The 53810-nt window shown below is 69.4% G+C and carries 62 protein-coding genes and 2 tRNA genes (3 of these 64 running past the window's edge); 39 read left to right on the forward strand and 25 right to left on the reverse strand.

The window, feature by feature from the left end; all coding sequences use genetic code 11:
• Positions 1-128, reverse strand: partial view of a cellulose-binding domain-containing protein gene (locus IEZ10_RS10725; protein ID WP_189246338.1) — the 5' end (the start) only. It extends 1129 nt beyond the left edge of the window; 128 of the gene's 1257 nt are visible here — the first part of the coding sequence; it begins with the start codon at positions 126-128; its stop codon lies beyond the left edge, outside the window.
• Between the two features lie 371 nt (positions 129-499).
• Here IEZ10_RS10725 and IEZ10_RS10730 point away from each other — a divergent pair, with 371 nt between their 5' ends.
• A complete protein-coding gene (locus IEZ10_RS10730; protein ID WP_189246339.1) occupies positions 500-1378 on the forward strand; it encodes a glycerophosphodiester phosphodiesterase in 879 nt (292 codons plus the stop codon).
• Between the two features lie 165 nt (positions 1379-1543).
• Here the strand turns inward: IEZ10_RS10730 and IEZ10_RS10735 are convergent, their stop codons facing one another.
• On the reverse strand, positions 1544-2182 hold the full coding sequence (locus IEZ10_RS10735; protein WP_229811135.1) for an AAA family ATPase: 639 nt from the start codon (positions 2180-2182) through the stop codon (positions 1544-1546).
• Between the two features lie 146 nt (positions 2183-2328).
• Here IEZ10_RS10735 and IEZ10_RS10740 point away from each other — a divergent pair, with 146 nt between their 5' ends.
• The 3 genes from IEZ10_RS10740 to IEZ10_RS10750 all read left to right on the forward strand — a co-directional run bounded on the left by IEZ10_RS10740 (position 2329) and on the right by IEZ10_RS10750 (position 4694).
• Positions 2329-2892 (forward strand): hypothetical protein, encoded by a 564-nt coding sequence (locus tag IEZ10_RS10740; protein ID WP_189246341.1) that lies wholly within the window; start codon positions 2329-2331, stop codon positions 2890-2892.
• 136 nt (positions 2893-3028) lie between these two features.
• On the forward strand, positions 3029-3376 hold the full coding sequence (locus IEZ10_RS10745; RefSeq protein WP_189246342.1) for a VOC family protein: 348 nt from the start codon (positions 3029-3031) through the stop codon (positions 3374-3376).
• A 178-nt stretch (positions 3377-3554) separates the two neighbouring features.
• Positions 3555-4694: an FUSC family protein gene (locus tag IEZ10_RS10750; RefSeq protein WP_189246343.1), complete on the forward strand. Its 1140-nt coding sequence runs from the start codon at positions 3555-3557 to the stop codon at positions 4692-4694.
• Between the two features lie 94 nt (positions 4695-4788).
• Here IEZ10_RS10750 and IEZ10_RS10755 read toward each other — a convergent pair whose 3' ends face one another.
• The 4 genes from IEZ10_RS10755 to IEZ10_RS10770 form a co-directional block, all read right to left on the reverse strand.
• Entirely contained in the window at positions 4789-5502 is a 714-nt protein-coding gene (locus tag IEZ10_RS10755) for a GyrI-like domain-containing protein (RefSeq protein WP_229811136.1), read from the reverse strand.
• Complete coding sequence (locus IEZ10_RS39870) at positions 5499-6347, reverse strand: MerR family transcriptional regulator (RefSeq protein WP_189246344.1); 849 nt, start codon at positions 6345-6347, stop codon at positions 5499-5501. Before IEZ10_RS39870 ends, IEZ10_RS10755 begins: the two co-directional genes overlap by 4 nt.
• A 99-nt stretch (positions 6348-6446) precedes the next feature.
• On the reverse strand, positions 6447-6803 hold the full coding sequence (locus tag IEZ10_RS10765) for a VOC family protein (RefSeq protein ID WP_189246345.1): 357 nt from the start codon (positions 6801-6803) through the stop codon (positions 6447-6449).
• Between the two features lie 207 nt (positions 6804-7010).
• The gene (locus tag IEZ10_RS10770; RefSeq protein ID WP_189246346.1) at positions 7011-8006 is read right to left on the reverse strand and encodes a sigma-70 family RNA polymerase sigma factor; all 996 of its coding nucleotides are present in this window, start codon (positions 8004-8006) and stop codon (positions 7011-7013) included.
• Positions 8007-8123: 117 nt separating this feature from the next.
• On the opposite strand from IEZ10_RS10770, the gene IEZ10_RS10775 reads away from it, so the two are divergent.
• From IEZ10_RS10775 to IEZ10_RS10815, 9 genes are all read left to right on the forward strand, one after another.
• Positions 8124-8747 (forward strand): maleylpyruvate isomerase family mycothiol-dependent enzyme, encoded by a 624-nt coding sequence (locus IEZ10_RS10775; protein WP_189246347.1) that lies wholly within the window; start codon positions 8124-8126, stop codon positions 8745-8747.
• Positions 8748-9079: 332 nt separating this feature from the next.
• A complete protein-coding gene (locus tag IEZ10_RS10780; protein WP_229811137.1) occupies positions 9080-9517 on the forward strand; it encodes a DoxX family protein in 438 nt (145 codons plus the stop codon).
• A 312-nt stretch (positions 9518-9829) separates the two neighbouring features.
• Positions 9830-11632 carry a sensor histidine kinase gene (locus IEZ10_RS10785; protein WP_189246348.1) on the forward strand — a complete coding sequence of 601 codons (1803 nt, stop codon included), beginning with the start codon at positions 9830-9832 and terminating at the stop codon, positions 11630-11632.
• Positions 11623-12270 carry a response regulator transcription factor gene (locus IEZ10_RS10790; protein ID WP_189246349.1) on the forward strand — a complete coding sequence of 216 codons (648 nt, stop codon included), beginning with the start codon at positions 11623-11625 and terminating at the stop codon, positions 12268-12270. Before IEZ10_RS10785 ends, IEZ10_RS10790 begins: the two co-directional genes overlap by 10 nt.
• A gap of 392 nt (positions 12271-12662) precedes the next feature.
• On the forward strand, positions 12663-13748 hold the full coding sequence (locus IEZ10_RS10795) for a hypothetical protein (RefSeq protein ID WP_189246350.1): 1086 nt from the start codon (positions 12663-12665) through the stop codon (positions 13746-13748).
• Entirely contained in the window at positions 13745-15046 is a 1302-nt protein-coding gene (locus tag IEZ10_RS10800; protein ID WP_189246351.1) for a DUF8832 domain-containing protein, read from the forward strand. Before IEZ10_RS10795 ends, IEZ10_RS10800 begins: the two co-directional genes overlap by 4 nt.
• Positions 15047-15090: 44 nt before the next feature.
• On the forward strand, positions 15091-15441 hold the full coding sequence (locus IEZ10_RS10805; RefSeq protein ID WP_189246352.1) for a hypothetical protein: 351 nt from the start codon (positions 15091-15093) through the stop codon (positions 15439-15441).
• Between the two features lie 95 nt (positions 15442-15536).
• On the forward strand, positions 15537-16070 hold the full coding sequence (locus IEZ10_RS10810; RefSeq protein WP_189246353.1) for a hypothetical protein: 534 nt from the start codon (positions 15537-15539) through the stop codon (positions 16068-16070).
• 395 nt (positions 16071-16465) lie between these two features.
• Positions 16466-17605 carry a right-handed parallel beta-helix repeat-containing protein gene (locus tag IEZ10_RS10815; RefSeq protein WP_189246354.1) on the forward strand — a complete coding sequence of 380 codons (1140 nt, stop codon included), beginning with the start codon at positions 16466-16468 and terminating at the stop codon, positions 17603-17605.
• A 223-nt stretch (positions 17606-17828) separates the two neighbouring features.
• On the opposite strand, the gene IEZ10_RS10820 is transcribed toward IEZ10_RS10815, so the two are convergent.
• From IEZ10_RS10820 to IEZ10_RS10830, 3 genes are all read right to left on the reverse strand, one after another.
• Positions 17829-19154, reverse strand: a complete 1326-nt coding sequence (locus tag IEZ10_RS10820) for a serine hydrolase (protein WP_229811138.1) — start codon at positions 19152-19154, stop codon at positions 17829-17831.
• Positions 19103-19834, reverse strand: a complete 732-nt coding sequence (locus IEZ10_RS10825) for an alpha/beta hydrolase family protein (protein ID WP_189246355.1) — start codon at positions 19832-19834, stop codon at positions 19103-19105. The genes IEZ10_RS10820 and IEZ10_RS10825 overlap by 52 nt, the downstream gene beginning before the upstream one ends.
• A 331-nt stretch (positions 19835-20165) precedes the next feature.
• Complete coding sequence (locus IEZ10_RS10830; RefSeq protein WP_189246356.1) at positions 20166-20465, reverse strand: nucleoside triphosphate pyrophosphohydrolase; 300 nt, start codon at positions 20463-20465, stop codon at positions 20166-20168.
• A gap of 126 nt (positions 20466-20591) precedes the next feature.
• On the opposite strand from IEZ10_RS10830, the gene IEZ10_RS10835 reads away from it, so the two are divergent.
• The 3 genes from IEZ10_RS10835 to IEZ10_RS10845 all read left to right on the forward strand — a co-directional run bounded on the left by IEZ10_RS10835 (position 20592) and on the right by IEZ10_RS10845 (position 25834).
• Positions 20592-21605, forward strand: a complete 1014-nt coding sequence (locus IEZ10_RS10835; protein WP_189246357.1) for an HNH endonuclease — start codon at positions 20592-20594, stop codon at positions 21603-21605.
• Positions 21606-22460: 855 nt separating this feature from the next.
• On the forward strand, positions 22461-24461 hold the full coding sequence (locus tag IEZ10_RS10840; protein ID WP_229811139.1) for a type I restriction-modification system subunit M: 2001 nt from the start codon (positions 22461-22463) through the stop codon (positions 24459-24461).
• On the forward strand, positions 24458-25834 hold the full coding sequence (locus IEZ10_RS10845; RefSeq protein WP_189246358.1) for a restriction endonuclease subunit S domain-containing protein: 1377 nt from the start codon (positions 24458-24460) through the stop codon (positions 25832-25834). Before IEZ10_RS10840 ends, IEZ10_RS10845 begins: the two co-directional genes overlap by 4 nt.
• Positions 25835-26028: 194 nt before the next feature.
• Here IEZ10_RS10845 and IEZ10_RS10850 read toward each other — a convergent pair whose 3' ends face one another.
• On the reverse strand, positions 26029-26337 hold the full coding sequence (locus IEZ10_RS10850; protein WP_189246359.1) for a GntR family transcriptional regulator: 309 nt from the start codon (positions 26335-26337) through the stop codon (positions 26029-26031).
• Positions 26338-26443: 106 nt separating this feature from the next.
• Here IEZ10_RS10850 and IEZ10_RS10855 point away from each other — a divergent pair, with 106 nt between their 5' ends.
• Together IEZ10_RS10855 and IEZ10_RS10860 are read left to right on the forward strand one after the other, a co-directional pair.
• Positions 26444-26812, forward strand: a complete 369-nt coding sequence (locus tag IEZ10_RS10855) for a hypothetical protein (protein ID WP_189246360.1) — start codon at positions 26444-26446, stop codon at positions 26810-26812.
• Complete coding sequence (locus tag IEZ10_RS10860; RefSeq protein ID WP_189246361.1) at positions 26800-27087, forward strand: hypothetical protein; 288 nt, start codon at positions 26800-26802, stop codon at positions 27085-27087. The genes IEZ10_RS10855 and IEZ10_RS10860 overlap by 13 nt, the downstream gene beginning before the upstream one ends.
• A 442-nt stretch (positions 27088-27529) precedes the next feature.
• Here IEZ10_RS10860 and IEZ10_RS10865 read toward each other — a convergent pair whose 3' ends face one another.
• The 3 genes from IEZ10_RS10865 to IEZ10_RS10875 all read right to left on the reverse strand — a co-directional run bounded on the left by IEZ10_RS10865 (position 27530) and on the right by IEZ10_RS10875 (position 29805).
• Positions 27530-28123, reverse strand: a complete 594-nt coding sequence (locus tag IEZ10_RS10865) for a nucleoside/nucleotide kinase family protein (RefSeq protein ID WP_189246362.1) — start codon at positions 28121-28123, stop codon at positions 27530-27532.
• Positions 28120-28869 carry a P-loop nucleotide/nucleoside kinase family protein gene (locus IEZ10_RS10870; protein WP_229811140.1) on the reverse strand — a complete coding sequence of 250 codons (750 nt, stop codon included), beginning with the start codon at positions 28867-28869 and terminating at the stop codon, positions 28120-28122. Before IEZ10_RS10870 ends, IEZ10_RS10865 begins: the two co-directional genes overlap by 4 nt.
• A 567-nt stretch (positions 28870-29436) precedes the next feature.
• The gene (locus IEZ10_RS10875; RefSeq protein WP_229811141.1) at positions 29437-29805 is read right to left on the reverse strand and encodes a GntR family transcriptional regulator; all 369 of its coding nucleotides are present in this window, start codon (positions 29803-29805) and stop codon (positions 29437-29439) included.
• 148 nt (positions 29806-29953) lie between these two features.
• Between IEZ10_RS10875 and IEZ10_RS10880 the strand changes: the two genes are divergently transcribed.
• The 8 genes from IEZ10_RS10880 to IEZ10_RS10915 all read left to right on the forward strand — a co-directional run bounded on the left by IEZ10_RS10880 (position 29954) and on the right by IEZ10_RS10915 (position 35817).
• On the forward strand, positions 29954-30328 hold the full coding sequence (locus tag IEZ10_RS10880; protein ID WP_189246364.1) for an SCO3933 family regulatory protein: 375 nt from the start codon (positions 29954-29956) through the stop codon (positions 30326-30328).
• Positions 30325-31701, forward strand: coding sequence for an FtsK/SpoIIIE domain-containing protein (locus IEZ10_RS10885; RefSeq protein ID WP_189246365.1), 1377 nt, complete (start codon positions 30325-30327; stop codon positions 31699-31701). The genes IEZ10_RS10880 and IEZ10_RS10885 overlap by 4 nt, the downstream gene beginning before the upstream one ends.
• Positions 31702-31733: 32 nt before the next feature.
• Entirely contained in the window at positions 31734-32447 is a 714-nt protein-coding gene (locus tag IEZ10_RS10890) for a DUF2637 domain-containing protein (RefSeq protein ID WP_189246366.1), read from the forward strand.
• 20 nt (positions 32448-32467) lie between these two features.
• Entirely contained in the window at positions 32468-32644 is a 177-nt protein-coding gene (locus tag IEZ10_RS10895) for a hypothetical protein (RefSeq protein WP_189246367.1), read from the forward strand.
• Positions 32641-32781 (forward strand): hypothetical protein, encoded by a 141-nt coding sequence (locus IEZ10_RS10900; RefSeq protein WP_189246368.1) that lies wholly within the window; start codon positions 32641-32643, stop codon positions 32779-32781. Before IEZ10_RS10895 ends, IEZ10_RS10900 begins: the two co-directional genes overlap by 4 nt.
• Before the next feature lie 102 nt (positions 32782-32883).
• Complete coding sequence (locus IEZ10_RS10905; RefSeq protein ID WP_189246369.1) at positions 32884-34272, forward strand: replication initiator; 1389 nt, start codon at positions 32884-32886, stop codon at positions 34270-34272.
• Positions 34259-34453: a helix-turn-helix transcriptional regulator gene (locus tag IEZ10_RS10910; RefSeq protein ID WP_189246370.1), complete on the forward strand. Its 195-nt coding sequence runs from the start codon at positions 34259-34261 to the stop codon at positions 34451-34453. The genes IEZ10_RS10905 and IEZ10_RS10910 overlap by 14 nt, the downstream gene beginning before the upstream one ends.
• Positions 34450-35817, forward strand: coding sequence for a tyrosine-type recombinase/integrase (locus IEZ10_RS10915; protein WP_189246371.1), 1368 nt, complete (start codon positions 34450-34452; stop codon positions 35815-35817). The genes IEZ10_RS10910 and IEZ10_RS10915 overlap by 4 nt, the downstream gene beginning before the upstream one ends.
• Positions 35818-35861: 44 nt before the next feature.
• Here the strand turns inward: IEZ10_RS10915 and IEZ10_RS10920 are convergent, their stop codons facing one another.
• The 4 genes from IEZ10_RS10920 to IEZ10_RS10935 form a co-directional block, all read right to left on the reverse strand.
• A complete protein-coding gene (locus IEZ10_RS10920) occupies positions 35862-36338 on the reverse strand; it encodes an NUDIX hydrolase (protein ID WP_189246372.1) in 477 nt (158 codons plus the stop codon).
• A 71-nt stretch (positions 36339-36409) separates the two neighbouring features.
• Positions 36410-36952 carry a hypothetical protein gene (locus IEZ10_RS10925; protein ID WP_189246373.1) on the reverse strand — a complete coding sequence of 181 codons (543 nt, stop codon included), beginning with the start codon at positions 36950-36952 and terminating at the stop codon, positions 36410-36412.
• 208 nt (positions 36953-37160) lie between these two features.
• On the reverse strand, positions 37161-37814 hold the full coding sequence (locus tag IEZ10_RS10930; protein WP_189246374.1) for an HAD family hydrolase: 654 nt from the start codon (positions 37812-37814) through the stop codon (positions 37161-37163).
• Between the two features lie 249 nt (positions 37815-38063).
• Positions 38064-38136: transfer RNA gene (locus IEZ10_RS10935), tRNA-Arg, on the reverse strand.
• A gap of 155 nt (positions 38137-38291) precedes the next feature.
• Between IEZ10_RS10935 and IEZ10_RS10940 the strand changes: the two genes are divergently transcribed.
• Positions 38292-38840, forward strand: a complete 549-nt coding sequence (locus tag IEZ10_RS10940; RefSeq protein WP_189246375.1) for a hypothetical protein — start codon at positions 38292-38294, stop codon at positions 38838-38840.
• A 174-nt stretch (positions 38841-39014) separates the two neighbouring features.
• Complete coding sequence (locus IEZ10_RS39875; RefSeq protein WP_189246376.1) at positions 39015-40226, forward strand: D-alanyl-D-alanine carboxypeptidase family protein; 1212 nt, start codon at positions 39015-39017, stop codon at positions 40224-40226.
• A gap of 75 nt (positions 40227-40301) precedes the next feature.
• Here IEZ10_RS39875 and IEZ10_RS10950 read toward each other — a convergent pair whose 3' ends face one another.
• From IEZ10_RS10950 to IEZ10_RS10970, 5 genes are all read right to left on the reverse strand, one after another.
• A complete protein-coding gene (locus tag IEZ10_RS10950; RefSeq protein ID WP_229811142.1) occupies positions 40302-40904 on the reverse strand; it encodes a CpaB family protein in 603 nt (200 codons plus the stop codon).
• An 85-nt stretch (positions 40905-40989) separates the two neighbouring features.
• Positions 40990-41799 (reverse strand): S-methyl-5'-thioadenosine phosphorylase, encoded by an 810-nt coding sequence (locus IEZ10_RS10955; protein WP_189246378.1) that lies wholly within the window; start codon positions 41797-41799, stop codon positions 40990-40992.
• 128 nt (positions 41800-41927) lie between these two features.
• Positions 41928-42269 (reverse strand): FmdB family zinc ribbon protein, encoded by a 342-nt coding sequence (locus tag IEZ10_RS10960; protein WP_189246379.1) that lies wholly within the window; start codon positions 42267-42269, stop codon positions 41928-41930.
• Between the two features lie 227 nt (positions 42270-42496).
• Positions 42497-44002, reverse strand: coding sequence for a potassium/proton antiporter (locus IEZ10_RS10965; protein ID WP_189246380.1), 1506 nt, complete (start codon positions 44000-44002; stop codon positions 42497-42499).
• Positions 44003-44316: 314 nt separating this feature from the next.
• A complete protein-coding gene (locus IEZ10_RS10970; RefSeq protein ID WP_189246381.1) occupies positions 44317-44889 on the reverse strand; it encodes a 5-formyltetrahydrofolate cyclo-ligase in 573 nt (190 codons plus the stop codon).
• A 25-nt stretch (positions 44890-44914) separates the two neighbouring features.
• Here IEZ10_RS10970 and galU point away from each other — a divergent pair, with 25 nt between their 5' ends.
• The 6 genes from galU (at position 44915) to sepX (ending at position 49744) form a co-directional block, all read left to right on the forward strand.
• On the forward strand, positions 44915-45814 hold the full coding sequence (gene galU, locus IEZ10_RS10975) for a UTP--glucose-1-phosphate uridylyltransferase GalU (RefSeq protein ID WP_189246382.1): 900 nt from the start codon (positions 44915-44917) through the stop codon (positions 45812-45814).
• An 8-nt stretch (positions 45815-45822) separates the two neighbouring features.
• The gene (gene glp / locus IEZ10_RS10980) at positions 45823-47010 is read left to right on the forward strand and encodes a molybdotransferase-like divisome protein Glp (protein ID WP_189246383.1); all 1188 of its coding nucleotides are present in this window, start codon (positions 45823-45825) and stop codon (positions 47008-47010) included.
• A complete protein-coding gene (gene moaC / locus IEZ10_RS10985) occupies positions 47007-47477 on the forward strand; it encodes a cyclic pyranopterin monophosphate synthase MoaC (protein WP_189246384.1) in 471 nt (156 codons plus the stop codon). The genes glp and moaC overlap by 4 nt, the downstream gene beginning before the upstream one ends.
• Positions 47478-47519: 42 nt before the next feature.
• The gene (locus IEZ10_RS10990) at positions 47520-47993 is read left to right on the forward strand and encodes a MogA/MoaB family molybdenum cofactor biosynthesis protein (protein WP_189246385.1); all 474 of its coding nucleotides are present in this window, start codon (positions 47520-47522) and stop codon (positions 47991-47993) included.
• Between the two features lie 292 nt (positions 47994-48285).
• Positions 48286-48939, forward strand: coding sequence for a GNAT family N-acetyltransferase (locus IEZ10_RS10995; protein ID WP_179825727.1), 654 nt, complete (start codon positions 48286-48288; stop codon positions 48937-48939).
• A 124-nt stretch (positions 48940-49063) separates the two neighbouring features.
• Positions 49064-49744: a divisome protein SepX/GlpR gene (gene sepX / locus IEZ10_RS11000; RefSeq protein ID WP_229811143.1), complete on the forward strand. Its 681-nt coding sequence runs from the start codon at positions 49064-49066 to the stop codon at positions 49742-49744.
• Positions 49745-49928: 184 nt separating this feature from the next.
• Here sepX and IEZ10_RS11005 read toward each other — a convergent pair whose 3' ends face one another.
• The 3 genes from IEZ10_RS11005 to IEZ10_RS11015 are packed head-to-tail and all read right to left on the reverse strand — an operon-like array spanning position 49929 to position 51313.
• Positions 49929-50516, reverse strand: coding sequence for a TIGR03086 family metal-binding protein (locus IEZ10_RS11005; protein ID WP_189246386.1), 588 nt, complete (start codon positions 50514-50516; stop codon positions 49929-49931).
• Positions 50503-50985, reverse strand: coding sequence for an SRPBCC domain-containing protein (locus IEZ10_RS11010; RefSeq protein WP_189246387.1), 483 nt, complete (start codon positions 50983-50985; stop codon positions 50503-50505). The genes IEZ10_RS11005 and IEZ10_RS11010 overlap by 14 nt, the downstream gene beginning before the upstream one ends.
• On the reverse strand, positions 50918-51313 hold the full coding sequence (locus tag IEZ10_RS11015; RefSeq protein WP_189246388.1) for an ArsR/SmtB family transcription factor: 396 nt from the start codon (positions 51311-51313) through the stop codon (positions 50918-50920). The genes IEZ10_RS11010 and IEZ10_RS11015 overlap by 68 nt, the downstream gene beginning before the upstream one ends.
• Positions 51314-51632: 319 nt before the next feature.
• Between IEZ10_RS11015 and IEZ10_RS11020 the strand changes: the two genes are divergently transcribed.
• Positions 51633-51706 (forward strand) — tRNA-Ala (locus tag IEZ10_RS11020).
• 177 nt (positions 51707-51883) lie between these two features.
• A complete protein-coding gene (locus IEZ10_RS11025; protein WP_189246389.1) occupies positions 51884-52321 on the forward strand; it encodes a hypothetical protein in 438 nt (145 codons plus the stop codon).
• A gap of 313 nt (positions 52322-52634) precedes the next feature.
• On the forward strand, positions 52635-53207 hold the full coding sequence (locus IEZ10_RS11030; RefSeq protein ID WP_189246390.1) for a DUF6461 domain-containing protein: 573 nt from the start codon (positions 52635-52637) through the stop codon (positions 53205-53207).
• A gap of 410 nt (positions 53208-53617) precedes the next feature.
• Positions 53618-53810, forward strand: partial view of a hypothetical protein gene (locus IEZ10_RS11035; RefSeq protein ID WP_179825708.1) — the 5' portion only. The gene runs 14 nt beyond the window's last position; 193 of the gene's 207 nt are visible here — the first part of the coding sequence; it begins with the start codon at positions 53618-53620; its stop codon lies off the right edge, out of view.
• Positions 53775-53810, forward strand: the start of a protein-coding gene (locus IEZ10_RS11040; RefSeq protein ID WP_268246296.1) for a type II toxin-antitoxin system VapC family toxin. 447 nt of this gene lie beyond the right edge of the window; the window shows 36 of its 483 coding nt (coding positions 1-36); it begins with the start codon at positions 53775-53777; its stop codon lies beyond the right edge, outside the window. The genes IEZ10_RS11035 and IEZ10_RS11040 overlap by 50 nt, the downstream gene beginning before the upstream one ends.

Here is a 53810-nt window from a genome sequence, read left to right on the forward strand (position 1 = left end):
ACCCGGCAGCCGGTGTCCGGCAGGGCCGCCGCCGGGCCGGACGCCGCCGCGGCGAGACCTCCCAGTACCAGCGCCGCCGAGACGACGACCGCCCGGAGCCGGACGGCGAACGAAGCGGGAAGCGCCATGACATCGCACCCTTCGGACTCGGCGAACCGGGACGACGACGATGTTTCGTACCGCCCCGCCCACCCGTCAACGCCCGCCTCGCCCTCGGCGCGTCACCGGACCCCGGCCGACGCCGGGACCAGGGGTTTCTCCCGGATGATGAGTCCCGCCGACCGCCCGCCCGGTGAATCTTTCAGCCGCACGGCCCGCGCGGCTGAGCCGTACGGTCCGCGGCTCCCAGCCGTACGGCCCGCGCGGCACCGGCCACCGCACCCGCCCTCCTCCCCGATGCTCATCTCCCCTGCACCCGCGTGCCGTACGATCATCAACTCCCCGTCATCTGATCTTGTAAAGGTCGGTTCCCAGGCCACCTCACCACCCGAGGAGACCCATGTTCCGACGACCCGGCCTTGTGACCAGGATCGCGCTGGCCGCCGTGACGGTGACCGCCGCGGTGGCGGCCGCCGTACCGTCCCCGGCAACGCCGACGATCTCGGCGGCCCTGAAGGCTTCGGCGGCTCCGGCGGTCGCCGACATCGCCCACCGCGGGGCGTCCGCCTACGCGCCCGAGAACACCGTCGCGGCCTTCGAACTGGCCGCCAGGCAGCGCGCCGACATGTTCGAGCTCGACGTCCAGGAGACCGCCGACCACAGGCTCGTCCTGATGCACGACACCACGCTGGCCCGCACCACCGACGTCGAGAGGGTCTTCCCGGGCCGGGCACCGTGGAGGGTCGGCGACTTCACCCTCGCCGAGATCCGCAGACTGGACGCGGGCTCGTGGTTCTCCGTCGACTACCGGGACGAGCCGGTGCCCACCCTCGGCGAGGTGCTGGACGCGATGGCGGACAAGGCCCCCGGTCTGCTCCTGGAGGTCAAGGAACCCCGGCTCTACCCGGGCGTCGAGGCCCGAGTCGCCGACGAGCTGCGCGACCACCCGTCGTGGCTGAGCCCCGGCCGGCTCGTGGTGCAGTCGTTCGACGGGAACTCGATGCGGACGTTCCACCGGCTCATGCCGGAGGTCCCGATCGGCCTGCTCGGCGCCCCGCCGATCGCGGACCTTCCGAAGCTGGCGGAGTACGCCGACCTGATCAACCCGCCGTACGGCGGGCTCACCCGCGACTACGTCCGTCGCGTCCACTCCCACGGCATGGGCGTCCTCACCTGGACGGTGAACGACACCGCGGTCGCGCGCCGCCTTGTCTCCTACGGTGTGGACGGCGTCATCACCAACAGGCCGGACGCGATGCGGCAGGTCGTCTCGCGGTAGGGAGGCACCGCCCCGCTTCCCGGAGTCCTCCGGCGACGCGGCCATCACCCGGCGCCCGTCGGGGGCCTCGGAGCCCGGAAATCCATGGCGGACGGCTCGGCGAACCGCCGGGCCGCAGGGCCGGGGCCGCCGGCTCGCCGGACCGCCATGGCACTCGGCACGGCCTCAGCCTCGCCGCAGCCGCTCGATGACGAACCGGACGCGCTCCTCGACCGGCGCGCGGGGGAGCGGCACCGGCTCGTAGCCGTACTCGGTGTACGTCGCGACCATGAACTCGTAGGTCCGCTCGGCCTCCTCGTAGGACTGCCTGCGCTCGGCGTCCCGCCGGTAGATCTCCGGCCAGGGAGGGGCGACGAACACGCTCCGGTGGTAGCGGAATCCGAGCGCCGCCGCGTGGACGTGCTCCGGGACGGGAAGCCCCTCCAGGCGCAGGTAGCCCACGATGTCGGGGAGCCCGCGATCGAAGAAGACCGGCGCCGCCTCCGCCGTACGCGTCATCCCCTCCGCGTCCACCGAGTCCACCGCGTCCGTCGCCTTCTCCGCATCCACCGTGTCCGGCGCCGCCGAGGCCATCCGGTAGGAGCGCAGCTCCCAGCCGAGCATCAGCTCGGCGAACAGCTCCCGGTCGGCCCAGGGCAGCGCGCGTCCGCCGATCGCCACCTGGTCCCGGATGACGCCGCGCCCCGCCTCGTACGACCGCGCGAACCCGGCCTCCTGCAACCGGTCGATCAAAGTGCTCTTCCCGGCCCCGGGCCCCCCGGTCACCACGACGTACGGCCGGACCTCGGATCGGTCCCCCTCCATGTGCACTCCTTCCATTCCGACGTGACGACAAAAGGTGCTGATTCTTGATGGGGACAGTGGGATCGCCTGGACGCGCTCCCGGACGGCATGGCGCCGCCGACGGCGGCCGCGATCGCTGTGTGATCTTCGTCCCCGAAGATGGCCCGGTGAACATCGACGAGATCCGTCTCCGCGTCGAGGAACTGTCCCAAGGGTTCGGGGTCCACGCGCCGGGCGTGGTCCGTGGCGAGCCACCCCAGGGCGCGGACTGCGTACTGCGCCGGCAGGGGAAGAACCGGGTGATCGTCGTCGGTCCCACCTTCGACGCCCTGCCGGAGTACGCCCGGGACATCGACCTGGCATGGGCCATCACGGCGTCCGACCGCGCGTACCTCCGGAAGGAAGGCGTGCCGACCCGCGTCTCGGTCGGCCTCGGCACCCTGGTCGGCCTCGTGTGCGCTCCGCTGGTCTTCCTGTTCGACTCGCTCGTCCCGGTCGCGGTGACGGCCCTGGCGCTTCTCATCCTCGTCGTGCTGCCGGTCATGATGCGGCGGCAGGTATACGCGATGGACCGCCGGGTGGCCGAGATCTGCGGGGAGGAGTCGATCCACCGCGCCCTGCGGTACGTGCAGGAGCACCCGCCCCGGATGCGGGGGCCGTACCGGCTCGCGCTGAAGCTGCAGCCATCCCCGGAGAGACGAGCCGCCCGTCTGCCGGCCGCCCGGTCGTGACCGCCGCAGCGGTGACCCGCGCGGACCGGCGGTGTCTGTGGCGCACCGATTCCATCGACGTCCGGCTCCACGGCACGCGCGACCTCGCAAGAATCGAGCTCCCACCTCTCCTCAACCCCAGCCGCAGGAGGCACCGATGTCCGTACGCCGGATCGTCCCCAACATCCAGTCCGGGGATCCGGAGGAGAGCGCGAGGTTCTACGGTCTCCTGGGCCTGGAGGAGGTCATGAACCACGGCTGGATCGTGACCTTCGCCTCCCCGTCCGCCCCCACCGCGCAGGTCAGCGTCATGACCGGCGACAAGACCGGGCCCGTCATCCCGGACATGAGCATCGAGGTGGACGACGTGGACGCCGCCTACGCGGCCGTGCGGGAGAGCGGCGCCGAGATCGTCCATCCGCTGCAGGACGAGGAGTGGGGAGTCCGCCGCTTCTTCGTCCGCGACCCGAACGGCCGCGTGGTCAACATCCTCGGACACCGGTAGCCCGTTCGGCGGCGGGACGCCGGCGCGGCAGGCACGGAACAGTCATCCCGGTCTCCCAGGACACGGGTCTGGTGACGGTGCCGGAGAGCCGGTCCCTGCCCCTCGTCGAATCACCCGTACCAAAAGAACCAGGGGCAAATGTGACCCCAGTGTCATAAAGATCCGCCATGGTGGAAGGGTGCGAACGTGGCTCGGTGATCAGGTCAGGAAGCGGCTGAGCACGTTCAGCCCGATCGTGCCCTCCATCGCGCAGTGTGCCGTGGGTTCCGCGCTGGCCTGGATCGTCGCCGTTCATCTGCTCGGCCACGCCCACCCGCTCTTCGCACCCATCTCCGTGATGATCTGCGTGGGTGTGGGGCACGGGCGGCGGCTGCGCAGGGTGGTCGAGTTGGTGGTCGGCGTCTGCCTGGGCGTGGGCATCGGCGACCTGCTGGGGTCCTGGATCGGCTCGGGCCCCTGGCAGATGGCGCTCGTGATCGCGCTGGCCATGACCGTCGCGGGGCTGCTGAGCAGCGGTGAGCTGTTCGTGTCGCAGGTCGGGTCGTCCGCGGTGCTGGTCGCCATGCTGGTGCCGGGCGAGGACGTCGGCGGGCTGGACCGGATGGCCGACGCGCTCACCGGCGGCATCGTCGGCATCGTCGCGGTGGCGTTGCTGCCCGCCAGCCCGCTCGCCATCGCGGGCCGGCACCTGTCCGGCGTGCTCGACGCCCTCTCCACCGTGCTGGAGCAGGCCGCGGAGGCGATCGAGAAGAATGACATGGACATGGCCGCCGAGGCCCTGGAGTGCGGGCGCAGGACCCAGGAGGCGGTCGAGGAGTTCGAGGCGGCGCTGGAGAACAGCAAGGAGATCATCATGATCTCGCCGCTGCGCCGGCATCACCGGGCCCAGCTGACCAGGTACGAGACCGCCGCCATGCCGGTGGACCTGGCGCTGCGCAACGCCCGTGTGCTGGCCCGCCGTACGCTCGCGGCGCTGGGGGAGACCAGCCCGCCGCCGGTCGTGCTGGCCGACTCGTTGCGCGAGGTCTCGGAGGCGGCGCTGCTGCTTCAACTCGAACTGGGGGCCGGGCGCGAGCCGACGCTGGCCCGGCAGGCGCTGCTCGCCGTCGCCGAGCGGGAGCGGCCCACGAACCTGGGCTTCTCGGCGAACGTCACCCTCGCGCAGCTGCGTTCCATCGCCGTCGACCTGCTGGAGGCGACCGGGATGGACCACGACGAGGCCTCGGCCGCGCTGCGCCCGCTGGACGAGCCGAGCGACGAGAACACCGGCGGGCTGGACGAGCCGAGTGACGAGAGCACCGGCGGGCGGCGCCGCTAGGTTCCGTTCCGCGGATCTCCCCTCGGCCGGCCGCGGCGGGCGGGGGAGACCCGCAGAGCGGAACGGGACCGGTCGCCGGCTGCGACGCCGGTCGTCAGGCGGCGCGGACCGGCTGGCGGAGGATGGTCCGCATCTTCTCCGGATCGGTCTCCCGCACGTCGGACAGGTAGATCTCGTGGTGCAGGCCGTTCGGGACGAAGCCGGCGGCGTGGATGCGAGCCTCCATCCGGGCGAGGGTCTTCGGCTCCTCGGCGTACGGCCCGCGGTGCAGCGCCTGCACGCACAGGCCCTCGGTGAAGGTGACGAGCTGCACCCGGGCGGCGGCCGGATGCCGCGCGGCCTCACGCGCCTCGTCGACCCACGCGTCGTCCCACGCCGCGCCCACCGGGCCGTCCCACATCACGTCCACCGGGCCGTTCACCGCTCCGCCCATCGGGCCGTGCCCCGCCTCGCCCGCAGATCCGCCCATCGCGTCGTTCTCCCCGCCGCTCACCGGGCCGTTCCCGGCGACGCCCGCCGCGTCGGGCAGCCGCAGGAACAGGTGCCACCACCACTCCTCGCGCGGCACGTCGAACGGCGGGCGCTCGTCCTCCACCCACCACCGGCCTTCGAGACAGGGCAGCTCGAACATCCGCCCGTGGCGGGCCGCGACGCCGATCAACGCCCCCGCGACGGCGTACAGCGCTCCCACGCTCGTGCCGTAGACGGCCCCTCCCGGTTCGCCCTGTCCCGTGATCGACAGCGCGCGTACGGGGCCGAACTCGACCACTTCGGGATCGTCGGCGGCCGAGTACCAGTCCGAGCTCATTCGGGGTCCTCCAATTTGATCATCAGGTGCGTCACCAGCCGGTCCGGTGACGTGGTTCTGGGGTCGGAGACGTACACCTCGTGCAGCGGGCCGTCGGGCGTGTGCCCGCGCTCACCCAGCCAGGCGAACAGCGCGTGCGTGGTGAGGGAGATCTGGTCGTACGGCCCGACATGGGTGACCGAGGCGTACAGACCGCCCGGCAGGACGTCCGGGGTGGTACCCGGGACGTCCGCGGACGTCTCCACCGCGATGGTCACAGCGATCTCCCGGGTGAGGTCGAGCGGGAACAACCCGATCGGCGTCCCCGTCGGCCCACCCGTGGCACCCGTGGCACCCGTGGCACCCGTGGAACCCGCGGTCCCTTCCGGCCCGCCCCCGGCGCCCAGGGCGTTCACGGCCGCCATCAGCCGGGCCACGTTCGCCGACGTGACGGCGCCGATCCGCTCCTGCGACGCGGTGTCCCGTACGGTGGCCACCCGCCGGGCGGGCTCGCGGACGACGGTCACCTCCGAGCGGGGCAGGCCGTGGGAGAGGATGCGTTCCAGCGCGGCGAAGTTGCGTTCGCGGCGCGCCAGGTCGGCCTCCATGCGGTCGCGCACACCGCCGAGCGCGTCCGTCCCGTCGGACAGCACCCGCCCGATCGACGGCAGGGGCACGTCGAGGGAGCGCAGCAGGCCGATCAGCAGGGCGGCGCGTGCCTGGTCGGGCCGGTAGTAGCGGTAGCCGCTGTCCGGATCGACGTGGGCGGGGGCCAGCAGTCCCAGCTCGTCGTAGTGGCGCAGTTGCTTGACGCTGAGCCGGCAGAGCCGGGCGAACCGCCCGATCGGCAGGTATCCCTCGTTCACGTCTTCAGCATGGAGGCTCCCACGGTGGGAGAGTCCAACCGGGCCGGAAGGCCGATCGGCCCGAGGCCGTCCCGGACGGCCTTCCGACCCGAGCCCTCCTCAAAGGGGCTGGGTCAGGTTGACCATGTTGCCATCGGGGTCGTGAACGTGGGCGACCCGTTCTCCCCACGGCATGTCGTTCGCGGGGCCGAGCACGCGTCCGCCGGCCGCCTCGACCCGCTCCAGCAGGCTGTTGACGTCGTCGACCCGCACGCCCAGCGCGAACCGCTGCGGCGTGGACAGATCGACTTTCTCGCTGACCAGGCCGAGCTCGGAGTCGCCCAGCCTCAGGCCCACGAAGAAGACGGGGCCGTCGTCCGGGAAGCGTTCCGTCTCCACCGCGCCGAGCAACCGCTCGTAGAAGAACTGCAGCCGGGGCAGGTCGGGGGTGACGATGATGGGCTGGACGGTCGTCATGTCCGCTCCTTCGTTCGCTTCACGTCGCTGTCCACGGTGGTACGGCGCGGCGGCGCGAAACTCATCGGTGGGGCGGGAACGCTCGCGGCGGCGCGGAACTCATCGGTGGGGCGGAACGCTCGTGGCGGAAGGGCCACCGCGGAGGCCGGGAACCTTCGCGGCGGCCGGGGCGAAGCGACCGGGAGCGTCGGCGGCCGGGGGCGCGTGTCAGCCGGGGGCGTTCGCCGCGACCAGGGGGGAAGCGACCGATTCGCTGAAGAGCGGGAGCAGCCGGTCGGCGTCCAGGTAGGTGGTGCTGCCGACGACCAGCCCCCCGGACACGTCGAGGACGACCAGCCCGAACGGGACATGGGCGCCGTCGGGGCCCGGCCTGGTCTGCCAGAACGCCGGCGAGCCGTTCGCCTCGACCGGAACGAGGCGTGCCCCCTCGCAGGACGCGTCCGGGGCCAGCAGCACCCGCCTGATCTGGTCCCGGCCGCGCAGCCACCAGACGAAGGGGGGCATGGACATCGTCGCGTCCTCGTGCAACAGGGAGACGAGCGCGGTGACGTCGTGCCGTTCGAACGCGGCGCAGTAGCGGGCGAGCAGCTCGCGCTGGGCGGGGTCGGAAGGCCGGAACGGTTCGCCGGGCCCGGTGCCGACCGCCCGGAGCGTCGCCCTCGCCCGCTGCAGCGCGCTGGTCACCGACGCGACGGTGGTCTCCAGGAGGGTCGCGACCTCCTCCGCCTTCCACCGCAGCACGTCACGCAGGATCAGCACCGCCCGCTGCCGGGGCGGCAGGTGCTGCAGCGCGGCGACGAACGCCAGGCGGATCGTCTCGCGCAGTACGGCCAGATCCTCCGGGTCGCCGTCCGGCGGCAGCACGAGGGCGTCCGGAACGGGCTGGACCCAGGCGCTCTCCGGCGCGGGCCGGCCGATGCCCGAACCGGCCTCCGCCGCAGGGCCGAGGTCCATCGCCAGCGCGCGGCGCTGTGCGCTGCGCAGCATGTCGAGGCAGACGTTGGTGGCGATGCTGTAGAGCCAGGTGCGCAGCGACGCCCGCCGCTCGTCGTAGCGGTCGAACGACCGCCAGGCGCGCAGCAGCGTCTCCTGCACCGCGTCCTCGGCGTCGAAGCCGGAGCCGAGCATCCGGTAGCAGTGACCGGTCAGCTCGGTCCGGAACGGCTCCAGCCGGAACTCCTCGCCGGTCGGCGTCGTGATCATCCCTCGACCATACGCACCGCCACCGACACATCCCGGGGGACGGGACCGATGAGTTGCCGGCGCCGCGCCCGTACACCTGTCGAGACCACGGTACGGACGCACATAAAGGAGATCGCGATGACCGAGGACGACCTTCGGAAAGCGGTGGTGGCGGAGCGCGGTGAGCAGGCGGAACTGCTCGCCGCCCTGAGCCCGGAGCAGTGGGACGCGCCCACGTTGTGCGAGGGGTGGCGGGTGCGCGAGGTCGTCGCCCACACGACCATGCCCTTCCGCGCCTCGCTCGGCAGGACGCTGCTGGAGCTGGTGAAGGCACGCGGAGACGTCAACCGCATGGCCGACCGGTGCGCGCGCCGCGACGCCGCGGAACTGCCGCCCGAGAGGCTGCTCGCCTCGCTGCGGGACAACGTCGCGCACCCGTGGACGCCGCCGGGCGGGGGCGTCGGGGGAGCGCTGTCGCACGACGTCATCCATGGGCTCGACATCACGGTGGGCCTGGGACTCGACCGCCGGGTGCCGCCGGAGCGGGTCGCCATGGTGCTGGCCGGGATGCGGCCGAAGAACATCGCGTTCTTCGGAACCGATCTGACGGGGGTCAGGCTGCAGGCGACCGATATCGACTGGGGCCACGGCACGGGGACGCCGCTCCGGGGCCTGGCACAGGACCTGCTGCTCGTCGTCTGCGGCCGGCGCCTGCCGCCGGGCCGGCTCACCGGCGAGCCCGCGGCACGGTTCTCCCGGTAGCCCCGGGGGTCGTGAACCGGGCGGGTCCCCGGGCGCTTTCCCGGATGCGTGTCGATACTTTCAGGCAGTAGTTGAAAGTTTCACGATCACGGGGTCCCGCTCCTGGGTATCCGCCCACGTGACGCGTGTGCCGAGCGCCCGTGGACCGTCCACCGGGCGGCGCGGCGTTGACATACGGTGCCCGAACTTCAAAAGTCTCATGGGAGCGCTCCCATATCCTCTCGGCTTCACATCTGGGGGTCAGACCCGGCATGTCATCACCACGCGAAACGCTTCCGACCACACCGCGCCGGACACCGGCCCCGGATTCGACACGACGTCTCCGTCCCACGTTGAGAAAGGGCATCACCGTGGACATGGTGGTCAAGAACCAGGGGCTGTTCCTGGCCCTGTATCGGTTCGTGATGGGACTGCTGTTCGCCTGCCACGGCGCGGCGACCCTCTTCGACGTCCTGGGAGGGCCGGAAGGCCAGGCGCCCAGCGTCGGGCAGTGGCCCTCGTGGTGGGCCGCCGTCATCGAACTGATCGGCGGCGTCCTCGTCGTCCTCGGACTGGGCGCCCGTACCGCCGCCGTCGTCTGCTCGGGCACCATGGCGTTCGCCTACTTCACCGTCCACCAGGCCCACGCGCTGTTCCCGATCCAGAACGGCGGCGAGAAGGCCGCCCTCTTCTGCTGGGGTTTCCTGCTCATCGCCGTCTTCGGGCCCGGCCGCTGGGCGCTGTCCACGCTGCTGACGCCCTCGCGGACCCTCGCACACGAGAGGGCGTGACGACCGGCGGACCACCGCACGGTCCCTCGCGCACGAGAGGGTGTGACGATCGCGGCGGGCCACCGCGCGGTCCCTCGCACCCGCTTCGGGGCGGACCGCGGCCGACGGGGAGCCGCCGGTCCGCCCGCGCGCCGGTCCGCCCGTACGCGGGTCCGGCCGTACACCGGTCCGCCCGTACGGATGACCGATCATGTTCCCGTCGCCCTCGTCGTCGATCGCGGGCACAGGGGAGACGGTGGGATTCCTCGCCGTCATCCCGTGATCAGCCGCGCTCCGGGTGGTTCGTCCGTACAATCCCATCGGGGGTGGGCGATGGCCACGCATTCCACGGGCACCACCGCGTCACCGCGTTCTCCACGCACCAGCGCGTCACGTTCCAGGGGCACCACCGCGTCACCGCGTTCTTCACGCACCAGCGCGTCACGTTCCACGGGCACCACCGCCTCACTCGCCGTCGCGGCCGGAGGGGCGTGGCTGCTGGTCGTCACCGTCCTGGGGGCCGGCCAGGAGGTCATCTGGCGGAACGGCCTGATATGGGCGCTCGGCGCGCTGGCCGGCCTCTCCTTCCTAATGATCGGGGTCGTGATCGCCCGGGAGCATCCGCGCAACCAGGTCGGCCCGCTCATGGTCCTGCTCGGGGTCGCCTGGATCCCCCAGCAGATGCTGTTCCTGCCCGAGGACCCGCTGTGGGCGCTGGCGCTGTGCGGCGTGTGGGCGGGGGTCGCCTGCCATCTGTTCCTCGCCTTTCCCACCGGCAGGCTGGGCTCCCTTCCGCATCGGGTGGTGACCGGCCTGGCGTACGCCACCGCCCTCGTGCTGTCCGCGGCCCAGGCCCTCGTCTGCCTTCCGCTGCCCGCGCCGCTCCGGCACATCGCCGTCACGCTCGACGCCTCCTCCTGGCAGGCGGCGGTCCTCATCTCCGGCGCGCTGCTCGTTCTCACGGTCAAACGCTGGCGGCGGGCCAGCGTGGCGCAGCGCCGGGCGATCGCGCCGGTCACCGGCGCGTCGATCGTCGCCACGGTCGCCTTCGCCGGGGACCGCGTGGCCGACTTCTTCCCACCCAACCCGCTGCAGCTCCCCGCGGCGCTCGTCATGCTGGCGGCCTTCGTGGCGGTCCCGCTGGCGTACCTGGCCGGGCTGATGCGAAGCCGGATGGACCACGGCCGCGTGGCCGAACTCGTGGTCCACCTGAGCAGGCGCGAACGGCCGGACACGCTGCGCGACGAGCTGGCCGTCACCCTGCGGGACCCGGGGCTGACCGTGGGCTACTGGACGGCCGAGCAGGACCGCTACGTCGACGCCGACGGCCGCCCGGTCGACCTGGACCCGGGGCCGGGCCGGGCCGTCACCCGCGTCGACCAGGGCGAGGCGCCGCTCGCCGTACTCGTGCACGACGCCGCCCTCCTGGAGCAGCCCCTGCTGGTCGAGGCCGCGTGCGCCGCCGCGGCGCTCGCCCTGGAGAACGAGCGGCTCACCGCGGACCTGCGGGCCCGGCTGCGGCAGCTCGCGGCCTCGCGGCGGCGGATGCTGCAGTGGGGCGAGGCCGAGCGCCGCAGGATCGAACGCGACCTGCACGACGGCGTGCAGCAGCGGCTGCTGTCGGTGGCGATGACCCTCGGGCTGGCCGAGGCCGCGGGCGCCGGCCCCGGGCGGGCCGTACCGCTGATCGGCGAGGCCAAGGCGGCGGTGCTCGCCGCGCTGGACGACCTGCGCGCGGTCAGCCACGGCATCCACCCGCCGGTGCTGACCGAGCGCGGTCTGGCGGGCGCGGTCAAGGAGCTGGCCGCGGTCTCACCCGTCACCGTCACCTGCGACCTGGCGCCGACCGGGCCGCTGCCGCAGTCCGTGGAGACCGCGGCCTACTACATCGTCAACGAGGCCCTGGCCAACGTGACCAGGCACGCCGCCGCGTCGAAGGCGTGGGTACGGCTCGCCCGCCACGACGGCCACCTCCTGGTCGAGGTGGGCGACGACGGCGCGGGCGGCGCCGACCCCGCGCGAGGCTCCGGGCTCGCCGGGCTCGCCGACCGCGCCGAGGCCAACGGCGGCAGGCTCACGATCGACAGCCCATCGGGGGAGGGAACCGTGCTGAGGGTGGTCCTGCCGTGCGCGTAACGATCTGCGAGGACTCCACGCTGTTCCGCGAGGGCCTGGCCCGGCTGCTGGCCGAGTCGGGGTTCGCGGTGGCGGCGTGCGTCGACAACGCCGACGAACTGCTCGCCCACGTGGGGCAGGACCCGCCCGAGGTGGCCGTGCTCGACATCCGGCTGCCGCCCACGCACACCGACGAGGGGCTGCGCGCCGCGGTCACCCTGCGGGAACGGCATCCGGAGGTGGGGGTGCTGGTGCTGTCGCAGTACGTCCGGGTGAGCTACGCGGTCGAGCTGCTCGGCGGCCGCACCGAGGGTGTGGGTTACCTGCTGAAGGACCGGGTGTCGGACCTGGCGGAGTTCGCCGCGGCCATCCGCCGGGTGGGGTCGGGCGGGTCCGCGCTGGACCCGGTCGTCGTCGAGCAGCTCGTCGGCCGCCACCGGCAGCCCGGCGACCCGCTGGGCCGGCTCACCGAGCGGGAGCGCGCCGTACTGCGGCTGATGGCCGAGGGCCGCACGAACATGGCGATCGCCGAGCGGCTGGCCATCGCCGAGCGCACCGTGGAGAAGCACTGCACGAGCATCTTCGCCAAGCTCGACCTGGAGGCCAGCGCGCACGACCACCGGCGGGTGCTGGCGGTACTGCGGTACCTGAATGCGTGAGGGGCCGGGCCGCGCGGCCTCGCGGTGCATGAATGCGTGAGGGGCGGGTCCGCGCGGCCTCGCGGTACCTGAACGGGTGAGGGGGCAGCCCGTACGGCCTCGCGGTACCTGAACGCGTGAGGAACGGGTCCGCGCGGCCTCGCGGTGCATGAACGCGTGAGGGGCGGGCGCCCGTACGGTCACCGGCGGGCGCGCGGTGTCACGGCGCCCGACCGCGTGCGGAGGTACGGAGGTGCGGATAACCGCACCTCCGGGAGAGTGCCAGCCGGGTTCCCCCGTCGGTGGCCGTCGCCGATGATCGAACCGACGGAAAGTCATCGACGGGAAATCATCTGCGGAACGCCGTCGGCGGGAAGCCACCGGCGATCGGACCGAGGAAAAGGAGCACGCTGATGGCGGTGGACGCTGGGGTGCGGCGGCTGCTCGCGGACTCCGGGCAGGCGCGCACACGGGTGAGCCCCCGGACCGACCTGGTCACGGCGTTGCTCGGCGTCTGGTTCGGTGTCGGACTGATGATCGACGCCTGGGCGCACAGCAACCTGGCCGAGCTGGAGACGTTCTTCACGCCCTGGCACGCGGCGTTCTACTCGGGGTTCGCGGCGGTGTCCGGGTGGATCATCTGGCAGGTCTACCGCAACGTGCGCGCCGGCCGGAGCGGCCTGGCCGCGGTACCGGACGGGTACCTCGCGGGGCTGCTCGCCATCCCGGGGTTCGCCGTGTTCGGGTTCGCCGACCTGACGTGGCACACGTTCCTGGGCATCGAGCAGACCATCGACATCCTGTTCAGCCCCTCCCACCTGGGGCTGATCGTGACGATGATGCTCATCATCACGAGCCCGCTCCGCTCGGCCTGGAACGCCCCGGACATCGGGGACCGGCCCAGGCTGTCGCGGCTGCTGCCCGCGCTGGTCGGACTCGGCTTCGGCGCCGCGCTGGTGTCGTTGTTCGTGTCGTACGGCAACGCCATGCAGTGGGGCGCGGAGAGCGTCGTCCGGGCCTTCTCCAGCGTGGACGACGGCGGTGTCGACCAACTGGCCGCCTCGATGATCGTCACGAACGTGGTGCTGCTCGCCCCGGTGCTGTTCCTCCTGCGGAGGTGGCAGCTGCCGTTCGGGAGCGTGACCGTGCTGTCCGCGGTGGGCGTCCTGATGCCGGGCGCGCAGACGGCCTTCGGCAACATGCCGATCCTGCTGACGTTCGTCGCCGCCGGGTTGGCGGGCGACCTGCTGATCCGGTGGCTGCGTCCCTCCCGGGAGCGCCGGGCCGCCTACTGGGCCTTCGCCGGCCTGTCGGCGTTCGTCACCTGGTCTCTGTACATCGCGGTCGCGTCCCTGGTCGTGGGGCGGCTGCCGGCCGTACCCGAGCTGTGGACCGGCGCCCCGACCGTGGCGGGTCTCGTCGGCCTCGCGCTCGGCGCCCTGTTCCTCCCGAACGCGGCACCCGCGGGGGCCGGTGGGTCCGGCGTCCGACAGGCATGATCCGGCTGCTCAGGCTGTCCCGGCTTCCCTGCCCGGTCGGCCTGCTCCGGCTGCTCTGCCTGGCCGTTCTGCTGGTGGTGACGTCGGCGTCGCCCGCGGCGGCGCACGACGTCAGGGCGGGGGCGGACCTGCGGATCGCGCAGACGATCGCGGGCGCGGAGCTGACCCTCGTCATCAAGGCCACGACCCGGGTGCCGGGGCCGCTGCGCGTCGAGGTGATCGGCTTCCCCTCCGCCCCGGCTCTGGACCTGCGGCTCCGGTCGACGGCCGACGGCCGCGTCACGCACGGTACGGCGGCGCCGAGGCGCCCCGCGCAGTTCCGGGTCGAGGAGACCGGGCCGCACGAGCTGACCGTCGGAGCCGGGGGCGAGACCGCGGTGATCCCGTTCCGGGTCCTGGTGGACCGCGGCTCGGGATGGGAGTTCCTGATCTACGGCGGCCTGTTCGTGGCCGGTCTGCTTCTGGTGGGCGGTCTGCTCACCGGGGCGTTCAACCGGCGGGGCAGACCGGCGTTCGTGGTGACCGCGGTCGCCGCCGCGGGGATCTCGGTCGCCGCACTGATCGTGGTCCTCGAACCCTGGCTGCCCACCGGGCCGCCGGACGGTGCCGAGCCGCGGCCCACGGGCTCGGTGCTCGGCCGGCCGTACGTTCAGCGGGTGGTGACCACGGTCCCCGCCCGCCCGGTCGCGGGCGAGGAGTTCGTGACGCGCGTGGAACTGTTCGACGGGTCCACCGGGCGGCCCGTCGACGACCTCGCCGTCCACCACGAGGCCATGGCCCACCTGGTGGTCACCAGCGAGGACGGCCGCTACTTCCGCCACGTCCATCCGCTGCGCGCCGCGCCGGGACGCCTGGAGGTACGGCTGCGCGCCGACCGCCCCGGCCGCTACCTCGCCTACGTCGAGCTCGAACGCACCGACTCGGGCGGCCAGCTTCTCACCGGCTCCTTCACCGTCGCCGGCCCGGCGAAGCCCACGCCCTCGCCCGGCCCGGGGGTCCAGGACGCCGCGGCCGGGACGGTCACGGTGACGCCCGCCGTACCGCGGGCGGGGCGACCCGCCACCGTCGAGGTGGTCACGAACGGAACGCCGCGGCCGTGGCTCGGGATGGCGGGTCACCTCATCGTGCGCGCCGAGGACGGCGAGTTCCTCGGCCACGTCCACGAGATGGGGACACCCGGCGGCCGGCTGCGCTTCACGTTCGGCTTCCCCGCGCCGGGCCGCTACTTCGCCTGGGCGCAGTACGCCACAGACCGCGGCATCACCACCGTGCCCTTCACCGTGGAGGTCCCCCGATGATCCAGGCAAAAGGGGCGAAAGGTCTGAGGGGTCTGGGAGGTCTGGTGCTCGCCGGGCTTCTGGCGGTCATAGTGGCCGCGTTCGTCGTCGCCCGCTCCTCGGGAGGGGACCCGGTGACCACGGCGGGCACCCGCTACGCCGTCACCGTCACCGCCGACCGGAACACGATAGACGTACGGCTCGGCAGGGGAGAGGCCGACACCGTCACCGTCGCCGCCGTGATGCCCGCCATGGGCCACGCGATGCCCGAGGTCACCGCCAGGAAGACCGACCCCGGTCACTTCGTCGCCGAGGGCGACCTGTTCTCCATGGGCGGCGGGTGGGAACTGTCCGTCCGCCTCACCGGCCCTCCGGGCGAGGAGACCATCACGTTCACCACGCTCGTCACCGACTAGCGTCGTGCCTCGCCGTACCTCCCGGGAGAGGCCCGGCGATGTCAATCGCCTGATCCGAACCGGACCCCTGTGGTGAAATGCACTGAATGGAGCGGATGAGGCAGTTGATGGGCGAGATGCTGGTCTGCTGTTTCGTCGTCCTCCTGCTGACCGGGGGCTTCCTGGCCTTCTTCCACGTGCCCAGCGACGGGACGGTCTCCTACAGCGGCTCCTACGAGCCCCTTCGGGGCACTCCCATGAGCGACGCCTACGCCTCGGCCCTGAACATCGGCTTCGACGTGCGCGGTGGCCCCCTCATCCGGCGACTGCACCACACCTCCTCGATCCTGCTCGTCCTCGGGACGATCCTCTGGGCCCTGCTCGGCCGGTTCCGGTACGCCCTCGCGGCACTGGGCCTCGGCGCGCTCGCCGCCCTCTCCGGCTACGGGGCCGTCGACGACCTGCTGTCCGGGACCGTGCTCGGGAAGGTGCCCATCCCCCTGTGGTACGGCCTGCACCTGCTGACGGCGCCGGCCTTGGGCGCGGTGCTGGTGGTCTCCTCGCGGAGGGAGGCCGCCCGGCAGCCCAGAACGCCGGGCCTCATCGCGCTGAGCATCGGCCTCACCGTTCTGGCGGTCCTCTCCTTCTGACCGCCTCTCGTCAGGGCCGGGAGAGGACCGCCTCTCGCCGGGGCCGGGAGAGAAAGCCACGAACGCCCCTTCTCCGCCATCGAGAAAAAGCACCGGCCGATATCGATCACAGCTCGCGCCCCAGGCGGTTCTCGGCGTTTCCGGAAACCGGAATATCTCTCCCGGTCGTCGGCTCCTCCGAATCGCCCTCATCCGCCCGTCCAAAACTGTGATCACCTTCTATGATCGCCGGGCAACTGTCAGAACGGTCTCGTTGGCGGAACCTGCGGGCCGTTTTGCTGACTTTTTCGGAAATCACTTCCCATGCACCCTGGACGGTGATCTGTTTCGCCGGACGACATTTCGAGGGTCCCGGCGGATAACCAGACGGGACACACCGAAAAGTCAGGAGAGAAATGACCGGAAATCATGCGGGGAGAACGGGGGCACGACGCCTGAGAACGGCGGCGGGAATCCTCGCGTTCGTCCTGGTGGCCGCCCTGACGCAGGCCGTACCGGCTGAGGCGGCGGTCCTGAAATGCGGCGACTCGATAGTGTCCGGCAGACCCCTGACCGTCACCCTCGACAACGACCTGAACTGCCCATCGGGTTACGCCCTGACCATGAACTCGGACAACGCCTTCCTCGTGACCCTCGACCTCGCGGGCCACACCGTGGCGGGCGGCATCCTGGTGTACACCCCCTCCCGCGTACTCGTGAAGAACGGGCGGCTCTCAGGACTCACCGCCTCCGAGAGCACCACCGTGACCCTCACCGACGTGCGAGGAGTGAAACTGACCGTCAGAAACCGGGCGACGGTGACCGCCAACGGAACGCCGAGCACCTGTGAAATAGACTCCATCCACCTCACGCAGGCCCGCCTGACGGCGGACGACTGCACCCTGCACGGGGGCACCTTCTACCAAGGGGTGCCGACCGTGAGGTCGAGCGTGGTGAGCAACGGCTCGCTGAGTTTCACCGAATCCAGCGACGGCCTGTTCACCGGAAACGTCTTCGACAACGCCCCGGTGTCGGTGGGCTGGGAGTCGGTCGACTTCACCTTCCGGAACAACGTCTTCAAGAACGCCGGAACGGCCCTCGTCATGGGCGGCATCTCGCGGGGTCCCTGGTCCTCGGGCACGGTCGAGAACAACGAGTTCAACGACAACTCCATCGGAATGCGCGCCGGGCCGTACTTCGACACGATGACCGTGCGGAACAACACCTTCGCCCGCAACACGACGGTCGGCCTGTACATCGACAACCGGGTGACGCCCCGGCAGTCCTACCCGGTCTCCGACAACGTCTTCCTGGACAACGGGCAGGCCCCCAGCGGAGCCACCGACCGCTGGGGCAACCCCCTCCAGGGCGGCCTGCACGTCGTGAACTCCAGCGAAGAGAACGGGCCGCCCTACTCTCCCCGGATCACCCTCACCCGCAACACCGGCTCGGGCAACGCGGACTACCTCATCTGGGCGCCGTCGCGGGATGTGATCGACGGAGGCGGAAACCAGGGCCCCTGCAAGCCGGGCGACGTCGACCTGATCTGCTTCTGAGACCCTGAGGCTCATCTGAGGCCCTGAGGTTCATCGCTTCCCGAAAGGCCGCCGCACGAACCGCCGGAGCCCACCCTCCGGCGGTGCCTCCCGAGGCCGTGGCCCCGCTCCACGTGGCCGATCCCTCATCCGCGCACGACAGTGAACATGAACGGACATCATCCGCGAAGGGGATCGGTCAACGGGGGACCGTCCGGCCGATCACCACACCCGTCATGACCGCTCAGGCGGTCCTGGGGGTGGCACGCACACCCAGATGGACGTACGGCGAGCCGTCGGCGAGCTCGTAGAAGACGGCCGACACCCACTGCGGCTCCCCTTCCGGACGGCCGACGAAGGTGGTGTCGTCCACCGGAACGAGGTCGAACTCCATGGGCGGCTGCATCCCGGCGAGGGCGCCGGTGGGCTCGTTGTACAGCGAGAGCCGGCCGTCGCGGACCGACATCGTCATCCGGGCGCCCGCCCGTTCGTACACGCCGGCGTACCGCTCGACGTCGGTCTCGAACGGCTCGGCGGGAGGGCCGAGCACGGGCGGCACGGCCAGGCCGAGCAGCTCGTCGAAGAGCTCGGTGGCCAGGGCGTGCTGGAAGGCGGCGGTGTGGCCGCCGTTGGCCAGCACGCACACCACCGTCTCCGTCTCGGGGATCACCCAGAGCATGGCGGCCTGGCCGATGGTGTTGCCGCCGTGGGAGAGGACCCGGCGGCCCTGCCACTCGTCCAGGATCCAGCCGACGCCCCACTGCCTGCCCATGGTGTACGGGTTGGGGATGTCCACCTGCGGCTCCCACATCGCCCGAGGGTCGGCGAGCAGCTCGGTGCCCAGATGCGCGCGGGCGAACGCGACGACGTCGGCGGGCCGGGCGCAGATCAGCCCGGCCGGGCCGGCGGAGCGCATCAGGCCCCAGACGGGGGCGGGCCGGCCGTCCATGTGGCCCATCGCACCGCGGAAGCGCAGCACGTCCTCCGGCAGGGTCCAGGTGTGGGTCAGGCCGAGCGGCTCGATGACCTGCTCGCGCAGCGCGGCGTCCCAGACCTTCCCGGTGAGGTGCTCGATGACGCGCCCGGCGATGGTGAACCCGGAGTTGCAGTACGACTGGGTGGCGCCGAGCGGGTGGTTCTGCGCGAGGTCGGCGCACGCCCGCACGTACTTCTCCACGCAGTCGTCGCCGCGGCCCGTGTCGAGGAACAGGTCCCCGTCGATGCCGGAGGTGTGCGTGAGCAGATGCCGGATCGTGACGGCCTTGCTCACCTCGGGATCGGCGACCCGGAACTCCGGCAGCACCTCGGCGACCGCGGTGTCGAGCGTCAACTCACCACACTCGACGAGCAGCATGATCTGGGTCGCGGTCCACACCTTGGTGACCGAACCGATCTGGAAGAGGGAGTCGGTGGTCACGTCCACACCGGTGGCCGTGTTGAGCACGCCCGCGGCGAACTCGTGCACCTCACCCTCGTGCAGGAAGGCCAGACCCGCACCGGGCACCCCGAAACGGGCGATCAGTTCGGCGAGACGGGCCCGCCATCGACCGGGATCCACTGCTGCAGCCACTCGACGATCCTTTCGTTGCAGTCCACCCGACGGTACGGGCGGCCGTCGAGGATGAACAGGTGGGAGCCGTCCGGGTAGCGGACCAGCCGGACCGGCACGCTCCGCTCGCGCAGCGCGGCGAACCACCGCTCGGCCTGGCCGACGGGACACAGGTAGTCGCCCTCCCCGTGGAGGAGCAGCGCCGGCGTGGTCACCCGGTCGACGTGGGTCATGGGAGACTGCGCGGCGGCGTCGCCGCGGCATTCGTACGTCCTGAGGAAGTGACCCTCGTCCGAGGCGCCCGCCGCGCTGACCAGGCCGCTGAGGCACCCACCGGAGATGGCCGTCTTAAAGCGATCGGTCCGGGCGGGCAGCCAGTAGGAGACATAACTCCCATATCTGTAGCCGATCACCGCGAGCCGATCGAGCATGGCGATCCCCTCACCCACCGGCTCGTCGATGGGGCTCAGGAGGTCATCAGTGTCGGCGATGCCCCAGGCGCCGAGCACGGCCTTGCAGAACGCCTCGCCGTACCCGTCGCTGCCACGCGGGTTGACGGTCAGCACGGTCCAGCCGCGTGCGGCGAGCACCTGGTGGTAGAGGTGGATCCCGTCGAACACCGGCGCCCAGGCGTTGTGCGGACCACCGTGCGCATCCAGCGGAAGCGGCCCCGCCCCGGTGAGCGTCTCGTCCCGCAGCACGAACCCCTCCACCGGCGTCCCGTCGGGGGCGGTGAACGTACGGCGGCGCGGCGTGAACAGCTCGACATCGGGAAGCGCGTAGTCGGAGAGTTTGATCTCGGCCGTTATCCCGACCGACGGGGCCTCCGCTTCGGCCGCGGGCGGGTCTGTGATGTGGCCGTCTCCCGTACTTGATGGGGTCTCCGCCCCGGTCCCGGGCGTGGACGTCCCCTGCGCCCGATGGGGCCTCCGCCTCGGCCGCGGACAGGTCCGCGATGTAGACGTCTCCCGCGCGCCCACGGGGCCGGGGATGTCCGCCCGATCACCGAACGCGGACGGCTGTCCTATCCGCTCACGCCAGGTAGAGACGACGGTCGAACCCGCCGCGCTCCTCCCGTTTGCTGGCTGCCACCTTCTCGATCGCACTCCAGTCATGCCCATTGACCGTAGCCAGCGCGCGCAGAACTTCGTACACATCGGCGATCTCCTCCGCGACTTCGGAGAGAGACGCTTCGCCGAGTTCGGTGGCCTCTTCAAACAATTTAGTCAGCAGAGCGCTGCGGTAGTCGATGTCGTCGAGCACGGTAATGACCGGCTCCTCGCCGCTTTGGCGGATGATATCCGGAATCTTGTCCCGAACCAGCTTGCCCATGCTCCACGTCCTCCACCTCAAGCGGCCTACCTGCAAGGCTCCCGAGCCTATCGAGCCTCAGTGACATCCAGCTGATCGCGAACTACCCTGAACCGGTCTAAACGCGATCAAGGCTGGTATGTACGGATGACTGCGGAGTTCTTTCGCGAAGAACCGACGGCTCGCTCCTCATGGAGGCTGGCGGTGCTCATGGGCGCCAACTCGCGTACTTACAAGTTCGCCTTAGGGGAGGCGCTCCTGGGCGCCGCTGCCGAAGGACGCACCGACATCCCTCTAAGGGATCTGGCCAGGCCGTACGCGATGAGGCTGGTGGAGCATCTGGCGCAGGCGCCGCAGGCCTCGCCGAGGAGCGTTACCGGCGGAACCGACTTCCTGACCGTGGCTCAGGAGGAGGCCGCAGAGTCCGTCCGGCTTGGTTCCCCCACGGAGAAGCTGCTCGCCGCGGCGATGAAGTCGATGCCCGAGATGGTGATGCAGAAGTTCCACAATCTGCGCGGCCACGGTGGCGCTGAGATACCCCATCGCTTCTACGAGGTGACCGGCAGCTCCCGGGAGCGGGTGGTCAAGCTGACAAAGCACCTCCGTGAGGTCGCCCTATCGGAGCAGAGGTCGACCCTGCAGGCGGAACTGGCTGCCAGGTGGAGCATCGTTGAGACATCCTTCGCCGCCGGGGTAGGCCGAAGCCTGGTCGAGGAGGGCGTAGCGGTCGATCTGGAGACACTGCGGATCACCGACAAAGAACGACGGCGCTCAGTCGCTGGGGTCACCGAGGCCGTCATCGGCTTTCAGCATGGTCGCTGCATCATCTGCGCTCAAGCGCTCATCCCCGGCGTCGATGAGGTCGCGGTCGACCACGTGTTCCCATACTCCTTCAAGCGGCTCCTGAGCGGTACGGATGTCGACCTGGACGCGATCTGGAACCTTGCCCCCGCGCACAGGCCCTGCAACGGGCAGAAGAGCAACCAGCCGCCCTCACAGGGCCAGCTCACCCGTCTGGCTCTGCGGAATGAGGCGATCATGCAGTCACCGCACCCGCTGAAGCGAACCCTCCAGCTGACGCTGAAGCGGCACGGTCATTCAGGCGGGCGGGCCGGCGAATGGTGGGATCTCATCAAAGAAGTGCGTAGCCGACTCCAATAGCGGCGTGGAACAGGCAAGCAGTTCGCTGTCGCCTACCGGTCAAGGCCGTCCGGTGCGGCTCATCGTCCATGCGGGGGCAGCGAGCGGTTGCGGGCAGCTCAGTTGAGCATCAGCCAGGCTTGCGTGGTCCCGGAGATACCCCGTCAAGATCATCCCCCTATGTCCCCTGGTCAAGGGCTTAAGGTCGCATGTGGTTGCCCTAGGCGACCTGTCCAGGGTCCGGTAGGCGAAAGACACACGACTGAAAACCGCAGGCCAGGGGTCTAACGACCGGTCAAGATGGTGCCCCCGGCATGATTCGAACATGCGACACCCGCTTTAGGAGAGCGGTGGTCGCATAGAGGGATCATGCGGCGTGAGCTGGGCGAACGTCCCATGTAGCCCCATCCCTTGAAAGATCATCCCGTGCATGTCCCACACTCGTCAGATTTGGGATCGAGAAGGAAGGGTGGCATGGCTGCCTGCTTGCAAGGGGAGGCGGCCACGGCGTAGAGGCTCCTGCCCTGGTGACTCGGCGGAAGCAATCCCGTGGCATGTGATCGCGAAGGCGGTATTGCTGTACGGCAAGGAGCACGCGATGGGACCTAACCATCTGATCCGTAGTTAGAGAGTGATCGTTCAGGCGTGTCTAGACCCGTTGGCATTTGCGTTACAAGATCATTTAGTGCCGAGAGATCCGATCCGTGGCGGCCGCCGACGCCTACGGCGAAGTTTGATCAAGGCGGTTGGCGTCGGCGGTTGCCACGGTCCGCGGGGGTCTGGGGGCGGCGGAGCCCCCAGTTGTGGGATGGGAAGGTGAGGAGTTCGCGATAGGCTGTGGCGTCCGCCCCTCCCGTGACATCGAAGGAAACTCACGTGCTGGTGCCTGCTGCCCTGACCACTCCCACAGTTACCCCGGTCGGTTCGGTTCCAGAGGGTAAAGTCGCGGACTATCTCACTGGCAAGTTGGTTAACGACACTGCCGAAGAGTATGTTCGCCAGAACATCGAAAAAGCATTGGTTCGGCAGTACAAGTACGCGGCGAAGGACTGCGAGCCTGAGTTCCCCATTCGAGTCGGCAGCAGCAGGAAGCGGGTCGACATTGTGGTCTTTGGTCCAGGTCAGGACCATGCTCAAGCTAATGCGTACATCTTGGTCGAGACTAAAAAAGCCGACGTTAAGCCAACCCACCGCACCGAGGGAATCGGGCAGCTTCAGTCCTACATGGCCGCGTGTCTTAACGTCCAATATGGCATGTGGACCAACGGCGATGATCGGTTCTGTTATGCCAAGCGATCAGACGGTAAGGGTAGCTGGACCTTTGATGAGATCATCGACATCCCTGGCTTTGGCCAGACGGAGGAAGACGCTCAGCGGCCTAAGCGGCGAGATCTAAAGGTAGCTACCGCTGACAACCTCCTATTTGCTTTCCGTCGGTGTCACAACTACATCGCCGCGCATGAAGGCAAGCAGAAGACCGAAGCCTTCTGGGAATTGCTCAAACTAATCTTCACCAAGATTGAAGATGAGCGCTCAAACAAGATCAACTTTTATGCGACGCCGAGTGAGCGTGAGAACGCTTCCGTCGCCACCTCGGCTAAGAAGCGTATTCAAGAGTTGTTCAAAAATAAGGTCGTCCTGAAATATCCGACGATCTTCGAAGCTAGAGACATGACCATCGACCTGAAGCCGAGCGTCGTGGCCTATGTTGTGACTCAGCTACAGGGATACTCTTTGCTTGCGTCGCCCGTCGACGTTAAAGGCGTAGCATACGAGGAGATTGTCGGATCGAACCTGCGCGGCGATCGGGGCGAGTTCTTTACTCCCCGCAATGCCTGCCGCATGGCCGTTACAATGCTAAATCCTCAACCCGATGAGCGTATCCTCGACCCTTCGTGTGGTACGGGTGGATTCCTCATCACAGCGATGAACCATGCTGTCGACCATATCGAACGCAGCGAGCGTGAACAGTGGATCGACCCAGCGAATGGTACTGATGCCGAACGCCAAGAATTGTTCCGGCGCCGCTCGGAGTATCTGTCCCAGTGCGTCTTCGGGATTGATTTGAATCCAGCGCTTGTGCGTGCAGCGAAGATGAACATGGTCATGAACAATGATGGTTCGGGTGGGCTCTGGCAGGCAAACACCCTAGAGAACCCGCACATGTGGCAGAGTGACCTTCGTACTCGGGTACCGCTTGGGAGCATCGACGTTATCGTGTCGAACCCTCCCTTTGGAACCAAGATTCCCATTGATGACGAAGGAACGTTGTCGCAGTACGAACTCGCTGCTACGTGGGATCAGGACGACGCAGGTAATTGGACGATCCGTCGTGACAAGCATGGAAACCCTGTGCTTCAAAAGTCCCAGCCACCCGAGATCCTATTCATTGAGCGATGCCTTCAGCTGCTAAAGCCTGGAGTTGGTCGTATGGCCATGGTCATTCCAAACGGCATTCTCAACAACCCCGGTCTAGCTTACGTTCGTCACTGGCTGGTGCGGCGTGCACAGATTCTTGCCGTCGTCGATATGCATCGCGACCTGTTCCAGCCGGGTAATGATACTCAGACCTCGATGGTTCTTATGCGAAGGCTTAATTCCGAGGAAATAGCAAACGCAGAATCTACAGGTCTCGACTACCCGATTTTCATGGCCGTTGCTGAGAGTATCGGACACGACAAGCGCGGCAATGTTATCTATCGACGGACGGCCGAAGGTGAGGACGCCTTGGTTAGCCGTGTTGAAACAGTGACTGAAATCGACCAGGAAACCGGGGCTGAGGTGTTGCGCGAGATCGAGGTAACCGAGCGCCAGGTCGACGACGAGCTTCCAGAAGTTGCGACTGCATACCTCCGTTGGCTAAGCGAGCAGCGATGATCGTCGCACCAGTTCGCGCAAAGCTAGCGTTTGCAGACGGACGCCTCGATGCTAAGTACCACTGCTCTCCTGGCGTCCAGGCGAATGAGCACATTCTGTTGCTCAAGGAGGGGGGTGCGGAACTTCGCCCCCTTGCTGGAGAAGGAGGCTTGGGTTACGTCAGCCCTACATCTCGTACGAAGCGTGTCTATGCCGCCGCCGGCGAGGAATCGATCCCATACCTACGTCCGTACGATGTGTTCGACTATCTCCCCCAAGCGGCCGATCTCCTTTCCAAGGCAGGAAACGCCGACTTCGGCCGTCTAATGCCAAAGCCCGGAACAATCCTTCAGACATGTTCGGGTCGGAATCTTGGACCGCTGGCATACGCCGACGAGTACATAAGTCGGTTCGTCGTGAGCGACGATATGCTCCGTCTCAACATCGAGAATGAAAGCGATCGTCTGTACGCATTGACTTTCCTTAGTACGCCAACAGGTCAAGCTCTGCTCACGCGCAGTAAGACTGGTAATGTAATCGATCACCTATCCGCCGAAGACCTTGGGGCAGTCCAAGTCCCGTTCATCGACGACGCTTTCACGGTAGAAATTGTCGGACTCATGCGTAAGGCAATTAGTGTACGGGAACAAGCAAGGATTCGACTGGACGAACTAGTTGCCGACTTCCAGGAAGCGCTCCCGCCGATCAAGCGGTCAGGAAAACTCCGTGATGGCTGGACGCAGAACGCTAGTGCGCTCGGAAGTCGACTCGATGCGGCATACCATGATCCGCTTGTTAGTCGAACCCGAGAGGCGCTTGCAGCTATTGGCGGCGTGAAGGTAGGCGAGGTCGCTCAGACGTCCATGCCGAACCGCTATAAGCGCTATTATGTGGAGTCGGAATTCGGTCGTCCAATTCTCTCGGGGCGCCAACTTCTTCAGATGAGGCCGGTGAATCTTCAATACATCGCCGCTCGGGCACTCGACTTCTCTGAATACGAACTAGGTGTCGGGACTCTTGTGTTTGGTGCACGAGGTCGCGCCGAAGAACGTATCTCTCTTCCCGCTCTAATCACGGAGGAACGAGCGGACTGGCTAGCCAGTCACAATGTGATGAGGGTCCGCCCTAATGAGGGTACGAGCCCTGGGTGGCTTTATCTTTGCTTTGCCTCCAGGCACGTCCAATTGCAGGTGAAAGCGAGCGCTTTCGGCTCGGTTGTTGATGTCGTTGATCCTTACAACCTCAATGATGTGATTCTCCCGCCACTTGACGAGGAAAGTGGTGATGCTGCGTTGCAGTGCTGGCGCGACTTGGGCGCTGCGAACACTCTTGAGGCTGAAGCGGTAAATCGATTTGAGGCAGCTATCCTGCGCAAGGTAGGCGCCTCTATCTGACACTTCTTTCCTGTGCGGAAGAAGTTAACGGCACCGTCTGGGTATCCACTGCGGCTGAATCGGACGGAACGGGGCGCATCCCGGTGCGTGGGCGGCGCGGCCGCGACCGGCCGGAGAGCCGCAGCGCGGCCGGCGACCGCCCGACGCACGGCGGGCCGCGAAGCGGACCGCCTTTAAAGACGGAGAGAAAGTTCTCATTCAGCCGGTGCTGGCTGGCCTTCGGGCCGGCCCTGGTCGTCTCCGGGTTCGATGCGCTCGGGTGGTCCGCCGGTCTTGGGGTCGGCGACGAAGGTCCCGATGTTGCGGACGGTGTAGACGAGTCCTTCGGCGATGAGGGCATTGATCACCTTGCGAGCGGTTCGTCGGGCGATCCCGAACTCTTCAGCCATGCGCGGCTCCCCAGGGACGGGGTGCCCCGGCTTGTACTCGCCGGCTTGAATGCGTCGACGCATCTCGGCGAGAACCTGCTCTGACTTGGGCTGATCAGGCCGGAAGTGGATCACAGTACAAACGATAGGAAGCGACCGGTAGCCCCAGGTCAACAGACGTTACGACACGTACCGATCAGCAGGAGTAGGAAAAAGTGTTGAGGGGTAGGCAGGAGTAGGAATGACTGTTTATCCTGGACAGGATGTCGACGGGAGGGAAGTCATGGTCACAGCCTTGCCCGATGAAGCGGGCGCGGTGGATGCGGCTGAGGAGCTTCGTAATGCCCTGGCCGAGCATGAGATCCCTGCCGATGTCCATGACGGCTACGGCCTGGCGGTGGTGTCGGTGTGGGTCGATCTGCTCGTCTGGTGCGACGGGCGGCGCTTCTGGTGGCGCACCGAATGGAACGCCCGCCAGCGCCGCCCGGTCTACGCCTGGCACTCGGCGCTGGAACCCGTCCAGGCGGCGCAGCGGGTCGCCCGACGTTATGCCGACCTGCGCCGCGAGCACCCGGCGCGGCCGGAAGAGCGCAGCGCATGTCCGCAGTGAGCCACTGCCTGAGCCCGCACGCGGCAAGGCCGCAGCACGGCTGCGAACGGTTGGTGTGGCGGGCGCCGTGCCGGTCGCTGGTGCGGGTACGGCCGGTGGCCTGGACGTGCTCATGCCGGGCAACGGTCTATGAGCTGTGCGTCGGTGGCGGGCGGGCGTTCCTGCGCCGGACGGTCCAGCTCGACGGCGCACCCCATGTCCAAGAGACCACGCGCGTGTCGATCGCTGAAGCTCAGGCCACCTGGACGGCGGTTCTGTCCGGGCACGCCTGCTGAAAGACGGGCGGGGCGGCGAGAAAAGGAGGGGATCTCGCCGCCCCGCCTGCCGGGAGCTCATCCCACACGGCTCCCGGCCCCCAGACTTCCCCCGCCCCTCGCCGGCCGTCCCCAATGGTGACTCGGTCTCGACGTCGGCCCCGGGAGCGGTGCCCGCCGCCCCCGTCGGTCACCGCTCTGCGCGTTCCCCGTAGACGGGGCCGACCATCCGAGGAGACACCACCGGTCCGGCAGGGGCGGGGGAAGCACGAAACACCCGCCGCTCAGGCGGCCACCGTAGGAGGAGGCGGAAGGATGACGGACCGGCTCTCCCCCGGCGGCTGCCCGCACCGCTCGGTGTCGTGGACATCGACCCCGGACGGGGCATGGACCGGCGCGCGGTGCGCCGGCTGCGGGACCTGGTGGCGGCTGGACCTGATCCCGCCGGAGGTGGCGGCGCGGCTCACCGGGGGTGTGCCTCCTCGCGAGAACGCCCGGCCGTGCGCAACCTGTCGTAGGCGCCCATGATCTCCTTGGCTGCGGCCTCAGCGTCGATCCGGTCGGTGTGGAGGCGCAGGTGAAAGAATCCCGCGTCCGCGCCGGTCTCCAGGTCGGTGAGGGTCTCGTCCCACGCGGCAAGGCGCCGCTCGGTGTCGGCGTCGCCACGGCCCCGGGAGCGCTGAGCGGTGACCTCGCGCGGCACCCACAGCAATACCCGCAGCCATCCGTCCGGCTCGCGGCCGACGAGGCGGCGCAGGTCGGCGAGGTTGCCCATGTGCGTGACCGGTACGGCTCCGGCGGCGGTCAGCGCTTCGATCGTCTGCCGGTCGACGGCGTAGACATTGCCGTAGCGGTGCGTCTCGGCCAGCAGCCGCCCGGCCTCACGCAGCTCGGCGAGACGATCGGCGGTGACGAACTCATACCCCTGGCCGCGGCCGGTGCCGACCTTGAGCTTGGGCAGCAACACGAACCGCGGATCGGCTCGGGTAAGGGCGGCGGTGACGGTGTCCTTGCCGCTGGCCGGCGGGCCGTACAGAACGACTCCGGCCCGGTTCACGACAAGATCCGCTTGAGGGCTTCGCGGGTCTGGTCGGCGAGACTGATCGCCGACCCGAGCCGGTTGTCGACGGTGACGTGGGCGGTGGGCGGACTGGTCTCGACGTCCAGGCCGGCCACGTACTGCTCCCAGTTCTCCAGCTTCCAAGCGTCCCGGGCGGCGCCGCGGAACTCGATGTACTCCCGCATCGACTCCGGATCGCAGCGGACCCAGATCGCGGCCACGTCCACGCCCTTGGCCGCGCACCGGTTCTCCAGCCGGGCGAACCACTCCTCATCCTTGAGCTCGGCGATGAAGGGCGCCGACAGGATGGCCGAGGTGCCGACCTTGAGGTTGTCCCACGCGGTCTCCATCAGGCACCGGTACTCGAACGGCCGGACCTCCTTGAGGTACAGCTCGGTGTGGCGGTCGTGGGGGTCGCCACCGAGGGAGATGAGCAGCCGCTCCACGATGCAGCGGGTCAGGGAGTCCTTGTCCAGGAACGCCCAGCCGGTGATGTCGGACAGGAAGCGGGAGAACTCCGTCTTGCCCGATCCGGCGTATCCGCCGACGAGGACGAGGATGGGCTTGGGGCTGCCGCCGCCGTGGCGCCGGCGCCAGGCGTCGACCACCCGGTTGCGCAACAGGGCTTGCGGGGAACCGGAGCTGATGTCTCCGACGGAGACCTTGGTGAAGGCTTCCTCAATGACCTGGGCGGCGGCGTTGTCCGCGGCGGGGTCGGCGGGCGCGGGCAAATCGGAAATCATGATTTCCGCTTTCTGGGATTCACCGGGCAAGGGGGGTCGAAAGCCAAGTTCAGGCTCGGTGGCCTGGTAAAGCAGGCAATATGCGCGCCGGTAATGCGGGCCTGGATAGACGGCGCCTTGCTCGTGCGACCAGATGGTCTGGAAGTTCGCGGCCGGTACGGCAAGGCCGTGACCGCTGGCCGCCTGGCGGAGCCGCTCGCCCGCGGCCTCCAGGGTCAGACCGTGGGCCTCACGGTGTTCCCGCAGGCGGGAAGGGGTCCAGCCGGGGCGCTGGGTCGTCTTCATTGCATACCTTCGCCTTCACGCTATGGAGGGTCGTGCGCGGTGTGCGGTCGTGCATGTGAAAACGCTCGTGTAAATGGACGTTGAGAGCAGCTGAAGAAGCTTAACCAGCTCGACGTGATACCGGGAAGCCGCAGCTCACGGTGGAATTAGGTCACGCCGCAAGGCGGTAAGGACACCACCGAACAGAGGGGGAAGCGATGATTCCGGACCCTCAGCGCATCGTCTGGGAGTTGAACGCGATCCGGGCGGAGCTGGACGAGCTGGCGTGCCGGCTCGGTGAGATCAGCCTCGCTCTTCGAAGACTGCCGCCTCAAGAGCGGAGAGACGGTCCCCCATCTGCTTGAGCGATTGGCGCATCTGGGTGATCTGCTCCAGGATCTCCGACGCCGCTTCCGGGGTGACCGGCTCGGACGGCTCGGCGGGGGCCTGGCGGACGAACACTCCCTTGCCCTGCTGGCCGACTACAAGCCCTTCGGTCCGTAGGACGCTGATCGCGGCTTTGATCACGCTGGCGGAGACGTCGAAGCGTTCGCAGAGCTGGGCGGTGGACGGCAGGGCGGCGCCGGGTTGCAGAGAGCCGGCGCGGATCTGCCCGCGCAGTTCGTCGACGATCTGCAGGTAGGCCGGTCGGCCGGTCTTCTCCACCATCATCTGTGCTCTCCTCGTCTCGCCTCCAGTTGAGCACACCCCGGTAAAGAAACCAACCAGGACGCCAAAGCACTCCTTGACAACTTAGAATTCCAAGCGTTCTATGTACTCCAAGAGTTCCACCATCCCACTTCAGCAAAGGACATCAGCCATGCGCACCATCCCCATCCCCGTCGACGTCTCCAAGCTCCAGATCACCTGCGTCAAGCCGCCCAAGCCCCGCCTCGTCAGCCGGGACACCGGCGAGATCAAGCGCGACAAGGACGGCAACGTCATGTACGAGCTCACCCTCCTCATCGAGGACGAGTTCAACCGCATGGAGCTGGTCAAGGTCACCACCACCCCCGAACCGCAGATCACCGCGGGCGAGGAGGTCATCCCGGTCAACCTGGTCGGCTACGTCTGGGAACAGGCCGGCCGCTGGGGCATCGCCTACCGGGCCGCCTCCTTCCTGCCTGCCACCTCCGCCGGCTACCACGCCCCGGCCGCCCCGGCCGCTCCGGTCAGAACGGGGGCGGACCTGTGATCGACCTCGGCCACCCCCTGCTCAAGGTCCTCGCCGCCCTGCTCCTCCTGATCGCCTGGCGGCGGTGGGCGCCGGTCTCCTACTGGTACGCCCTGGTCTTCCCGCGCAAAGCCCTGTGGCTGCGCTGGTCCTGGCGGCACGTGGCCTCCGGCTGCGGGCTGACCAAAAAACGCCGCCGCTGGTGGTTCACCGTCATCCCCAACCTCGTCGCCTCGACCGGCGTCGTCCGGGTCCGGCGGCGCTTCCAGCGGGTCGAGGTCGACACCAAGCCCTGGATGGGCCTGCCCCGGCCCACCCGCAACGGCTTCCGCGTCACCTTCCACCTCCTCGACGGACAGGTGCCCGACGACTACGCCAAGGTCTGCGAACGGCTCGCGCACGCCTGGCGCATCGAGGCCGTGCGCGTCGTTGGCTCCCGACCCGGCCGCGTCACCCTCCAAGGGATCACCCGTGACCCTTTAGCGCACGTCGCGCCGGCCGTACCCCCGGCTGAGCCCCGAGACGGCTGGCGGGCTGAGGACCTGCTTCGCCCGGTCGTCGGGGTGCTGGAGACCGGCGCGGCCTGGCGGATGGACTTCCGGCTCATCCCGCACTGGATGAACGCCGGCGCCACCCAGTCGGGCAAGTCCAACCTGATCAACGCGCTCATCGTCGGCCTGGCCCCGCAACCGGTCGCCCTGGTCGGCTTCGACCTCAAAGGCGGAGTGGAGCTGTCGGCCTACGCCGACCGCCTCACCTCGCTGGCCACCACCCGCGAAGAATGCCTCAACCTGCTCGGCGACCTCATCGCGGTCATGGGCGCCCGGATGCTCGCCTGCCGCCGCTACGGGGTCCGCGACATCTGGCAGCTCCCCGACGCATGCCGGCCCATCCCGGTCGTGGTCCTGGTCGATGAGCTGGCAGAGCTGTACCTCACCGCCGACAAAGCCGAAAAGGATCAGGTCACCCGTACGGCTACCGCGCTGCTGCGCATCGCCCAGCTCGGCCGCGCGTTCGGCATCCACCTGGTGCTGTCCGGCCAGCGCATCGGCTCCGACCTCGGCCCCGGCGTCACCGCGCTGCGCGCCCAGATCGGCGGACGCGTCTGCCACCGGGTCAACGACCCCGAAACCGCCGTGATGACCCTCGGCGACCTCGACCCCGACGCGCTGGTAGCCGCCCGCTCCATCGCGCCGGAACTGCCCGGCGTCGCCGTCATCACCGGCTCCGATGGCCGCTGGTACCGGGCGCGGTCCGGCTACGTCTCCACCGACGCCGCCGAACACGCCGCCACCGCCTACGCCCACCTGACCCCCTCCTGGAACCAGGTGGCCGCCTCCGGCCTCGGCCACGAGCTGCCCGCCACCGACGACATCCCCGAACTCGCCGCCTGACCCCCTCTCGACCCCACCGGAAGGAGGTAACGATGACCACGAGCAGGCCCCGGCTGGCCGTACGGCTCGCCGACGCCGGACCGGTGCTGATCCTCGCGCTCATCGCCGGAGCGGGCAGCTTCACCCACATCCGCGACACCGCCACCGAACACGGCCAAAACGGGCCGATGGCGTGGGCCGTGGCCGTCTGCGTCGATCTCACCTGCGTCATGGCCGCCCGGGAACGCCAGCGCGACCGCAAAACCGGCCGCCGCCCGGACGGCTGGATCTCCTGGCCCACCCTCGTCCTCGTCGGCGGAATCACCCTCTCCTTGGCCGCCAACCTCGCCCAAGCCGAACCGACCCCCTGGGGATGGATCTGCGCCGCGACCCCGGCCGGCGCCTTCCTCATCGCCGTCTCCATGCTCGAACGACGCGCTTCGGCCCCTCAACCCGAACCGGCCCCGGACCCCGCCCCCGCTCCTGTCCCTGTCCCGCACGCCGTACCGGAACCCGCGGCCGAACCCGCCGCGCTCGTCCCCTCACCCGGCCCCGCCGTACCGGCCCGAACCGAACCACCCAGCGACCACGGCGACACCGGACCGACCGGCGAACTCGTCGACTACGCCCGTCGAGTGGCCGCCGAACACCACGCCCGGCACGGCCGGCCCATCACCCGCGACACCCTGCGCGCCCGCCTCGGCGTGTCCAACCAACTCGCCGCAGACCTGCTCCACGCCCTGCGCGAGCAGCCCGACCCCGCCTGAACCCGCGAAGGAGAACCCCCATGCGCATCCGCATCGACGGCACCTACGCCGAAGTCGTCCACGCCGCCAACACCATCCGCACGCTCCTGCCGATCCGGCAGATATCGCCGGTCATGAAGCTGCGCGAGCGGCCCCATACCTGGCGGGTGTTCCTCAACACCGCCCCCAGACGCGACACCGGGAGATGGATCACATGACCGACGACCTCAACGCCCCGACCGCCGAACTCCGCGACATCGCTCCCCGGCGCTGGCAGTGCTGCCACTGCGGCGGGACCGGCGTCGATGGCTACGGCGAGACCTGCGAGCACTGCGAGGGCCTCGGCTTCTGCTGAGCCCTTGGCGCCCCCGGCGTGACCACACATCCGCCAAGACGTCTGTCACGTCGGGGGCCATCCCGAACCGAACCGCTCGACCCGGAAGGGACGCACCCCATCATGCCAAGCACCCACGCGATAGCCGGACTCATCACCCGGCTCCACGATCCCCACTATGCCCGCTGGGCCGCCCAGATCCGCGCCACTGGCGGCTGCCGCCAGCCGATCCACCTGCGCGGCCACGTCCATCACCTCGACCCCGCCACTGGCCGGCGCCTGCACTCCTACACCACCGCCACCGAACCGGACGGCGTCCTGCGTGTTCCGTGCAAGACCCGCCGGGCCTCCCGATGCCCGGCCTGCGCCGAGACCTACCGGGCCGACACCTACCAGCTCATCCGCGCCGGCCTCGTGGGCGGCAAGGGCGTCCCCGAGACGGTCACCGGCCACCCGTGCCTGTTCGTCACCCTCACCGCCCCCTCCTTCGGCCTCGTCCACACCCGCCGGGAGAAGAACGGCAAGGTCCTGCCCTGTCACGCCCGCCGCGACGCCGCCACGTGCCCGCACGGGCGGGTCATGTCCTGCACCGCTCGGCACGGCACCGATGAGACGTGCCTCGGGGAGCCGCTGTGCCCGGACTGCTACGACTACGCGGGAAGCGTGCTGTTCAACGCCCTGTCGCCGGAGTTGTGGCGGCGCTTCACCCTGGCGCTCCGCCGCAACGTCGCCAAGGCCGCGGGCCTGACCGTGCGGGAGCTGCGCGAGCAGGCCGTGGTCTCCTTCGCCAAGGTCGCCGAGTACCAGCGGCGCGGCGTCGTCCACTTCCACGCCGTCATCCGCCTCGACGGCCCGGACGGACCCGCTTCCACGCCTCCGGCCTGGGCGAGCGCCGACGTCCTGGCCGACGCCGTACGGCACGCCGTCTCGGCCGTGACGGTCACCGCCCCGGCCGCGGCCGACGAACCGGCGCGAGTGCTGCGCTGGGGCACTCAGCTCGACGTCCGCCCGATCACCCTGGACGGTGAGCTCACTGATCAAGCGGTAGCCGGCTACATCGCCAAGTACGCCACCAAGGCCGCCGAATGCGTCGGCACCCTCGACCGGCGCGTCAGCCCCCTCGACGACCTGGCGGCCCTGCCCCTGCGGGAGCACGCCCGGCGACTCATCGCCGAATGCCTGCGCCTGGGCGCCCTCGACGAGCTGGCCGACCTCCGCCTTGCCCACTGGGCGCACATGCTCGGCTTCCGCGGCCACTTCTCCACCAAGAGCCGCCACTACTCCACCACCCTCGGCGACATCCGCGCCGAACGCGCCGACTACATGCGCGACGAGGCCGTCAGCACCGGACGGCTCCCGCTCTTCGACGAGGACACCGTCCTCGTGGTCTCCCACTGGGAGTACGCCGGACAGGGCTACTCGCTCGGTGATGCCGTTCTCGCCGCCGCGCTGACCGGGAGATCGCTGCCCGCGTCTCCGGTGCCCGAGGAGGTGCACGATGCGTCGGTCTGATGACCCGCTCCTCACCGTGCCCGAAGTGCTCACCGTGCTGAACGGAATCTCTCGCCGCACCTTCTACCGGTGGCGGGAGCTCGGCAAGGCGCCGGTCTGCATCCAGTACCCCAATGACGAGCTGCGTGTCCGGCGCAGCGACCTGGAAGTGTGGCTCGACTCGCTGCGGGAGGCGTCGTGACCGTCACCTACGAAGTCCGCATCTGGGAAGTCCGCCGGAACCAGTCCAGCAAGGCACCGTCCTTCGAAGCGCGCTGGAAGGTCGGCAGCAAGTCACGATCCAAGACCTTCAGGACCAAGGCGCTGGCCGAGAACTTCCTGTCCGACCTTCGCCAGGCGGCGAAGAAGGGGGAGGCGTTCGACGTCGCCACGGGGCTGCCGGTTTCGATGCTGGCGGACGCCGAGCCTTCGGGGCCGTCCTTCATGCAGTTCGCGCAGTCGTACGTGGTCAGCCGGTGGCGCACGACGGCTCCCCGGACGCGGGAGACCGAAGCGTACGCGCTGTTGTCGCTGATTCCGGCGCTGGTGGCCGACGTTCCGGGACGGCCGGAGGACGACGAGCTGCGGCAGGTGCTACGTAACCACGTGCTGCTTCCCGAGAGCCGGCGGGGGACACTGACCCGCGCGCAGGCCATGGTGCTGCGCTGGCTGGAGAAGGCATCCCTTCCACTGGCGGATCTCCAGGAGGCGCGGATCGTCCGGACCGCACTCGACGCCATCTCGGCCACCTTCGACGGCGGGGAAGCCGCTGCCAACACCATACGGCGGAAGCGGGCGATCCTTCATCACCTCCTGGAGCTGGCGGTGGAACAGAAGGTCTTCCCGACCAACCCGTTGCACGAGATCAAGTGGAAGCCACCCAAGGCAGTCACCGTCGTCGACCCTCGTACGGTCATCAATCCGGCTCAGGCAAGGCAGCTCCTGGCCGCCATGCCGAAGGTCGGCCGCACCCGGGGCGCCCGGCTCAAAGCCATGTTCGCCTGCATCTACTACGCGGGTCTACGGCCGGAGGAAGCGGCGGACCTCCGTTTGAAGAACTGCACCCTGCCCGAATCGGGATGGGGTCAGATCATCCTGGAGAAGGCACGACCGCAGGCGAACAAGCGGTGGACCGACTCGGGGGAGACCCACGAGTCGCGCAGCCTCAAGCACCGGGCGAAGAAGGAGACCAGGGAGATCCCTATCCCGCCGGCTTTGGTCGTCATCCTTCGGGAGCACATCGACGCCTACGGCATCGAAAGTGACGGTCGGCTGTTCCGGACGGCCAATGGCGGCTCCTACTCCAGCTCGGCATACTCCTACGTCTGGCAGGAAGCTCGATCGCTCGTCCTCACCGACGAGCAGGCGAGGTCACCGCTCGCCGCCCGCCCCTATGACCTGCGACATGCCGCCCTGTCCCTGTGGCTCAACGCGGGAGTGCCGGCCACCGAGGTGGCCAAGCGTGCCGGGCACAGCGTGGAGGTCCTCCATCGGGTCTACGCCAAGTGCATGGAGGGCCAGCAGGAACGGATGAACGGGAAGATCAGCAGCGCCCTCGACGAGTGATCCTCGTAGAGACTCGGCTCCAGGCCTCGGCACATGCCGGGGCCTCAGCCTATGTACGGCTTGCTCGCGCTTTCGAGGAAGTGGCCGATCCGCAGGCGCATTGACCGGTCCATCGATAGGGAGAGCACCTCGTCCCGCGGTATCCAACGCACCTCGCGGGACTCGTCGCTCGGCGTCGGCTCGCCGTCGACGGCTCGGCCGGCGAGCACGATGGAGAACTCCTGCCGGGCCTCACCGTCGCTGGTGTAGACGATCACGTGCCTGGGGTCGGTGTACGTCCCGACAAGTCCGGTGATCTCACACTTGATCCCGGTCTCCTCCAGCGTCTCGCGGACCGCCGCATCGGGCAGGGACTCACCGAGGTCAATCGCACCACCGGGAACGGCCCAGTTGCCGTTGTCACTGCGGCGGATCATCAGGATCTCGCCCGCCTCGTTGGTGACCACGACGTTCACCGAAGGAACCAGGCTGTTGAGCCTGGGCGCGGCGGGGTCATCGTAGAAGTCGATCCGGCGGCCCATACTCAGAACTCTACCGGCATGACACTACGAACCATTGTGATGCCTGCCTGCAGTTATTCCACCAAATTCGGTCAAGATAGAGAGTCCGGGTTGTACACCCTGGGGTGCGGTATGAGTCCGGCCAGGTAGGGCGCATCCCGCGATGAAGGGCGCTGCCACGCCGCTAAGCTGGAGTGCGGGAACTCCGCGATCCAGAGGAGGCTCCGCATCGTGTCCTGTTGCTCCTGCCAGGCATGGTCCGCAGGGTCATTGTTGTCCAGCACCGAGGGGTCGGCTTGGGCAATCAACCAGTTGAGCAGACCTATCAGTTCCGGATGCGCTGCCCGGAGTACAGTATTCACCGCCTCCCATAAGACATAGCTGCATTCGCTGACCCCGCCGAGGATGGCCGCTTGTTCAAACTCCTCGCGCATAGGCTTGGAGAGTCGGCTGAGCAGCCCGTCATGCCCGTCGAGCATGATCGTTTCCATGCACTCCCGGAGCGGGTCGACGGTGATGCTTTTGTTGACGGCGCCCGCAGTGTTGTACCGCGCCACCACGCCTATCCAGGCGAGACGCCGGGATGTGGAACTGTTCCGCTCATCTTCATCGCCCTGCCCCAGCACCAGGACCATCGGTGGTCCGGCGACAAGGCCAGTTCGTCTGACTCCCTTTGGAAGAGCCCTGGTCAGGCGCTGTTCCACTCTTAGCTTGGCACGTATAGAGGCAAGTTCTTCAGAGGCGAGAGTCACTATGTAGGCCACACGCGGAGCGTAGTGGAGCTGTCCTGATTTTTGCTTCGTGAGTCAGGGAATCGAGGAACATCTGGTACCTCTTCGAAAGTCACTTGCCGATGTCTTGGAGGATGTCCGTGGCGCACATTACATCGGTGACCACGTGGTCCGGGGGGTGCTCATGGTCGGGCTGAGTGCCGCGGTCGATCCAGATCGTGCGCAGGCCGGCTGCGTGTCCTCCACCGATGTCCGCGACGGGGTGGTCCCCGACCATCCACCCGCCATCAGCGAGGCTTACGCCGCATCGCCTGGCGGCGATCTCGAACAGGCCGACGTCGGGCTTGCGAATGCCCTCGGCGCCCGAGAGCGCATAGCCGTCGACGACATCAGCCAGGCCCGTCCGCTGGAGCTTGCCGAGCTGGTTGTCCGCCGTCCCGTTGGTGACGACCCCAACGCGCCATCCGGACGCGCGTAGCTCGGTCAGCGCGGCCATGACCTCGGGACGGCACTCGACGAGATGGGGCATCCGCCGGCGGTAGGCGGCCCACAGATCTGCTGCCGAAGCGGACAGCTTGAACCGCTCGCGGACCTTGGTGAAGAACAGCTCGCGGTGGGGCAGGCCGTTACGGTCCAGCTTGACCAGATGATCGACGGCCTTCCGGCCGAGCCGATGCTCCTCGGCGAACTCGTGCGCCCACAGCAGGAAGGCGGCGTCCAGGTCGATGAGCGTGTTGTCGAGGTCGAAGAGCGCCAATCGCTGCACGATGTCCGATCCTAGGCGGGGCCGGCTTTCCCCGCAGGCCCGTGCTCTGGCCACTGGCCAGTGCTGTGGGACCGGTGACCGCGGCCCACTCAGAGGAGAGGCGACCTGCGGAAACGTGCCAAGATCCATCCCACGCATATCCCACAGCCGCTGACATACGGCTGCCCACGGTGGCACACGGCTGCGTAGAGCCGGATTGAGGAAAGACGCGAACGCTCAGGTCAAGGGCGTGATCGCTGGTCAGAAGAGTGCCCCCGGCATGATTCGAACATGCGACACCCGCTTTAGGAGAGCGGTGCTCTATCCCCTGAGCTACGGAGGCAGGGACTCTCTACAAGGGTAGCGAAAGTTCGGCGTGTGTGCGCGCCGGGTGGGTGGGTGGCGGTCGAAGGGCGCGTCATCCCTTCGCTGAGCTGCGGTAAAGGCGTGGCAAGTGGCGGCGTGGCCGTGTGGCGGGCGTGGCTAGTGTCACGCTGCGTGATCGAACGGCGACCTGTTCGCAGCCGGGAGCGTCGCGCGCTGCGGCCGTTGGTGCTCTGCGGGGCGATGCTGGCTCCCGCGCTGCTCGCCACCGGGCTGCTGGTGGCCGACCTCACCGGGTACGGCGATGCCGTCCGGGACGCCGGTACCGGCGGGGTGCCTGAGGGGGGCGTCATCGCGGCTTTGCCGTACGTGGTCGTCCCCGTTCCGGACGCGGCCTTCGGGCCGAGGTGGGTGCCTCCTCCACCTCGGCCCGACCGGGTGTACGAGGGGTGGATGCCGGGGGTCGTGGTGGCCCGGCCGCGCCGTCCGGTGGAGGTCGCCAGGGAGCCCAGGACGCGTCTGACGGCCCCCAGGGTGACCGTTCCGAGGGGCGAGCGTACGGCGGAGCCCGCTGAGACGCCGCGGCCGGAGGCGGAGCCGACGCCCGAGGTGTCGGGGACGCCGCGGCCGGAGAGCGCGGACGCCGTGTTCGAGTGCCCGAAGGAGTGGTGGGGGACCTGGCTGTGGGAGGTGTGCGAGGAACAGGAGTGGGAGGGTGCTTGAGGCAGCAGGCTGACAAAAGGTGAGTTCCGCACATAACGGCTGCACCGTCTCTGGCTCGGACACTTGGGGAGCTGTAGTAACGTGCGTGCCTGACCCAGGTCACGAGTTCGCAAACGGAGGGGTCGTAAAGTGCCACCTCGTCGATCAGCGGGTCTGATCGCCGTTGTCGCGACCATGACCTCCCTCATCCCCGGGGCCGCCGAGGCACGATCCGGACCGCCGGCCTCCGCCCAGGGGCAGTCGAGGTCCCCGGTCCTCGTTCAGGCCCAGCCGGGTTCCCCGATCTCCGTCCAGGCCCAGCCAGGGTCCCTGGTCTCCGCCCAGGCCCAGCCGGGTTCCCGGGTCTCCGCTCAGGCCCAATCTGGATCCCCGGCCTTCGCTCAGGCCCGGGCGGGATCGCAGGCCTCAGCCGTGCTGCGCCGTGATCCGACGAGCCTTCTGGAGCTGCGCCGCGAGGCCGAGAAGGCGACCAAGGAGCTGGAAGACGCCACGAAGGCGCTCCGGGACCGGCAGGCCAAGATCCGGACCTCGGAGAAGGAGCTGTCGAACAAGCTGCGCGAGCTCCAGGCCGCCGACCGCGCCTTCGCCCAGATGCGGCAGCCGCTGTCGGACATCGTCGGCCTGCTCTACCAGCAGCCCACGGGCGGTGACCTGGCCGGATTCCTGTCCGGGGATACGAGCGAGGAGACGTTGCAGGCCATGGCCTCCGCCACCCAGATCGTGGCCGAGCGGGACCTCGTCCTGGCGGAGAGCAGCCGCCTGCAGGCCGAGCGTGAGAAGCTGGCCGCCCAGGCCCAGGAGCTGCGGGCCGACAGACTGCTGTCCGAGGCGCAGGCGAACGCCGAGATCGAGGCGCTCCGGGCCCGGTCCGGCAAGATCGTTAAGTCGCTGACCCAGGCGCTGGTGAAGCTGGGCGTAAAGGTCGACAAGTCGGGCCAGCCAGCCCAGGGATGCAACCCGGTCCAGGTGGGCATGTCGGACCAGTTCTCCAACGGGCTGATCCCCAAGGCGTACCTCTGCCCGCTCCCGCAGCCCGGCAGCGAGCTGCGCGGGGACGCGGCGCTCGCGTTCATCAGCATGAACGAGGCGTACAAGAAGCAGTTCGGCAAGTCGATGTGCGTGACCGACAGCTACCGGAGCCTCGCCGAGCAGCAGTCGGTCTACTACCGCCGCCCGGGCTTCGCGGCCGTCCCGGGGCGGAGCAACCACGGCCTCGGCCTCGCCGTCGACCTGTGCGGCGGGGTGCAGCAGTTCCGGTCGGCCCAGTTCAACTGGATGGAGGCCAACAGCAAGAAGTTCGGGTGGTTCCACCCGAAGTGGGCCTACGTCAGCCCCTTCGAGCCCTGGCACTGGGAGTACGACCCCAAGCTCGGCTCGCTGCTGTGACACCCTCCCCGGCCTCCCCGCCCTTCCCGGCTTTCCCGGGCCGGGCGGAGGACCGGCCGGTCGGGGCCGGCCCTGTCATCCGCGCGGGCCGATGGTGATCGACAGATGGCCGCCCGCCTGAGCCGAGGCCAGCCTGACGGCCTGCTCGGCGGTGGTGGCCAGCACGACCAGGGCACCGTGATCCGACCGGTCGCCGAGACCGGCCAGGACGGTGACGCCCTCGGCCACGACCCGGGCCGGGACCGCGCCCTCCCAGGTGGCGGAGGCGGCGAGGACGTTGACGACGTCGCCGGGCGACAGCAGCCGAGCCGCCTCGGAGTCGGCGACGCGGACCGGCGTGGCGACCGTTCCCGGGCCGTGCGCGGCGAGCAGGCCCGGACCGAGGAGGCGAACGTCGGTGATGGGCTCCCCGCGGCGGGCCGGCCCGGCCAGCACCTTCCCGGCGACCGGAACGCCGGGCCGTAGCGCGCCGTCGGGGACCGTCCCCGGCCGGAAGGCGGCCGTGGTGACGTCGCGCGCCGTCAGCACGCCTCCGGAAAGGTTCTTGGCCGCCACCAGGACGGTCACCGAGGCGGTCTCCGGCCGCAGCGCGACGACGGCGCAGGCGGCGGCCAGGGCGGCGACGGCGGTGGCGGCGAGGCGGTGGTAGCGGCCGAGAAGACGGCGGAACGCGCGCATGACGGACTCCATCGTGAGAGTGGGAAGAACCGGGTGGCGCGGTACCCGTGGATGATCACGCCCCGCCGTACGGCGGGGCAGGCGGTCACTCGGGGAGGTCGAAGGGGAGCTTGAGGCCGTCGAGGGCGCTGGAGCACGGGCAGGCGCGCTCCTCCGGGAGGGCGGTGACGACCTCGGTGACGAGGGAACGCATGCGCTCGACGTTGGCGGCGAAGAAGGCCAGGACCTCCTCGTGGGTGACGCCCTCGCCTGCCTCGACCCCGGCGTCGTGGTCGGTGACCAGGGACAGCGAGGTGTAGCACATGGCCAGCTCGCGGGCGAGGATCGACTCGGGGAAGCCGGTCATGCCGACGATCGTCCACCCGTTGGAGCTGAACCAGCGGGACTCCGCGCGGGTGGAGAATCGGGGGCCCTCGATGACCACGAGGGTGCCGCCGTCGACCAGGTCCCACTGGGCGGAGCGGGCGGTGGAGACGGCCGCCGCGCGCCCGGCCGGGCAGTAGGGGTCGGCGAAGGCGACGTGCACGACGCCGTCGGCGTCGTAGTACGTCTGGACGCGGCCGGAGGTGCGGTCGACGAGCTGGTCGGGGACGACCAGTGCGCCGGGGCCCACCTCGGGACGCAGGGAGCCGACCGCGCTGGGGGCCAGGACCTGGCGGACGCCGAGGGAGCGCAGGGCCCACAGGTTGGCGCGGTAGGGGATGAGGTGGGGGGCGAAACGGTGGTCGCGACCGTGGCGGGGGAGGAAGGCGACCGTGCGGGAGCCGATGCGGCCGACGGTGATGACGTCGCTGGGCGGGCCGTAGGGCGTGGAGACCTCGACCTCGGTGGCGTCGTCGAGCAGGGAGTAGAAGCCGGAGCCGCCGATGACCCCGATTTCCGCGCGAGTGACCATGGCGCCGAGACTAGCGCGGCCGGCGGCCCGGCGATGAGGCCGGACCGTGCCTGTGGACAACGGGCGGGCACCGGGCCGCGCCTGTGGACGACTGCCGCTGGTCCGCTCCCGAGTGGGAGCGGACGGGCTCAGGCGGCGGGGGCCGAGCTGCTCGCCGGGGTGGAGGCGGTGCTCTTCGACTCGGACGAGGAGCCGGACGGCTTCGACTCGCCGGACGAGCCCGACGAGCCCGAGGAACCCGACGACCCGGAGGAGCTCGACGAGCTGGAGGAGCCCACGGTGCTGGAGGAGGAGGACCGGCTGTCGGTCCGGTAGAAGCCGGAGCCCTTGAAGACGATGCCGACCGCCGAGAACACCTTGCGGAGCTGGCCGGAGCAGGACGGGCACTCGGTCAGGGCGTCGTCCGAGAACTTCTGGACGATCTCGAACTCGTTGCCGCACGTGTTGCAGGCGTACTGGTAAGTGGGCACGCGCTCCTCCTCGTTGGTTCACGCCGGTTGGCACTCTACAGACGCGACTGCTAATGGTATTCGGCTGACAGGGGTGAACGCGAGTCGGGCCCTTGCCATTCCGCCACTCAGCGAAGGCACCCGCCGGACAGCGAGGGCATCAGCCGGCCGGCGAAGGCACCCGCCGATCGGCGAAGCCATCCTCCGGCCGGCGAAGGCACCCGCCGGTCGAAGAAGCCATCCGCCGGTCAGTGGCCGAGTTCGCCGAACCAGCCCGCCAGCTTGCCCCGGCGGCTGATCGCCCTGATCCGCCGCTCGACCGGGTCGCGGCAGGCGGCGGTGGTCACGACCAGGAGCTGGTCGTCCACCTTGATCCTGGTGGTGTCGGTGGGCACGAACGTCCGGCCGTCCCTGACGATCAGCGTGACCTGGGCGTCGGTGGGCAGCCGGAGCTCGAAGATCTCCACACCCTGCAGCTTGGAGGTCGGCGGGATCTTTATCTGCAGCAGGTCGGCGTTGAGCTCCTCCAGCGGCGCCGACTCCACTTCGAGGTCCTGCGCCTCGTCCACCCTGGACAGCCCGAGCCGGGTGGCCACGAAGGGCAGCGTCGGCCCCTGGATCAGGGTGTAGACGACCACGATGACGAACACCTCGTTGAACACGAGCTTGGCGGAGCCGTCGCCGGCCGTGCTCGCCGCCCAGGGGATGGTGGCGAGCACGACGGGGACCGCGCCGCGCAGTCCCGCCCACGACAGGAACGCCTGCTCGCGCCAGTTGAGCCGGTCCACCCGGGCGATCCGCACCAGGAAGGCGCAGACCACGATCGACAGCGGCCGGGCCACCGCGACCAGGATGAGCCCGGCCACCAGCCCCGGGACGATCGCCGACGGCATCTCCGAGGGACTGGCCAGCAACCCCAGCATGACGAACAGGCCGATCTGCGCGAGCCAGGCCACTCCTTCGGCGAACCCCCGGGTGGCGGCGCGGTGCGGCATCCGGGAGTTGCCCATGATCAGCGCGGCGAGGTAGACCGCGAGGAAGCCGCTGCCGCCCAGGTGGACGGCCCCGGAGTAGGCGACGAACGCCAGGGCGAGAACGGCGATCGGATACAGGCCGGAGACCGGCAGTGCGATCCGGCGCAGCGCGTACACGCCCAGGGGGCCGACCGCCAGGCCGACGGCGGCGCCCACCGTCAGCTCGACGACCACCTCCAGCAGCGCGTGCCCCACCGAGGGCGAGCCCGCCGTGCTCAGCAGCACCACCGCGATGACGGTGGGGGCGTCGTTGAATCCGGACTCTGCTTCCAGGGTGCCCGCCAGGTGGCGCGGCAGCGGCAGCCGGCGCAGGACGGAGAAGACGGCCGCGGCGTCGGTCGAGGCGAGCACCGCGCCGATGATCAGGGAGGTGCGCAGGTCCAGGTGGAGCAGCAGGTGGACCGGTACGGCGACGGCCACGATGCTCACTCCCACGCCGACGGTGGCGAGCACCGCCGCGAGGGGGACCGCCTTTTTGACGTGGTTCCAGTTGGTGGTCAGGCCGCCCTCGGCGAGGATGACGGCCAGGGCGATCAGCCCTATCTGCTGGGCGATCTGCGGGTTCTCGAACTGCAGGCCCAGGCCGGACTCGCCGACGAGCAGGCCGATGCCGAGGAAGATGAGGAGGCTGGGCAGGCCGGTACGGTGGGCGACGCGCACCGCGACGATGGCCGCGATCACCACGCCGGCGCCCAGAAGAAGCCAGACGTCGACGTTCATCTGGCCCCCTCTCCTACCTCGGCGACCATTCTGTCGTATTCGGTCTACTACTCCGTCTCACCCGTCCGATGAGAGCCGTGCCGCACGTCCGGGCGCACGGTTCACACGGTCCCCTCGGAGCGCGGCCGTACGGCGCTTCGGCCCCTCGGCCCCTCGGCCCCTCGGCTCCCCGCCGTACGGCTCACCCCGTCCGCCCGGCGGGCGGTTCCGGACGCGAGGTCGTACGGCTCATCCGGCCAGGCGGGGGTTCCCCGGCGTGCGGCCGTACGGCTCATCCGGCCAGGCGGGGGTTCCCCGGCGTGCGGCCGTACGGCTCATCCCGCCAGGCGGACGATCCCCTCCGGGGTGGCCGCGTAGCGGACCGGCACGTCGTGCGGCTCGGCCGGCACGCCGTCCATCAGCTCGCCCTCGTGCAGCAGCGCGACCGTCGGCACGTTCGGGCCGACCCGGGCCAGCGCGCGGTCGTAGGAGCCGCCGCCGCGGCCGAGCCGTACGCCGGTCGCGCGGTCCACGGCCAGCGCGGGCACGATGACCAGGGCGGCGGTCCGGATCGCGTCGACGCCGCGCCGGGTGTCGACCGGCTCCATGATCCCGAAACGGCCGGGGGCGAGGGTGTCGGGGCCGTCGTACACCGCCCAGTCGAGGTCGTCGTCGTCACGCAGCACCGGCAGCATCACGGTCGCGCCGTGCTTCCACAGCGCGAAGACGAGGCCGTGGGTCTCGGGTTCGGCGCCGATCGACCAGTAACAGGCGACCAGCCCGGCCATCTGCACCCAGGGCCGGTCGAGCAGGGCGTCCCTGATCCGGACGGAGGCCGCGTGCCGCACGTCGCCGGGAACGGCGGCCCGCGCGTCCTCGATGACCGACCGCAGCCTCGACTTGTCCACAGACGCCTCCGTTATGGTTTCGGTTATGACCGACTTCCATTCTGTGACCAAAGCCGTAGTCCCCGCCGCGGGGCTGGGCACGCGCTTCCTGCCCGCCACCAAGGCGACCCCCAAGGAGATGCTCCCGATCGTCGACAAGCCGGCGATCCAGTATGTCGTGGAGGAGGCCGTCTCCGCCGGTCTGCTGGACGTGCTGATGGTGACCGGGAAGAACAAGCGTTCCATCGAGGACCATTTCGACCGGGCGATCGAACTTGAGGACGTGCTGGAGGCCAAGGGCGACGACGAGCGCCTGTCCAAGGTGCGTGAGCCCGCCGACCTTGCGACCCTCCACTATGTGCGGCAGGGTGAGCCGCGCGGCCTCGGCCACGCGGTGCTCTGCGCCAAGCAGCACGTGGGGGACCACCCGTTCGCCTGCCTGCTCGGTGACGACCTGATCGACCAGCGTGACGAGCTGCTCAAGCGGATGATCGAGGTGCGCCAGACCCATGGCGGCAGCGTCATCGCGCTGATGGAGGTGCCCCAGGAGCAGGTGTCCCTGTACGGTTGCGCCGCCATCGAGCCCACCTCCGACGACGACGTGGTGCGGGTGACGGACCTGGTGGAGAAGCCGCCGGCGGACGAGGCGCCGTCCAACTGGGCCATCATCGGCCGCTACGTGCTCGACCCGGCCGTGTTCGAGGTGCTGGAGAACACCGGGCCCGGCCGCGGCGGCGAGATCCAGCTCACCGACGCGCTGCGCACCCTGGCGGGCCGCGGCGAGGACGAGGGCGGTCCGGTCCACGGCGTGCTGTTCCGCGGCCGTCGCTACGACACCGGCGACAAGCTCGAATACCTGCGCACGGTGGTGAAGTTCGCCGCGGACCGGCCCGACCTCGGACCGGACTTCCTGCCCTGGCTGAAGGAATTCCTGGCGTCTCGATGAACCATCCCATGAGAACGGTCGACGACCACCTCTCCGACATCCTGCGGACCGTGCGGACGCTCGCGCCGTTGGAGATCGATCTCGACCAGGCGCTGGGCACCACCCTCGCCGAGGAGGTCACCTCCCCGGTGCCGCTGCCGTCGTTCGACAACTCGGCCATGGACGGCTACGCCGTACGGGCCGAGGACCTCGCGACGGTGCCGGCGAAACTGCAGGTGCTCGGCGACATCGCGGCCGGCGCCGGCCGGACGCTCGCCGTCGGCCCCGGCACGGCCGTACGGATCATGACCGGCGCCCCGGTGCCCCCGGGCGCCGACACCGTGATCCCGGTCGAGTGGACCGACGGCGGCACCGTCGAGGTGCGGATCGACCGGCAGGCGCCGGAGGGCAACGCCATCCGCCGCGCGGGCGAGGACGTCTCCGCGGGTCAGGCCGTGCTGCCGGCGGGCACGCCCATCGGGCCGGCGCAGCTCGGCATCCTCGCCGGGGTCGGCCGCCGCCGGGTGCTGGTACGGCCCCGCCCCCGGGTCGTGGTGATCTCCACCGGCGCCGAGCTGGTGGAACCCGGCGCGCCGCTGGAGGCCGGGCAGCTGTGGGAGTCCAACAGCTACACCCTGGCCGCCGCCGTCCAGCAGGCCGGCGGGGAGGGCTACCGCGCCGGGATCGTGGCCGACGACCCCGCCCGGTTCCTCGACCAGCTCGACGCCCAGTTGCTGCGGGCCGACGCCGTGATCACCAGCGGCGGTGTCTCGATGGGCGCCTACGAGCCCGTCAAGGAGGCCCTCTCGCCGCTCGGCACGGTCCGCTTCGAACGCGTCGCGATGCAGCCGGGCATGCCGCAGGGGTTCGGCGTCGTGGGTCAGGACCAGATTCCGATCTTCGCGCTGCCCGGCAATCCGGTGTCGTCCTTCGTGTCGTTCATGCTGTTCGTCCGTCCCGCGCTCCTGAAGATGCGCGGCCTGGCCGCCGGGCCCCCGTACAGCGTGCGGGGGGTGACCGCCGCGCCGCTGCGCTCGCCGCAGGGCAGGCGGTCCTACCTGCGCGCCGTGCTCGGCCACGACGGCACGGTCACGCCGGTCCGGGGGCAGGGCTCGCACCAGCTCGCCGCCCTCGCCTCGGCCAACGCCCTGATCGTGGTCCCCGAGGACGTCACCGAGCTGCCCGAGGGGTCGAACGTGGAGGTCATCCCACTGTGAGCGGATTCACACACATCGACGAGACCGGTGCCGCCCGCATGGTCGACGTCTCGGCCAAGGACGTCTCCGCCCGTACGGCGAGCGCCACCGGCAAGGTGCTGCTGTCGGCCGAGGCGGTCGCGCTGCTGCGGTCGGGGGAGATCCCCAAGGGCGACGCGCTCGGCACCGCCCGGATCGCGGGGATCATGGGCGCCAAGCGCACCCCCGACCTGATCCCGCTCTGCCACCCGATCGCCCTGCACGGTGTGAAGGTCGACCTGGCGGTGACCGACGACGGGGTGGAGATCACCGCGCGGGTGAAGACCGCCGACCGCACCGGCGTCGAGATGGAGGCGCTGACCGCGGTCTCCGTCGCGGCGCTCGCGCTGATCGACATGGTCAAGGCGGTGGACCCGGCGGCGGTGATCACCGATGTGCGGGTGGAGGAGAAGACGGGCGGCAAGACCGGGGTCTGGACCCGTCCGTGACCGGCCGCCTTGAGCAGACGTGGATGAGGACCGGGTGATCGGGTGAGGGCTTTGGTGATCACGGCGTCCAACCGGGCCGCCGCGGGGGTGTACGAGGACAGGTCCGGCAGGCTGCTCGCCGAGCTGCTGGCCGAGGCCGGGTGCGAGGTGACGGGCCCGCGGGTGGTGCCCGACGGCGAGCCGGTCGAGGAGGCGCTGCGGGCCGGGGTGGCCGAGGGGCACGACGTGATCGTCACCACCGGCGGCACCGGTCTGACACCCGCCGACCTGACCCCGGAGATGACGCGCCGCGTGCTCGACCGGGAGATCCCCGGCATCGCCGAGGCCGTCCGCCAGTCCTCCCGGGACAGGGTGCCCACCTCGATCCTGTCCCGAGGGCTCGCCGGGCAGGCCGGGAACACCCTGGTCGTCAACCTGCCGGGCTCCTCGGGCGGGGTCCGCGACGGCATGGCCGTACTCGCGCCGATCCTCAGGCACGCCGTGGACCAGATCCGCGGGGGAGACCACCCACGCTGACCGTGCCGGCCCGGGGGAGGACCCCGCCGGTACGGCGGGCGGCGGGCCGGAGGCGGAGGCCGGAAGCCGGGGCGGGGTCCTGCTCCGGGTTCGGGACCTCCTGGCCTGGGTTCGGGGCCTCCTGGCCTGGGTTCGGGGCCGGGATCGTCCCGGGACTGTTCCGGCCGGGCCGGTGCCGCTCGGCCGTGCCGGGGTCGCTCGTGCGGGCCGGTGCCGCTCGGGCCGGGCCGGGACTGCTCGGGCCGGTTCGGGGGAGAGAGTCCGTGGCACGGTGGCACGCCTTGGGAGGATGATGGAAGGCGTGGATCGACTACGTGGCTGGCCGGTGACCCTGACGGAAGGACCCGTGGGGCTTCGGCCGTTGCGGCTGAGGGACGTGCGCGTCTGGCGCGAGTCGCGGCTGCGCAACGCCGACTGGCTGCGTCCCTGGGAGCCGAGCAACCCTGAGACGCCCCTGTTCCGCACGGGGCTCGGTCCCTACGTGTCGATGACCGCCACGCTGCGCCGGGAGGCCCGGCAGGGGCTGGCGCTTCCCTGGGTCGTCACCTACCGGGGGGCGTTCGCCGGGCAGCTGACCGTCGGCGCGATCGTCTGGGGGTCGGCCAGGTCCGCGCAGGTCGGCTACTGGGTGGACAGCGCCGTGGCGGGCCGGGGCATCATCCCCACCGCCGTGGCCATGGCCGTCGACCACTGTTTCTTCACCACCGGCCTGCACCGCATCGAGGCGAATATCCGCCCGGAAAATCACGCGAGCCGTAGAGTGGTTGAAAAGCTCGGTTTCCGGGAAGAGGGCATCAGACGTCGGCAATTGCACATTGACGGCGCCTGGCGTGACCATATTTGTTATGCGCTGACCGTTGAGGATGTGCCCAGAGGGCTGCTGACCAGGTGGCGCAGGGACCGCGAAGCGGCGGCGCACGGAGGCGCTCCGCACGAAGAGGTTTGAAGATCTCGCGACACACCGCATCGAATACTCGTCAAATAGTGACACGCGGTCTTACGGTGCGTGACGTGAGCACATCGAGAGCGCCAGCGGACCAGCGGCGCTTTCGTGCTGCCCGGAGGTGGCCGTGAGCGGGAGCGTCCTTCTCTATCTGGCCATCGTGGTGATGTGGCTGTGCGTGCTCGTGCCCATGTGGTTGCGCCGTGACCGGCCCGCCTACACCGACACCGAACCCGGCGCGGACGCCGAAGCCGACGGCGTGGCGGACGTCGATGCCGACGCCGTCACCGTCGCCGAGCCGTACGGCCCGGCCGCGCGGGCGTCCGAGGACGAGGACGGAGGCGGTGACACGCGTGCCGAGCCCCCCGCCGGGCCGGCCGCTGACGGTGACGCCTCCTCCGCAGCGCCCGGTCACCGGCTCCCGCCGTCCGCGGCCGAGCGCCGACGCGCCGAACGGCGGCGCAGGGCCGCCCAGGTGGCCAAGCGCAGGCGGCTGACACTGTGGTGCGTGCTGCTGCTCCTCGCCTCCGTGGTGACGGCCGCGACCCAGGTGATCCCCTGGTGGGGGACAGCCCCCTCGGCCGTCCTCCTGGTCGGCTACCTGATGGTCCTGCGGAGCGCCGTGAGGGTCGACGCCGAACGGCGCAGAGCCGCCGCCCTGGCCAGGGCGGAGCGTGCCAGGCGCGCCCGCCGGCGCGCCGAGCTGGAGGCCCGGCGGCCGGTGGCGGAGGTCATCGACCTCACCGCGGTGCGTGACGAGCTGTTCGACCAGTACGCCGAGACACCGCGCCGCGCGGTCGGCGACTGACGTCCATTGACGTCCCCGTCGGCGGGGCGTCCAGCGGAGACCTCGCCCGTTCCCGGCTCCGGCATGCTTCCATCGGCCTTCAGCCGGATCAGGGCGTCCGGCTCACCGGCCTCGGCCAGGACGGATTCCGGCCGGATCAGGGCGTCCGGCTCACCGGCCTCGGCCAGGACGGATTCCGGCCGGATCAGGGCGTCCGGTCCGCCGGCCCCGGCCAGGACGGATTCCGGCCGATGAAACCCAGCAGTCTGGTCTGGACATCCGCGTCATCGGGCACCCCGATCCGGGCGCCGTACTGGCCGGAGGAGCGAAGGACCTGCTCCATCTGCTCCATCCCGGCGAGGAGCTGAGCGCAGAAGCCGGGGTCCAGCCGGTCGTCCTGGCCGGTGGCCCTGGACAGGTCCCAGGTGTGCATGAACACGTCGGCGGTGTAGAACTGATCGATCGCGGTGTCCAGCGGCAGGCTGCCGATGTGCGGATTGGTGAGTTTCCGGTGCGCCGTCTCCGGATCGTCCAGCACCGCCTGCACGCCGTCGCGGTGCGCCTGCCACGCGGCGACCGGGTCCTCGTCCACCGACGGTCCGCGGGGCAGGTCGACGCCGGCGCCGGAGGCGAGGAGCCCGGGCAGCCATTCGACCAGGTGACGCACGACGTCGCGGGCGGTCCAGCCGGCGACCGGGGACGGCGCGTCCCAGGACCGGGTGCCGCGGACCCGGTCGGTGAACAGTCCGGCGACCTGCCGGTGCCGCTCGGCCGGGTGGTCAGACAGTGCCATCGGTGAGCATCCTCTCCAGCTTCGCGTGACCTTCGCCGACACCGACCTCCATGCCGCCGCGCAGCCACGCGTCACGACTCTCGAAGCTGTCGACCAGCGACTGCGTCCGCAACCGCGTGCGGCCGTCGCCCAGGTCCTCGAACCACAGCGTCTCCAGCGCGACCCCGTCGGGGTCTCCCTCGAACGTGAAGGTCTGCACGATGCGGTCCGGCCGTACCTCGTGGAAACAGCCGTGGAACCCGTACTCCGTGCCTCCGTGCGCCGAGACGTACCGCCAGCTGCCGCCGGTGCGCGCGTCCCAGTGCTCGATCCGGGTGACGGTGGCGTCGGGACCCACCCACCGGGCGAACAGCGCGGGATCGGTGTGGGCGCGGAACAGCCGCCCGGGCGTCGCCGCGAAGTCACGCGTCATCCGGATGACCGGCAGCCTCGGGTCGGCTTCGATGGCCGTCTCCGTGACCCTGTTCATGCTCATCTTCCCTCATCTCCTCCAGGACGGCGTCAAGGCGGCGGTAGCGCTGCTCGACGCGGTTCCGGTGACGCTCGATCCAGGTGTCCATCAGGTCGAAGGCCTGCGCCTCCAGGCGCACCGGCCGGGGCTGCGGCCCCGGCGGACGGCTGACGAGCCCGGCGTCCTCAAGCACCCGCAGGTGCTTGTAGACGGCCTGCAGCGTCATCCGGTACGGCTCGGCCAGCCGGCTCACGGTCGCGTCGCCCTCCGAGAGCCGGGCGACCATGTCGCGCCGGGTCGGATCCGCGAGGGCGGCGAAGACCCGGGACAGCGTGTCCGTGCTCATCACTCCTCCGGGTTTCAACTCAGCGGTTGAAAGGATCCTAGGCCGTAGATCATCCGCCTATCAACCCCACGGTTGAAAGCTTCGTTTCGTGTCGCATGTCGACCGTGTCGGGTCGTCGGCTCCGACACCGTGATGTGGCTCACGCCGAACGGCCGCTCCCGCGCTGTACCGTGCGGCCGCTTCCCGGCTCGGACGCCGCTGCCTGCGGCTTCCCGCCGTACCGCGCCGCCTCTCCCGGCCTCCCGCGCGATCCCCTCGATCCACCCGCCCTCGGGTGGCGCGAGCGGCTCCAGAAGTTTGCTAACCTAGTGCAGGTCTTGGGGATGTAGCGCAGTCCGGTAGCGCACTTCGTTCGCATCGAAGGGGTCAGGGGTTCGAATCCCCTCATCTCCACCCAGGTCAGAGGCCGCTTCCGAGAGATCGGGAGCGGCCTTCTGCGTTGTCGGGTGGCCGACCGAGTGACTACGGCCGTACCCCGTCCAGAGGCCCTGGTCATCGCGGGATCATGGACTTCCTCCCAAGATCCGCGCGGGAGGACGAGGCGTTGCGGGTCTGGGCGGAAGGAAGGCGATGAAGCACCGTGTGCTGCTGTGCTGGACGAGCGCCGTTCTGCTGTCGCTCCTTCCTCATTGGGGTTTCCTGGACGCTGACTCAGGGATTCAGATCTGCGCTTATCTGAACACTGAGGGTGGGTACACCGGTCCTGACGTGCTCGCCTTGGGCTTCGGCGCCATGGCTACGCTTCTTCCCGTCGTCCTGGTGGTGCAGGCAGTGGCCATATGGCGATCCTCAGGTAAGAGACTCCGCTTCCTGACATGGATCGGGGCTGGTGCGGCGCTCATGACGGCCGCCTACTACGCGCTCTCGGTCGTCACGTTCTTCTCCCCCTACTGTCCCTTGGGTTCGCAGGGGCTATGGTTCGTTCTTCTGCTCTATGGAGGTATAGCCGCGCTTCTCGTCGCCGGCATACGGCGCAGCCGCCGAGCGAACGCTGGTGCGCAGCCGTGAGCCGTGCTCAGTCGTGCGGGAAGATCTGGTCCATCGCTTCGGCCCCTTCCAGGAGCATGGGGCGGAGCTGCTTGCGGTAGACGGTCTCTGTCACCGCGGCTTCGAACTTAGGCAGCGCGTCAGGTCATGGCATGCTCCAGGGCGGGTGAACACTTAGGCCGTCAGCGGGCAGGCCGTCAACTCCCAATGGACTTACCGCTATCGGAATCCTGTTCGTACTGGCCAAGGTACGTCGCACCGCATCGCGCCTGGCCCTGTCGTCCCGTAACGACCGGGCTCTGTTCCTGTCGGTGGCGGTTGACAGCATGCCGACATGGCTATGCAGCCCCTCGACATCTCTTGGCTCCGCGGCGAATACGGCGGGGAGTGCTACGGCTTCATCTATATCCGTGCCACTCCTGAACAGGTGGTCACCCGCCTCGGTGGCCGATGGGAGGACTTCACGCCGGGCCCTTTCCCTGAGGACCCGGATCACTACCCACTCGACGGGGAGCCGCTAGGCGTCACCTCCATCGGCGAGTGGACGTTCGTTTTCGATCCTGACTGGCTCGGCACCCGCGAAGAGGCGATCGCCCAGCTCTCCAAGGGCACCCGCCTTGTCTCTCAAGCCGCACTCGGCATCGAGGACATCGACTACTTCTACTGGTGTGAGGACGGCGAGATCAGATTCGCCTGGGGCGACGAGGACAACTACTTCGTGGAGATCCCGGACGAACTCGCGGACACGATGGCGGAGATCGACAAGCTCTACCCATCGTTTCCCCGGTTCTACCAAGGGCCGGCTTTCCTGCTCGTCGAGCACCTGACGGGGATCAGAGCGACGGAGCAGTTGCTGAAGGGCTCGACGCTGATGTGGGGTGTCGTCCCGGAACCGGCCAAGTCGTAACGTTGGTCGGCGGTGAGCCTTTCCTCCTGAAGTCGCAGTTCAGAGCGGGTGATCCGGTTGAGGTGAGCACTCAGGCCGTCGCCGGGCGATCCCGCTGAGTCAAGCGACTCCACATCACCCGCTTCCGAGCTGTTCGACTGGGAGCTGAGTGACCAACTGGGTGACAACAGCCACGGACGGGGCCGGGCGATCACGGACGACGAGGGACCGTCCCCGCAGCTCAGGAAGCGCATAGACCAAGGACCCGACCCCGGCGAAATGGCTTCACATGGGAGGGTGCAGGGGTTCGAATCCCCTCATCTCCACCAGGACGAAAGGCCCGGTTCCAGGTCATGGAGTCGGGCCTTCGACGTGCTGAGATCCTTCCAAGGACAGGGCGTGTTGAGGGCTGTCCGCCTACACTCGAAGACATGGGTGCCATGCGCGAGGAGCTTCACCACCTGGTGGATCAGGTGCCGGAAGCAGAGCTCCGGCCGGCCTTGGAGTTGATCCGGGGCTTCCTGGAGGAGCATGAGGAGGAGAGCGAGCGGGACCTGCCGTTCTTCGCCTCGTTCGAGGATGAGCCGGATGCGTCCGAGAAGTATCGAGAGATCCTGCGCTCCA

The sequence above is a fragment of the Streptosporangium pseudovulgare genome (assembly GCF_014648055.1).
In the GTDB taxonomy this organism is placed as follows: Bacteria; Actinomycetota; Actinomycetes; order Streptosporangiales; family Streptosporangiaceae; genus Streptosporangium; species Streptosporangium pseudovulgare.

What these genes read in the sequence shown, in the direction of transcription:
- IEZ10_RS10845 (WP_189246358.1), top strand. Translation starts at nt 24,458, where the DNA reads ATGATCGTCGCACCAGTTCGCGCAAAGCTAGCGTTTGCAGACGGACGC.
- IEZ10_RS11015 (WP_189246388.1), bottom strand. Translation starts at nt 51,313, where the DNA reads ATGAGCACGGACACGCTGTCCCGGGTCTTCGCCGCCCTCGCGGATCCG.
- IEZ10_RS10860 (WP_189246361.1), top strand. Translation starts at nt 26,800, where the DNA reads ATGTCCGCAGTGAGCCACTGCCTGAGCCCGCACGCGGCAAGGCCGCAG.
- IEZ10_RS10745 (WP_189246342.1), top strand. Translation starts at nt 3,029, where the DNA reads ATGTCCGTACGCCGGATCGTCCCCAACATCCAGTCCGGGGATCCGGAG.
- IEZ10_RS10730 (WP_189246339.1), top strand. Translation starts at nt 500, where the DNA reads ATGTTCCGACGACCCGGCCTTGTGACCAGGATCGCGCTGGCCGCCGTG.
- IEZ10_RS10755 (WP_229811136.1), bottom strand. Translation starts at nt 5,502, where the DNA reads ATGAGCTCGGACTGGTACTCGGCCGCCGACGATCCCGAAGTGGTCGAG.
- IEZ10_RS11025 (WP_189246389.1), top strand. Translation starts at nt 51,884, where the DNA reads ATGAAGCACCGTGTGCTGCTGTGCTGGACGAGCGCCGTTCTGCTGTCG.
- IEZ10_RS10830 (WP_189246356.1), bottom strand. Translation starts at nt 20,465, where the DNA reads ATGGGCAAGCTGGTTCGGGACAAGATTCCGGATATCATCCGCCAAAGC.
- IEZ10_RS10890 (WP_189246366.1), top strand. Translation starts at nt 31,734, where the DNA reads ATGACCACGAGCAGGCCCCGGCTGGCCGTACGGCTCGCCGACGCCGGA.
- IEZ10_RS11010 (WP_189246387.1), bottom strand. Translation starts at nt 50,985, where the DNA reads ATGAACAGGGTCACGGAGACGGCCATCGAAGCCGACCCGAGGCTGCCG.
- IEZ10_RS10955 (WP_189246378.1), bottom strand. Translation starts at nt 41,799, where the DNA reads ATGGTCACTCGCGCGGAAATCGGGGTCATCGGCGGCTCCGGCTTCTAC.
- IEZ10_RS10870 (WP_229811140.1), bottom strand. Translation starts at nt 28,869, where the DNA reads ATGATTTCCGATTTGCCCGCGCCCGCCGACCCCGCCGCGGACAACGCC.
- IEZ10_RS10810 (WP_189246353.1), top strand. Translation starts at nt 15,537, where the DNA reads ATGAGGCAGTTGATGGGCGAGATGCTGGTCTGCTGTTTCGTCGTCCTC.
- IEZ10_RS10925 (WP_189246373.1), bottom strand. Translation starts at nt 36,952, where the DNA reads ATGGTCCTGGTGCTGGGGCAGGGCGATGAAGATGAGCGGAACAGTTCC.
- IEZ10_RS10905 (WP_189246369.1), top strand. Translation starts at nt 32,884, where the DNA reads ATGCCAAGCACCCACGCGATAGCCGGACTCATCACCCGGCTCCACGAT.
- IEZ10_RS10920 (WP_189246372.1), bottom strand. Translation starts at nt 36,338, where the DNA reads ATGGGCCGCCGGATCGACTTCTACGATGACCCCGCCGCGCCCAGGCTC.
- IEZ10_RS39875 (WP_189246376.1), top strand. Translation starts at nt 39,015, where the DNA reads ATGACCTCCCTCATCCCCGGGGCCGCCGAGGCACGATCCGGACCGCCG.
- IEZ10_RS10900 (WP_189246368.1), top strand. Translation starts at nt 32,641, where the DNA reads ATGACCGACGACCTCAACGCCCCGACCGCCGAACTCCGCGACATCGCT.
- IEZ10_RS10875 (WP_229811141.1), bottom strand. Translation starts at nt 29,805, where the DNA reads ATGATGGTGGAGAAGACCGGCCGACCGGCCTACCTGCAGATCGTCGAC.
- IEZ10_RS10965 (WP_189246380.1), bottom strand. Translation starts at nt 44,002, where the DNA reads ATGAACGTCGACGTCTGGCTTCTTCTGGGCGCCGGCGTGGTGATCGCG.
- IEZ10_RS10950 (WP_229811142.1), bottom strand. Translation starts at nt 40,904, where the DNA reads ATGCGCGCGTTCCGCCGTCTTCTCGGCCGCTACCACCGCCTCGCCGCC.
- IEZ10_RS10910 (WP_189246370.1), top strand. Translation starts at nt 34,259, where the DNA reads ATGCGTCGGTCTGATGACCCGCTCCTCACCGTGCCCGAAGTGCTCACC.
- IEZ10_RS10735 (WP_229811135.1), bottom strand. Translation starts at nt 2,182, where the DNA reads ATGGAGGGGGACCGATCCGAGGTCCGGCCGTACGTCGTGGTGACCGGG.
- IEZ10_RS10795 (WP_189246350.1), top strand. Translation starts at nt 12,663, where the DNA reads ATGGCGGTGGACGCTGGGGTGCGGCGGCTGCTCGCGGACTCCGGGCAG.
- IEZ10_RS11030 (WP_189246390.1), top strand. Translation starts at nt 52,635, where the DNA reads ATGGCTATGCAGCCCCTCGACATCTCTTGGCTCCGCGGCGAATACGGC.
- IEZ10_RS10855 (WP_189246360.1), top strand. Translation starts at nt 26,444, where the DNA reads ATGACTGTTTATCCTGGACAGGATGTCGACGGGAGGGAAGTCATGGTC.
- IEZ10_RS10995 (WP_179825727.1), top strand. Translation starts at nt 48,286, where the DNA reads ATGGAAGGCGTGGATCGACTACGTGGCTGGCCGGTGACCCTGACGGAA.
- IEZ10_RS10775 (WP_189246347.1), top strand. Translation starts at nt 8,124, where the DNA reads ATGACCGAGGACGACCTTCGGAAAGCGGTGGTGGCGGAGCGCGGTGAG.
- IEZ10_RS10880 (WP_189246364.1), top strand. Translation starts at nt 29,954, where the DNA reads ATGCGCACCATCCCCATCCCCGTCGACGTCTCCAAGCTCCAGATCACC.
- IEZ10_RS10800 (WP_189246351.1), top strand. Translation starts at nt 13,745, where the DNA reads ATGATCCGGCTGCTCAGGCTGTCCCGGCTTCCCTGCCCGGTCGGCCTG.
- IEZ10_RS10765 (WP_189246345.1), bottom strand. Translation starts at nt 6,803, where the DNA reads ATGACGACCGTCCAGCCCATCATCGTCACCCCCGACCTGCCCCGGCTG.
- IEZ10_RS10835 (WP_189246357.1), top strand. Translation starts at nt 20,592, where the DNA reads ATGACTGCGGAGTTCTTTCGCGAAGAACCGACGGCTCGCTCCTCATGG.
- glp (WP_189246383.1), top strand. Translation starts at nt 45,823, where the DNA reads ATGAGAACGGTCGACGACCACCTCTCCGACATCCTGCGGACCGTGCGG.
- IEZ10_RS10785 (WP_189246348.1), top strand. Translation starts at nt 9,830, where the DNA reads ATGGCCACGCATTCCACGGGCACCACCGCGTCACCGCGTTCTCCACGC.
- IEZ10_RS10895 (WP_189246367.1), top strand. Translation starts at nt 32,468, where the DNA reads ATGCGCATCCGCATCGACGGCACCTACGCCGAAGTCGTCCACGCCGCC.
- galU (WP_189246382.1), top strand. Translation starts at nt 44,915, where the DNA reads ATGACCGACTTCCATTCTGTGACCAAAGCCGTAGTCCCCGCCGCGGGG.
- IEZ10_RS10815 (WP_189246354.1), top strand. Translation starts at nt 16,466, where the DNA reads ATGACCGGAAATCATGCGGGGAGAACGGGGGCACGACGCCTGAGAACG.
- IEZ10_RS11005 (WP_189246386.1), bottom strand. Translation starts at nt 50,516, where the DNA reads ATGGCACTGTCTGACCACCCGGCCGAGCGGCACCGGCAGGTCGCCGGA.
- IEZ10_RS10770 (WP_189246346.1), bottom strand. Translation starts at nt 8,006, where the DNA reads ATGATCACGACGCCGACCGGCGAGGAGTTCCGGCTGGAGCCGTTCCGG.